The 57671-nt window shown below is 39.6% G+C and carries 49 protein-coding genes and 1 other annotated feature (2 of these 50 cut by a window edge); of the genes, 4 read left to right on the forward strand and 45 right to left on the reverse strand.

Translation table 11 applies throughout. The annotated features are described in order from the left end of the window. The 8 genes from spoIIIAB to PBAT_RS10305 form a co-directional block, all read right to left on the reverse strand. Positions 1–46 carry the beginning of a stage III sporulation protein SpoIIIAB gene (gene spoIIIAB / locus PBAT_RS10270; protein WP_068649612.1) on the reverse strand. 473 nt of this gene lie to the left of the window's left edge, so only the first 46 of its 519 coding nucleotides appear in the window; the start codon lies at positions 44–46; its stop codon lies beyond the left edge, outside the window. Then, positions 39–1037 (reverse strand): stage III sporulation protein AA, encoded by a 999-nt coding sequence (spoIIIAA, locus tag PBAT_RS10275; RefSeq protein ID WP_068649201.1) that lies wholly within the window; start codon positions 1035–1037, stop codon positions 39–41. The genes spoIIIAB and spoIIIAA overlap by 8 nt, the downstream gene beginning before the upstream one ends. A 247-nt stretch (positions 1038–1284) precedes the next feature. Beyond that, positions 1285–1551: a YqhV family protein gene (locus PBAT_RS10280; RefSeq protein ID WP_068649614.1), complete on the reverse strand. Its 267-nt coding sequence runs from the start codon at positions 1549–1551 to the stop codon at positions 1285–1287. 174 nt (positions 1552–1725) lie between these two features. Beyond that, positions 1726–2973, reverse strand: a complete 1248-nt coding sequence (locus PBAT_RS10285) for an aspartate kinase (RefSeq protein WP_068649203.1) — start codon at positions 2971–2973, stop codon at positions 1726–1728. A 174-nt stretch (positions 2974–3147) separates the two neighbouring features. Continuing rightward, entirely contained in the window at positions 3148–3705 is a 558-nt protein-coding gene (gene efp, locus PBAT_RS10290) for an elongation factor P (protein ID WP_068589803.1), read from the reverse strand. A 127-nt stretch (positions 3706–3832) separates the two neighbouring features. Further along, complete coding sequence (locus PBAT_RS10295; RefSeq protein ID WP_068649205.1) at positions 3833–4909, reverse strand: M24 family metallopeptidase; 1077 nt, start codon at positions 4907–4909, stop codon at positions 3833–3835. Between the two features lie 48 nt (positions 4910–4957). Further along, complete coding sequence (aroQ, locus tag PBAT_RS10300) at positions 4958–5404, reverse strand: type II 3-dehydroquinate dehydratase (RefSeq protein WP_068649207.1); 447 nt, start codon at positions 5402–5404, stop codon at positions 4958–4960. An 81-nt stretch (positions 5405–5485) separates the two neighbouring features. Further along, positions 5486–5980 (reverse strand): YqhR family membrane protein, encoded by a 495-nt coding sequence (locus PBAT_RS10305; protein WP_068649209.1) that lies wholly within the window; start codon positions 5978–5980, stop codon positions 5486–5488. A 215-nt stretch (positions 5981–6195) separates the two neighbouring features. Here PBAT_RS10305 and PBAT_RS10310 point away from each other — a divergent pair, with 215 nt between their 5' ends. After that, positions 6196–7188 (forward strand): DUF1385 domain-containing protein, encoded by a 993-nt coding sequence (locus PBAT_RS10310; protein ID WP_068649211.1) that lies wholly within the window; start codon positions 6196–6198, stop codon positions 7186–7188. Positions 7189–7195: 7 nt separating this feature from the next. After that, positions 7196–7525, forward strand: a complete 330-nt coding sequence (locus PBAT_RS10315) for a hypothetical protein (RefSeq protein WP_068649213.1) — start codon at positions 7196–7198, stop codon at positions 7523–7525. Between the two features lie 100 nt (positions 7526–7625). Here PBAT_RS10315 and PBAT_RS10320 read toward each other — a convergent pair whose 3' ends face one another. The 3 genes from PBAT_RS10320 to mntR form a co-directional block, all read right to left on the reverse strand. Next, positions 7626–8546 carry a patatin-like phospholipase family protein gene (locus PBAT_RS10320; RefSeq protein ID WP_068649215.1) on the reverse strand — a complete coding sequence of 307 codons (921 nt, stop codon included), beginning with the start codon at positions 8544–8546 and terminating at the stop codon, positions 7626–7628. Positions 8547–8616: 70 nt separating this feature from the next. Next, the gene (locus tag PBAT_RS10325) at positions 8617–10197 is read right to left on the reverse strand and encodes a family 10 glycosylhydrolase (protein ID WP_068649216.1); all 1581 of its coding nucleotides are present in this window, start codon (positions 10195–10197) and stop codon (positions 8617–8619) included. Positions 10198–10286: 89 nt separating this feature from the next. Further along, on the reverse strand, positions 10287–10712 hold the full coding sequence (gene mntR, locus PBAT_RS10330; protein ID WP_068649616.1) for a transcriptional regulator MntR: 426 nt from the start codon (positions 10710–10712) through the stop codon (positions 10287–10289). Positions 10713–10948: 236 nt separating this feature from the next. Here mntR and splB point away from each other — a divergent pair, with 236 nt between their 5' ends. Beyond that, the gene (gene splB / locus PBAT_RS10335) at positions 10949–12019 is read left to right on the forward strand and encodes a spore photoproduct lyase (protein WP_068649218.1); all 1071 of its coding nucleotides are present in this window, start codon (positions 10949–10951) and stop codon (positions 12017–12019) included. On the opposite strand, the gene PBAT_RS10340 is transcribed toward splB, so the two are convergent. From PBAT_RS10340 to adhE, 12 genes are all read right to left on the reverse strand, one after another. Then, positions 12016–12726, reverse strand: a complete 711-nt coding sequence (locus PBAT_RS10340) for a cytochrome c biogenesis CcdA family protein (protein WP_476739345.1) — start codon at positions 12724–12726, stop codon at positions 12016–12018. The genes splB and PBAT_RS10340 overlap by 4 nt on opposite strands. A gap of 11 nt (positions 12727–12737) precedes the next feature. Next, positions 12738–13547 carry a metal ABC transporter permease gene (locus PBAT_RS10345; protein ID WP_068649220.1) on the reverse strand — a complete coding sequence of 270 codons (810 nt, stop codon included), beginning with the start codon at positions 13545–13547 and terminating at the stop codon, positions 12738–12740. Between the two features lie 27 nt (positions 13548–13574). After that, entirely contained in the window at positions 13575–14333 is a 759-nt protein-coding gene (locus PBAT_RS10350) for a metal ABC transporter ATP-binding protein (protein WP_084402957.1), read from the reverse strand. 33 nt (positions 14334–14366) lie between these two features. Continuing rightward, positions 14367–15341, reverse strand: a complete 975-nt coding sequence (locus PBAT_RS10355) for a metal ABC transporter substrate-binding protein (RefSeq protein ID WP_420848753.1) — start codon at positions 15339–15341, stop codon at positions 14367–14369. A 152-nt stretch (positions 15342–15493) separates the two neighbouring features. Next, on the reverse strand, positions 15494–17464 hold the full coding sequence (gene metG, locus PBAT_RS10360; RefSeq protein WP_068649223.1) for a methionine--tRNA ligase: 1971 nt from the start codon (positions 17462–17464) through the stop codon (positions 15494–15496). A 77-nt stretch (positions 17465–17541) separates the two neighbouring features. Continuing rightward, positions 17542–17808: a binding site (T-box leader), on the reverse strand. A 79-nt stretch (positions 17809–17887) separates the two neighbouring features. Then, entirely contained in the window at positions 17888–18124 is a 237-nt protein-coding gene (yidD, locus tag PBAT_RS10365) for a membrane protein insertion efficiency factor YidD (RefSeq protein ID WP_068649225.1), read from the reverse strand. A 2-nt stretch (positions 18125–18126) separates the two neighbouring features. Next, positions 18127–18594 (reverse strand): Fur family transcriptional regulator, encoded by a 468-nt coding sequence (locus PBAT_RS10370; RefSeq protein WP_068649228.1) that lies wholly within the window; start codon positions 18592–18594, stop codon positions 18127–18129. A gap of 235 nt (positions 18595–18829) precedes the next feature. Then, positions 18830–20974 carry a copper amine oxidase N-terminal domain-containing protein gene (locus tag PBAT_RS10375; protein WP_068649230.1) on the reverse strand — a complete coding sequence of 715 codons (2145 nt, stop codon included), beginning with the start codon at positions 20972–20974 and terminating at the stop codon, positions 18830–18832. 145 nt (positions 20975–21119) lie between these two features. Continuing rightward, positions 21120–22721 carry a glycoside hydrolase family 3 protein gene (locus tag PBAT_RS10380; RefSeq protein ID WP_068649232.1) on the reverse strand — a complete coding sequence of 534 codons (1602 nt, stop codon included), beginning with the start codon at positions 22719–22721 and terminating at the stop codon, positions 21120–21122. 181 nt (positions 22722–22902) lie between these two features. Beyond that, entirely contained in the window at positions 22903–23640 is a 738-nt protein-coding gene (pflA, locus tag PBAT_RS10385) for a pyruvate formate-lyase-activating protein (RefSeq protein ID WP_068649234.1), read from the reverse strand. Between the two features lie 61 nt (positions 23641–23701). Continuing rightward, the gene (gene pflB, locus PBAT_RS10390) at positions 23702–25963 is read right to left on the reverse strand and encodes a formate C-acetyltransferase (RefSeq protein ID WP_068649236.1); all 2262 of its coding nucleotides are present in this window, start codon (positions 25961–25963) and stop codon (positions 23702–23704) included. A 264-nt stretch (positions 25964–26227) separates the two neighbouring features. Beyond that, positions 26228–28840, reverse strand: coding sequence for a bifunctional acetaldehyde-CoA/alcohol dehydrogenase (gene adhE, locus PBAT_RS10395; protein ID WP_068649238.1), 2613 nt, complete (start codon positions 28838–28840; stop codon positions 26228–26230). A gap of 339 nt (positions 28841–29179) precedes the next feature. Here adhE and PBAT_RS10400 point away from each other — a divergent pair, with 339 nt between their 5' ends. After that, the gene (locus PBAT_RS10400; protein WP_068649240.1) at positions 29180–29896 is read left to right on the forward strand and encodes a Crp/Fnr family transcriptional regulator; all 717 of its coding nucleotides are present in this window, start codon (positions 29180–29182) and stop codon (positions 29894–29896) included. A gap of 241 nt (positions 29897–30137) precedes the next feature. Here the strand turns inward: PBAT_RS10400 and PBAT_RS10405 are convergent, their stop codons facing one another. The 22 genes from PBAT_RS10405 to PBAT_RS10510 form a co-directional block, all read right to left on the reverse strand. Continuing rightward, on the reverse strand, positions 30138–32177 hold the full coding sequence (locus tag PBAT_RS10405) for a sialidase family protein (RefSeq protein WP_068649242.1): 2040 nt from the start codon (positions 32175–32177) through the stop codon (positions 30138–30140). A 294-nt stretch (positions 32178–32471) separates the two neighbouring features. Next, on the reverse strand, positions 32472–32921 hold the full coding sequence (locus tag PBAT_RS10410; protein WP_068649244.1) for a NanQ anomerase/TabA/YiaL family protein: 450 nt from the start codon (positions 32919–32921) through the stop codon (positions 32472–32474). After that, on the reverse strand, positions 32918–34042 hold the full coding sequence (locus tag PBAT_RS10415; RefSeq protein ID WP_068649246.1) for a Gfo/Idh/MocA family protein: 1125 nt from the start codon (positions 34040–34042) through the stop codon (positions 32918–32920). Before PBAT_RS10415 ends, PBAT_RS10410 begins: the two co-directional genes overlap by 4 nt. A 27-nt stretch (positions 34043–34069) precedes the next feature. Then, on the reverse strand, positions 34070–34906 hold the full coding sequence (locus PBAT_RS10420) for a carbohydrate ABC transporter permease (RefSeq protein ID WP_068649248.1): 837 nt from the start codon (positions 34904–34906) through the stop codon (positions 34070–34072). After that, positions 34906–35805, reverse strand: coding sequence for a carbohydrate ABC transporter permease (locus PBAT_RS10425; protein WP_068649250.1), 900 nt, complete (start codon positions 35803–35805; stop codon positions 34906–34908). The genes PBAT_RS10420 and PBAT_RS10425 overlap by 1 nt, the downstream gene beginning before the upstream one ends. 104 nt (positions 35806–35909) lie before the next feature. Further along, the gene (locus tag PBAT_RS10430) at positions 35910–37262 is read right to left on the reverse strand and encodes an ABC transporter substrate-binding protein (RefSeq protein ID WP_068649252.1); all 1353 of its coding nucleotides are present in this window, start codon (positions 37260–37262) and stop codon (positions 35910–35912) included. Between the two features lie 270 nt (positions 37263–37532). Further along, entirely contained in the window at positions 37533–38372 is an 840-nt protein-coding gene (locus PBAT_RS10435; protein WP_068649254.1) for an AraC family transcriptional regulator, read from the reverse strand. 174 nt (positions 38373–38546) lie between these two features. After that, complete coding sequence (locus tag PBAT_RS10440) at positions 38547–39341, reverse strand: response regulator transcription factor (protein ID WP_068649256.1); 795 nt, start codon at positions 39339–39341, stop codon at positions 38547–38549. After that, complete coding sequence (locus tag PBAT_RS10445; RefSeq protein WP_068649258.1) at positions 39316–41184, reverse strand: sensor histidine kinase; 1869 nt, start codon at positions 41182–41184, stop codon at positions 39316–39318. The genes PBAT_RS10440 and PBAT_RS10445 overlap by 26 nt, the downstream gene beginning before the upstream one ends. Positions 41185–41369: 185 nt before the next feature. Next, positions 41370–42206 (reverse strand): carbohydrate ABC transporter permease, encoded by an 837-nt coding sequence (locus PBAT_RS10450; RefSeq protein WP_068649260.1) that lies wholly within the window; start codon positions 42204–42206, stop codon positions 41370–41372. Between the two features lie 16 nt (positions 42207–42222). Then, entirely contained in the window at positions 42223–43107 is an 885-nt protein-coding gene (locus PBAT_RS10455; protein WP_068649263.1) for a carbohydrate ABC transporter permease, read from the reverse strand. A gap of 104 nt (positions 43108–43211) precedes the next feature. Continuing rightward, entirely contained in the window at positions 43212–44555 is a 1344-nt protein-coding gene (locus tag PBAT_RS10460) for an ABC transporter substrate-binding protein (protein WP_084402961.1), read from the reverse strand. A gap of 180 nt (positions 44556–44735) precedes the next feature. Continuing rightward, positions 44736–48092 carry a dockerin type I domain-containing protein gene (locus tag PBAT_RS10465; RefSeq protein ID WP_068649265.1) on the reverse strand — a complete coding sequence of 1119 codons (3357 nt, stop codon included), beginning with the start codon at positions 48090–48092 and terminating at the stop codon, positions 44736–44738. A 527-nt stretch (positions 48093–48619) separates the two neighbouring features. Beyond that, positions 48620–49405, reverse strand: coding sequence for a formate/nitrite transporter family protein (locus PBAT_RS10470; protein ID WP_068649267.1), 786 nt, complete (start codon positions 49403–49405; stop codon positions 48620–48622). Positions 49406–49463: 58 nt separating this feature from the next. Then, positions 49464–49790, reverse strand: coding sequence for a nitrite reductase (NAD(P)H) small subunit (locus PBAT_RS10475; protein WP_068649269.1), 327 nt, complete (start codon positions 49788–49790; stop codon positions 49464–49466). Positions 49791–49826: 36 nt separating this feature from the next. Beyond that, positions 49827–52268, reverse strand: a complete 2442-nt coding sequence (gene nirB, locus PBAT_RS10480) for a nitrite reductase large subunit NirB (RefSeq protein ID WP_068649271.1) — start codon at positions 52266–52268, stop codon at positions 49827–49829. Between the two features lie 444 nt (positions 52269–52712). Continuing rightward, on the reverse strand, positions 52713–53432 hold the full coding sequence (gene ric / locus PBAT_RS10485) for an iron-sulfur cluster repair di-iron protein (protein ID WP_068649278.1): 720 nt from the start codon (positions 53430–53432) through the stop codon (positions 52713–52715). A 99-nt stretch (positions 53433–53531) separates the two neighbouring features. After that, on the reverse strand, positions 53532–54239 hold the full coding sequence (locus tag PBAT_RS10490) for a hypothetical protein (protein ID WP_149466368.1): 708 nt from the start codon (positions 54237–54239) through the stop codon (positions 53532–53534). Positions 54240–54306: 67 nt separating this feature from the next. Beyond that, the gene (locus PBAT_RS10495) at positions 54307–54984 is read right to left on the reverse strand and encodes a hypothetical protein (RefSeq protein WP_068649282.1); all 678 of its coding nucleotides are present in this window, start codon (positions 54982–54984) and stop codon (positions 54307–54309) included. A 160-nt stretch (positions 54985–55144) separates the two neighbouring features. Next, positions 55145–55462 (reverse strand): winged helix-turn-helix transcriptional regulator, encoded by a 318-nt coding sequence (locus tag PBAT_RS10500; RefSeq protein ID WP_068649284.1) that lies wholly within the window; start codon positions 55460–55462, stop codon positions 55145–55147. A gap of 269 nt (positions 55463–55731) precedes the next feature. Continuing rightward, positions 55732–56700: a sugar phosphate isomerase/epimerase family protein gene (locus PBAT_RS10505; protein WP_068589749.1), complete on the reverse strand. Its 969-nt coding sequence runs from the start codon at positions 56698–56700 to the stop codon at positions 55732–55734. A 48-nt stretch (positions 56701–56748) separates the two neighbouring features. Further along, a protein-coding gene (locus PBAT_RS10510; RefSeq protein ID WP_068649286.1) for a Gfo/Idh/MocA family protein crosses the window boundary here: on the reverse strand, positions 56749–57671 show its 3' portion. Its footprint extends 160 nt past the window's final position; only the last 923 of its 1083 coding nucleotides appear in the window; the start codon falls outside the window, past its right edge — the gene reads right to left on this strand; it ends in the stop codon at positions 56749–56751.

Here is a 57671-nt window from a genome sequence, read left to right on the forward strand (position 1 = left end):
ACGTTCCCGCTAGAACGATAATCAACATCCCGAGAAGTTTAACCAAAGGCATCAACTCCCTTCTGAAGAGGCGAGGAAATCTGGATTGAACGTTGTTGTCGATCGAGTATACGATAGGTAGGCCTACCCGCTGACCGATTTAGAATGACATACCTCTCAAACCGCTGATTCGTCATAAGCCCAGCCATCGCAGGACGTTGTGAGAGTTCGTCCACAGATGAGCCATGAGCGGTAGCGATAACGGAGATACCTGCATGTAGCGCCTCTATGATGGCCTCCACATCCTCAGGACGACCTACTTCATCCACAATAACTACTTCAGGAGACATGGAGCGGATCATCATCATCATGCCTTCTGCTTTAGGACATCCATCCATGACATCGGTTCTTGGACCCACATCAAAGCTCGGTACGCCGCGCAAACTTCCTGCAATTTCAGATCTTTCATCAATGATTCCAACTTTCATACCGGACCCTTTCACCGTTGGATCACCATAACTGCCACTGCTTATTTGCCTGGCTATATCCCTAATCAATGTCGTTTTCCCGTGCTGAGGCGGAGAAAGAATGAGGGTATGCTTCATCCTCTTCTCTTTTTTATCTATCAAATGAGGCAGGATCGCATCAGCAGCTCCACAAATTTCACGCGCGATCCGAACATTAAACCCACTAATATCACGCAAATGTTCTACTTTCCCTCCGCTTAGAACTGTTCTTCCTGCTAATCCGATGCGGTGACCTCCTGGTATGGTAATAAATCCTTTGCGCAACTCTTCCTCCATGGTGTAGAGAGAGTGATTACTAATCCTGTCTAAGAGCCGGTGAGTCTCCACTCCGCTTGGCTTGTACGATTCCTCGACACGATACGTCAATTTACCGCCCAACGTAAGAAAGTGATGCTCACCCCCAGCATTGATCTCTAGTGGCCTTCCTTCGCGGATTCTGATTTCTTCCAACCGATCCAGTAAGGAGGAAGGTAGTTGTTCAAGGAGCGACCTGATCGGTTCAGGAAATAACTCCAACCAGTTCATTTTCATGAATGCTACCTCCTAAAATTTTTACGTAGTAAAAATTAACTTCGAAAGCATGAACTTAAATTTTTTCGAAGAAACAATCACTTCGTAAGCATGGACCTAAACTTTTTCCGAAGAAAATATCACTTCGTAAGCACTACATATTTTTGCAAAGCTTCTCACTTTGTGATAAGCACTCGCTAGAGTCTGCTCGTTAGTTTTCTTACCTCATATGTATGCCTGTACTCCATTTTTATGACCATAGAGTCTATCATTTTTTCAGAATACCTATTAAGAGAAATGATACTCCTAGCAAAATCCAAGCCATTTTTCCCCAAGATAACTTATCAGCCATTCCTAATAAACCAATAGACGTAGTGAGAATCAACACCGTAGGTCCCACAAAAGCTAAGGTCGTGTTAATCGTAAGTGCTTTATCTACCTGTCCAACTTTTAACATGAACAAAGCCGCAGTAATCTCAATACTTCCAGAAATGAGCCTCAGGGTAGCCATACTGACTACGAACTTATCCAAGATGATACCCTCCTTTATTTTCACTACTAACACTCATGATATGCGGGAATCTCTCTTTTTAGATGTGAATTTTGGAAGAATCATTTATTTATAGACAACGAAAAAAAAAGACCCGAAAATATTCGGGTCTTCATCTATTAATTGTATAACTATGCGAATGTATATATTATGTCATGATTAACGACGATCCTGAGGACCTCCAACAAATACTTGTTGCTCAGCATCCAAATTGTAAGCCGTATGCAACGCTTTAATTACCTCATCCAAGTTGTTTCCATCAATTACACAAGAGGTTTTAATTTCAGATGTACTTACCATCTTAATACTAACGCCTTGTTTAGATATAACATCGAACATTTGAGCAGCAACACCTGGATGGCTTATCATGCCGGCTCCAACAATAGACACCTTAACCAGATGATCTTCAGAAGTCACTTCCCGGTATGGAAGTTGGTCCTTGATACTCTCGATGACAGCTACCGCACGATCACACTCTGATACTGTAAATGAGAAGTCTGCTTCGCCATTCTTAACGCCACTCTGTACGATAATATCAACATTAATGCCTTCTTTCGCCAATGCACCAAATACTTGTGCAAGTACTCCTGGTGTATCGGATACACCTAGAATGCTGATACGCGCGACATTTTTATCAAAGGCGATCCCACTTACGACAACACCTTGTTCCATACTTGCTTCCTCCTTCACAACCGTGCCTTCATTATTATTAAAACTGGATCTTACAACTAGCCGGACGCTATTATGTTTCGCATACTCCACCGCGCGAGGATGAAGTACAGCTGCTCCAAGACTAGCAAGCTCCAGCATTTCATCATAAGATATTTCCTTAAGTTTTGTAGCGCACTTTACAACTCTAGGGTCTGTAGAATAAATACCATCTACATCGGTGTAAATTTCACATACATCTGCATTAATCGCTGCAGCCAATGCAACGGCAGTTGTATCAGAACCACCTCGACCGAATGTCGTAATTTCACCATCTGGTGTCATGCCTTGGAATCCCGCAACCACAATGATTTTCCCTTGATCTAGTGCGGCTTGAATACGATCTGGGATAATATCCATAATACGTGCTTTACCATGTACGGGCTCAGTGCGGAATCCTGCTTGCCATCCTGTAAAGGAAACGGCCTCCCGACCAAGTTGGTGAATAGCCATCGATAACAAAGCCATCGATATCTGCTCTCCCGTAGTCATTAACATATCCATTTCCCGAGCTGGTGGCTCTGGGTTCAAAAGCATAGCTTGATCAATTAACTCATCCGTCGTATCTCCCATTGCAGAGACTACAACGACACATTGATGACCTTCATCTTGTTTCTCAACGATCCGTCTTGCTACACGCTGCATTCGCTCCGTATTACCAACGGAACTGCCTCCGAATTTCATGACGTACAGTGACAACTTCGATTCACTCCCCACTCATTTTGAACATCTATCTTTCTGTCGTACTTTAAATCAGTATAATACGAAAGTAAGCAGTTTCGTCAATGTTTTTTAGATAATTTCAACAAAAATCCTCCCCGCTGCATGCGGTGGAGGATAATTTGGTATTAATTCATACACAAAGTTGGTTGATTAAGCGCGGGAAATGTATTTACCATCACGAGTATCAATCAACAATACATCTTCTTGGTTAATGAAAAGTGGAACCTGAACAATAAGACCTGTTTCTAGTGTAGCATTCTTAGTTGCACCTTGAGCTGTGTTTCCTTTAACGCCTGGCTCAGTTTCTGCCACTTTTAACTCAACACTGTGAGGTAAGTTAATACCTAGAATCTCACCTTTATAACTAATAATATTTACGTTCATATTTTCTCTGATGAAGTTCAATTCCCATTTAAGTTGATCACTAGTCAACGTAAATTGATCATAAGTTTCATTGTCCATGAAAGCATGCTCTTGTGCACTAGCATACAAATACTGTACCGGACGGTTCTCAATAATTGCTCGTCCAATCGTTTCACCTGCACGGAAAGTACGTTCAACTGTGTTACCGTTACGCAAGTTTTTTAATTTTGAACGTACAAATGCCGCACCCTTACCTGGTTTAACGTGTTGGAAATCAATAACCGTAAAAATATCACCCTCAACTTCAACTGTTAATCCTGTTTTAAAATCATTTACTGATATCATAATATAATTTCCTCCTAAAAGTTTTTTTATAGCGTTACTTCTTGAATATACTTCGATAAAAAAACTCACATCGGAAGCATAAGCTTAAGTTTTTTTATAGCGTTACATCTTGAAGATTTACGAATAGTTAGTTCAACACGGTGTAATCTTTACTACTCTTCGTCAAAATAACAATACCTGTCTCTGTGATCAGAATGTCGTCCTCGATACGAACGCCACCGATTCCCGGTAAATAAATACCTGGTTCTACGGTAACGACCATCCCTGGTTGCAAAATATCATCACTCAACTTAGATAAACGTGGAGATTCATGTACTTCCATACCCAATCCGTGCCCAGTACTATGACCGAATTGCTCTCCATATCCATATTTCGTAATAATATCACGTGCAAGGGCATCCGCTTCACGGCCCGTCATACCTGACTTAATATTCGCCAGTGTAAAGAGCTGTGCTTCCAGAACAATATCATAAATTTCTTTCAATACAGGTTGAGGATTTCCTAAAGCTATCGTCCGTGTCAAATCAGAACAATACCCATCGAGTAGTGCACCGAAATCGAAGGTAATAAATTCATTACCTTGAATTACACGTTCGCTCGCAACGCCATGAGGCATGGAAGAACGTTCTCCTGAAGCAACAATGGTATCAAATGAAGATGAGGTTGCTCCATGATTACGCATATAGAATTCCATCGCAAGATCAACTTCACGTTCCGTCATCCCAGGCTTCACAACATTCAGAATATAATTGAATGTTTCATCAGCAAGGTCAGCTGCACGTTGCATGACCTTAACTTCTTCCTCATCCTTAAATATCCGCAACTGCTCTACTAGCCCCTTAACAGGGATAAGTTCAATCTCAGGTTCCAACTGTTCCTTGTACGTAGTATATGCGCTATAAGATACATCATCCTGTTCGAAACCAAGCTGTGTAATCTTACTGCTGACAAGTAGCTCTTTCACATTATCCATCACTTTAGTACCATGTTCCACAACCGTAAAGCCCTTAGCTTGTTGCGGTGCTTGTGTCATGTAACGGAAATCTGTTAGTAAATATGCATTAGACATCGTCACTAGAACATATCCTGATGATCCAGTAAATCCTGTCAAATAACGACGATTAATTGGACTCGTGATAAATATAGCTTCCACATTCTTCTTTTGCATGCCTTCACGTAACTTAAGTACTCTTAAATTTTCCATTATGTGATCTCCCTCTCTAAAGACAGACTCAAGGAGAGCAATACATGCCTACTGTCCTTGATCTTCCAAATGACGTACCAGTGCAATTAGTCCAAGTTCATAACTTAATGCACCGAATCCAGCAATTTGCCCGAGCGCAACAGGAGCAATCACAGACGTGTGTCGAAAAGACTCCCTAGAGTGAATATTGGATAAATGTACCTCTACTGTCGGAATGCGTACAGAACTAATCGCATCACGTAACGCATAGCTGTAATGGGTTAACGCACCTGGATTAATAATAATCCCGTTTGCTTTCTCCATTGCTTCATGAATCCAATCGATCATAATGCCTTCATGATTCGATTGATAGAAGGAAATATCAACACCCAGATTAGTTGCTTGCTTCCGAATATTATCTTCAATAGATTGTAAGTTTTGTGACCCATAAATACCTGGTTCCCTTACACCCAAGAGATTAAGGTTCGGTCCGTTGATCACCCATATGGTATTCAAATTGATAATCCCACCCTTATAATCAAATAACCATCTGCTATTTTACCATAGGGAATGTATTCTTGAGAAGCTATTTCGAGCTCAGCCTTCTACTTTCTTAGGTTCTCTCATCCTTTCGTCTGTAAATTCCATCGCAATCGTGTAACCAATGAACAAACCCCATAATAGAAACAAACAGAATTCACTAATAATCGTTGTTGAGGATAGACCTGATAATGGCTTCACCATATCGAATAACGGGCCTACCACCACAAATATAATAGCCCACCAAATAATCCCATATATCATCCCGGGCCAAGGTCCCTTCAACTTTCGAAAAAGAGCGGCATAGATAAGTGCTACCACAATCGAAAATGCTATGAAAAATAATAATCCCACGAGCTGACCCGCTCCACTTTTTAAAAATTGATTCTTAAAAAAGGGTTCGGCTAAATACGCTGGAATCACATTCGTGAATTTAAAAATATAGAAAACCCAATGCATGGTTCCCCAAATGACGCCTGCAAAAAAACCAAGTTCTAAAGCAAATGTATACGCATTGGTATATGTATGAGTTGATTGTTGGTGTTGATTCATAATAATCCCCCTAGTATTGTGATCTTTTCTTTAAAATCTTCTATGCCTAGTATGTTCATTTCGTTCTTGAGTAAACCACAACGATGTAGCATCTATTCCAATGGAAACAAACCAAAATCTCCTTATATTTTAGTTAAGTAGATATTGAAGAGGAAATTCGATACAATAGTATTAAAGAATTCAAAAAAATAACCCATATAGGGAAGGTGAACTGGTTGCCTCAAGAGTCTAAGTCTATCAGCTATGGTGGCCAAGCCGTCATTGAAGGTGTAATGTTTGGCGGAAAGAATATCAACGTTACAGCTGTGAGACGTAAAAACAATGAAATCACATTTTTAGAAGTGCCCCGTGAAGATAAATCATGGATAAAGAAATTACGTAAGATTCCTCTCATTAGAGGTATTGTCAGCCTTATAGATTCCAGTGCGAAGGGATCAAAGCATTTGAATTACTCAGCGGATGCCTATGCGGATGATGAGACATCACCAGAAGAACGTGTCCAGCAGAAAACAAAAGAAAAATCCAGCATGAGCCTAACGATGATGATTGGTGTTGCAGCAGTGGGAGTACTTTCATTTATCGTGGGTAAGCTAATCTTCACGCTTCTACCTGTATTCCTTGAAGATTTCATATTTGGCGAGTTGTTTAATAATTACATTCTGCATAACTTAGTAGAAGGTGTAATCAAACTAGCACTACTCCTCGTATATCTTTGGGTCATTACATTAACCCCTGTTGTTAAGCGCTTATTTCAATATCATGGTGCGGAGCACAAAGTCATTACTACCTTCGAAGCTGGCGAAGAATTGACAGTAGCGAACGTACAGAAACATAGCCGTCTTCATTATCGTTGCGGTAGCAGTTTCATGATGCTTACCATTTTGTTAGGCGTTATCATTTATTCCGTCGTACCATGGGACAATATGGTGGATCGTGTTTTACAACGTCTTGTGTTATTACCAGTCGTTATGGCGGTTTCCTTTGAATTTCTGAAGTTCACGAATGCGATGAGAGATATACCAGTCTTACGATTCTTAGGTTATCCTGGCCTCTGGTTGCAGTTACTTACGACTAAAGAGCCTCTGGACGAACAAGTAGAAGTTTCGATCGCTTCCTTTAACCGAATGAGAGAATTAGACATTGAGATCGAGAACTCAAAGGTTAATTCAACACTCAGAAACGGAGTACTAGATGCTGTGAAAGGGTGAGGATACGATGAAGAGTAAATCTTTTGTCACATGGGCAGTAATCATATTAGCAGCATTAGGTTTACTGAACGATGTCGTATACGGAAATTTCCAGTTACTCAAAAATCTTCTTCTCCCAGTCCTTGTGTTTGTAGTGATATTTCTATTATTCAAATACTATCAGCCTAGACGATTCAAGCAACCCAAGGTGAATCCATCGCGTAAGACCATGGATAAAGTTACTGGCATCAGAAAGAGCTCCTCAAACACAGCTTCTACGAAGAAAAAAAATTATCCATTTCAAGTTATTGATGGTAAAAAGGGTAAAAATGATGATCAAATGCCTAAATATCATTAGAACCGAATTTGCTTTTACGGCATTGAAAAAAAGAAGGTACTCGTTAAATCCTTAGGGATAATAACGAGTACCTTCTTTTCTTTTTATTCATTCAACAATCTCAACCTTCCCACGTACCAAAGAACTTGTTTCCTGCGTCAAATCCAGACTGGAACAACGCCATACTTTCTGCCCTCGTAATATGAAAATTTGTGGTGCTCACACCCAACGTAGGAATTTTGATCGTACGAAAACTCCTATCTCGCTCGATATACCTTTCATCATGTGCTGACAACATTGTCTCAAACAACGCCTGTAGCATCGTAAATGGTCCTCGAATAGTGTGTGGCAGTCCTTCTTTCTTACCAACCATCTGAAAGCCAATCGTAGGAATAGGTAAGCCCGTCGCTCTCGATATTACATCATCAAATAACCATAATGGGAAATTACTTAATAGCGCACCATCTACAATATAAACAAACTGGTCTACAAACGACTTGTCTTTAGCTGCAATCCCGATCTGTCTGAGTCTAACTGGATCGAAGAAATAAGGAATACTTGTGCTCATCCTGACTGCTTTTGCTATTTCAAACTTGTCAGGATTGAAACCGAATTTCCTTAGTCCATCAGGAAGAATTAATATTGTCCCATTACTAATATCAGAAGCCACGATCTGTAATTTCCCCTGGGGAAGATCTGAGAAGGTGGATATTTGCTTCTCTAATAACACATTTCGTATCCATTGCTCAAGTGCCTCTCCTGAATATAATCCCTTCTTTAACAATACTCGGAGTGGTGGACCAATGAATTTGGTATTAAATATGACTGATCTCTTTAGAAAGGATGTGAAAGGCGTCTGGTTAATGATCTCGTTCATTTCATCTGCAGTAAACCCAGCAGCCAATAATGAGGCTACGATGGCACCTGAAGACGTCCCAGCAAGCTTATGAAAGACTATATTAGCCTGCTCCGCGGATTTAACAGCACCGACAAGAGAAACCCCTTTCACACCGCCTCCTTCAAAAACGGCATTAATTAGCATATAACAAATCCCCCGTTTACTCATAATAATGTTATCTATGAGAACGGGGGACTTTTCATGACTAATTATGTTAATTTCTGCTGTAATATGAAGTCAGTTCGGGAATTAATCCAAGTGGATTCTTCAGTAAATCTTTTGCACTAAAAAATACACTTCCACCCACATCAGGCTTACTTGCATTGAATTTCAGTTGGTTAATAATCTCTTGTGCACTCTGCCAACCAATTTCGGTAGTACCAAGTTTATACGGGGCCTGACCGATATAAAGATTTACATCTGTCCCCTTCACTTCATTTGCCCACCAATTCACCAACGTATCATATTTCACTTCGGGTCTAGACAAGCTCCAATATATTTGTGGAGCGACATAGTCAACCCAACCATTCTTAATCCATGTTCGAATATCTGCATAATAATTGTCGTAGGCTGTGATGCTTGCTTTGGTATCCGAACCAGTAATATCTACATTCTTGTTACGCCATACCCCAAATGGACTTACTCCAAAAGAAATTTGTGGTTTAACCGCATGAATGGATTGATCTAATTGTGCAATGAACTGATTTAAATTGTCACGACGCCAGTTATCTTTGGACGCTATTTGAGTTGGATTATATGTTCTAAAGGTGCTGTCATCATTAAATGTAACGCCTGTTGGATAGAAATAATCATCGAGGTGAACACCATCAATATTATAATTCGAAACAACTTCCATAATGACATCGATCACATGTGCACGCGCTTCCGGAATACCAGGGTTAATAATTAGCTGGCCTTTGGCATTCACAATCCATTCCGGATGTTCTATCGCAACATGATTACTCGCCAGTTTGGATGTAACTGCGTCTGTATTCGCACGGAATGGATTAAACCACGCATGAAATTCCATGCCTCTCGCATGTGTCTCATCGATCATATATTGGAGTGGATCATACCCAGGATTTACTCCTTGCGTCCCTGTTAACACCTTAGACCATGGAACCAATGTCGAAGGATATAATGCATCTCCTACTGGACGAACTTGAACAAATACCGTGTTCAAGCCAATGGCCTGTAAACGGTCAAGCATAGTAACATACTCTTCTTTCTGCTTTTCCACTTTTCCATAGGAAGCAGCTGAGGGCCAATCCAAATTATACACACTAGATACCCAAGCCCCTCGAAGTGAAGAGAGATCTGTTTCGTTATTACCACCGTTATCAGGCAATGTTGCACTACTTATTAATGTTACACTCTGTTCTAACTGATTCCAATTCACCTGTAATCCAAGTGACTCTCCTACGAACCGCAAAGGTACCATTGTACGATTATTTCTGGACTGTACAGACGCATCTAACGTTACTACAGAACCATTTACCTCTGCTGTCTTCTTCCCATTAACAAGTTTAATATAAGCTGTATCACTCTCTATAGTGACCGTCTTCGTACTTTGAGACCAAGCTACTGAAGCTCCTAACCCTTCACTAATCACGCGTAAAGGAACTAATGTTACATTTAATTTGGGCAATACATAGGGTGGTGTATCACTTGTAAGTTCAACCCCATCTAGTAGAATCTTTATACTTTTACTAGAGTGTGCCTGAGCTGAAAAACTTGTTAAAGGTAGCATGATGATTACAATAAGAGCCATGATGATCCATCTATTAAACTTCATAATTATACCTTCCTTTCGATTCATAGATTCATATGAAATAAACAATATAAAAAAAGCATCTGTCTCTGATGGGGGGACAGATGCTATGCTTACGAATCACTGACTAATTCCTTATGAACATCACGTAATTCTTGGATACGTGTTTGGTCCCGACGAAAATATTCTACAAGTATCTCAATCTGAGTAATTGAGTCCCAACTTAAATGGTGTTCAATTCCTTCAACATCATTATATATATTTTCATGTTGAACGCCGATTAACGTTAAGAATTGCTCTAACAATTGATGGCGATCTACTAGGCGCTTACCAATTTTCTTCCCTTTTGTCGTTAAAATAAGACCGCGATATTTCTCATAAATGAGATATTCATCTTTGTCTAATTTTTGAATCATCTTGGTAACGGATGAAGGATGCACCTCTAATCCTTCGGCTATATCCGAGACACGCGCATAACCTTTTTCATCGATTAGCTTATAGATGCGCTCTAAGTAATCCTCCATACTTGGCGTTGGCATCTTCTTCCCTCTTTTCTCTTGACGAAGATTATTAAGATACAATCCTACGTAACTCGATAATCCATCTCTAATAAACATAATTCTAATTCCGAATACCTGCTTATGTAATGATACATGTTTCACGAGACACTTTGCAAGTCCCGTCGTTGGTGGATAACTCTGAAGTCAAATATTTACTCGGCTATATCCAGTACCAATGACATAGACTAACCTCTAATAAAAAAGGGGGATTACACATGGTAAATGGATTAAAAGAACAACCTGTAAAAACAATAAAGCCAACAAAGCCATTTATTCCTGACCTTGTTTACTTCGAACCAGATTCGCTGAATTATCCTAAAGGTGCTGCGATCATGCAATGGGTAAGAGATCAAGACATCCCTTATCGAATGACAACCTCACATAATCGAATTACTAACTTACCCGGAGACACTGACGCTCAAAAATATAAAAATGCGAAACGAACACTTGTCGTTGGAGTCCGTAAAACACTTAAATTTGATCAATCCAAACCCTCAGCTGAGTATGCTATCCCCATATCAACAGGATGCATGGCTCATTGCCATTATTGTTATCTTCAAACAACGCTCGGTGCCAAACCGTATATCCGTGTTTACGTGAATACCGATGATGTCATTTCCGCAGCGAAACAGTATATTGACGAACGAGCGCCTGAAATCACCCGGTTTGAGGCAGCATGTACATCTGACCCCGTTGGACTAGAGCATATCACGGGTTCTCTTGCCGAATTGATTACATTTATGGCTAGCGAAGAATTAGGCCGACTACGTTTTGTAACCAAGTTCCATCATGTTGATTCCTTACTCCCATTACAACATAACGGACATACACGCATACGATTCAGTATCAATGCTGATTATGTCATTCGCCAGTTCGAGCCCGCCACTTCCAACTTCAGTGAACGCATTGAAGCTGCTGGAAAAATAGCACACGCAGGGTATCCACTTGGATTCATCATCGCACCTATCATTTGGTATGACGGATGGCAGGATGGTTATGCTGATTTACTCAAGCGACTTGGAGAAACGCTTCCCAAAGATGCCACAGAAGATCTTACCTTCGAATTAATTCAGCATAGATTCACTAAGACTGCGAAGACTCTGATTGAACAACGTTATCCCAAATCCAAACTTGAAATGGATATCGCCAAGCGCAAATCAAAATGGGGACGATGGGGACAATATAAATATGTCTACCCTGATGAACAACAACATGCCCTGAGAGAATTTATCACAGAGCATATTTTCAAAAACTTCCCCAAGGCAACCATCGATTATTTCACTTAAAATTTCAGCCAGTCGGGTGTTATTTGTTGAAGCCAAATTGTAATTTTAAACATTTGATCTGTAAATAGCAATATCCCCATTAATAACATCAATGCTCCACCGATCTTCATCATCAAGTTAGAATATTTCAGAATCCATTTCGTTGATCCAATAAAAAAAGCAAGGATGAAGAATGGAATCGCAAATCCAACCGTATATGCTGTAATTAGCGCTAACCACGTTCCAGGCTCACTTACTGCCATGGCAATGATAGCGGCAAGTATCGGCCCGATACACGGAGACCAACCCGCTGAGAATCCAATTCCAAATATAAAAGAACCTATGTATCCTGCTGGCTTAAATTTCAAATCCATCTTACGTTCTCTCATAAGAAATTTCGGTTGAAAAATACCCAATAAGAAAAGGCCCATCAACATGATCAAAATCGCTGATAACTGTCTAATTAATCCCCTATTATCAGAGAAGAAATGACCAAAGAATCCAGCACCCAAGCCAAGAGAATAGAACACTACAGAGAAGCCAAGAATAAAAGCTAAGGTATGAGTTAGGGTCCGAAATCGGACTTCTTTTTTATTCTGCTCCGTCTTAATCTGTTGGACTGACATCCCTGTAATATAAGAGAGATACGAAGGATAGAGAGGCAAACAGCATGGTGAAATAAATGAAGCGAAACCTGCCATAAATGCAAGAGTTATATTAATTTCCACGCTTTTACCTCCTAATTAGGTAGACCTTTTTTCCCAATCATCGTTATCACAAGCATCGCTATCAATAATAGCACGATCGTTGCACCCGGAGCTAAATTCCATATACCAGCTACCATCAAGCCGATCACGACCGCTGTTTCCGCAAACACGACAGATAATATGACCGAAGTTTTGAAACTACGTGCAATCAGTAAACTAATCGCTACAGGAATCGTTAATAGAGCCGATACTAATAAAGCCCCTACGATTTTAATTGCTGTACTGACTACGAGAGCTGTAAGAATCGTAATTAACATATTGAGCAACTTCACGGGTAATCCACTTACACTAGCAGCATCTTCTTCGAAACTTAGTACAAAGAACTCTTTAAAGAAAAGAGAGATCACAAGCACTACAATAACTGTAACGCCTCCAACCACATACAAATCCGTCGTATCTAACGTATAAATACTTCCAAATAGATAGCTCATGACGTCCGTATTATAACCCATTCCTAATGTGAAAAAGAGAGAAGCTAACGCAACGCCACCCGACATAATAATCGCGATGGATAACTCCGCATAACTTTTATAAGCTTTTCGCAATTTCTCAATGGCGAAGGATGCAAGTACAGCAAATACCAAACCTGCACCAAGAGGATACACTTCAATTAGAAATCCTAGCGCAACACCAGCGATGGTCACGTGAGCAATGGTATCTCCAATCATGGACAGCCTCCGAAGCACTAGGAAGATACCAATGAGTGGAGCTGTTAAACCAATAAGTATTCCACCGACAAGAGCTCGTTGAAAAAAATCACTAAACAATATTTCAAGTGGCAATAATAACGTCTCCTTATTCTGTTTCCATTAACTATAAGATAATGAATGTTCTAAATTACGCTCATCGCAATTCTGTAGATCATGAGAATGTCTAACAAAAAATTGAATATTGCCATTCTTTTGTTTCGGTGTTGTTCCTAAATAGCCTTCAATCATATCCAGATCATGAGACACCATTAGGAAGGTCATATGATGATGTGCATGCATATGCGTTATAAGTTCAAAAAAACTTGCCTGTGTCTGCGCATCGATACCCACAGTAGGCTCATCCAACACAAGTAGATCCGGATGGTTAATGAGAGCTCGTGCTAGGAACGCACGTTGTTGTTGCCCCCCAGAGAGCTCCCCAATCCGTTTATTCGCTATATCCTGTATACGCATGACTTCTAATGCATCATCGCATTGTTGTTGCATGGCACGACTAACACGTCGGAAGAGCGACTTATTATTGTACATTCCTGAGAGTACTACTTCACGAACAGTTGCTGGGAATAACGGATTGAAATTGTTTTTTTGCGGGACATAGCCAATTCTCTCCCAGTCTTTAAACTTTCCAATGGGTTGACCGAATAAGTTAATGTTCCCTTTTTCCGTAGGTAGTAGCCCTACGATCATTTTCATCAAAGTAGACTTCCCTGCCCCATTTGAACCAATGATACCCACAAAGTCGCGCTCTTTCACAGCAAAATTCACATCTGACAATACCTTCTGATTTCTATATGAGAAAGATACGTTATCTATTTCAATGATGTTCTGATGACAATCTTGGGCCGTCAGTGACTTCACAAGTACTCCGCCCTTCTAATTAAATTCTATCCTTTATTTTAAGGCTATAATTAAATTTTGCAAATTTCTATTCATTAATGTAAAGTAATCGTCTTTATTCTTTTCCTGTTCTTTCGTCAATCCTTCTAGAGGATTGAGCACCATGGTCTCTACATCAGCTTCACCAGCTAGCGTCTTCGCTAATCGATCTGACACCAATTCTTCAAAAAAGATATATTGAATCTTCTCTTCCTTCACGATTTTGGCTAAATTGATCAAATCCTGTGCACGAGGTTCTGCATCGGGAGATAAGCCCATTATCGAGTGCTGAGTAAGACCATAATCACGTGTCAAATACCCGAAAGCTTGATGAGAGACTACAATTTTCTTATTTGGCACTTTGGCAAGCTCAGATTCAAACTTAGTATCTAACGCTAACAATTTATCATTCAATACTTGGTACCTTTGTTCGTATTCACTTTGATGACTTGGATCAACTTCTATGAAACTATTCTTAATGTTCTCAGCCATCACAAGCGCTGATTTGGGACTCACCCAAGTGTGTGGATCCACATGATGCTGATCAGAATCTGTACTCTCAGTACTAGTCTCTTCACCGTGGTCATGTCCATCATGACCTTCAGATTCAATCAGTTTCACACCTTTACTGACTTCCACAGCCTGAACTTTACTATCTTTATCAAGTGCTTTTAGAAAACCAGGAACCCATCCTTCAAGACCCGCTCCATTATACATAAATAACTGAGCTTTCGATGTATTGACAATTTCTTGGCTTCTTGGGGTCCAATCATGAGGCTCTACACCCACTGGAAGCAGATTAATGACATGCGCGTTCTCTCCACCGATAAGTTGAGCAAATTCATAGATTGGATAAAATGTCGTCACTACATTCACTTTACCTTCTTCCATACCCCCGTTTGAGGTGTTCCCACATCCGGTTATCATCATTATAAAGATTAATACTACAATGAAGGGCGTAATCCCATAGTTACTTTTTTTCAACTTCAAATTCAACTCCTATTTTTTAATCGTAATCATTACCGTTAACCAATTATAGAATAGGCTAGATTCAATTGTCAACAGGAATTCCCAAGAAGAAACGGTATCCTCAGATGAGGATACCGTTCTCTATTTACACTATTCTTATCCATTTAACCGTATTACTTTACAATAGCCCCGTTAGGCATATTATCCGGAACAGTCGCCAATGTTAATTGATCACCATGCGAAGCAGCTAGGATCATACCTTGTGACAATTCTCCACGCAACTTAACGGGTTTCAAATTAATCACACAAATCACTTTACGACCTACTAATTCCTCAGGCGTATAAAATTTAGCAATTCCAGATACAACCTGACGTTGCTCAAATCCTAGATCTAATTGTAGCTTCAGCAATTTATCAGCCTTTTTCACTGGTTCAGCCGCAATGACTTGAGCGATACGAAGTTCTACTTTAGCGAAATCCTCTATCCCAATTTCTTCATTATGCTCGACAGGCTCTTGATCCTTAGCTTGTTCTAGCACTGCCGCTTCTGCCACCTTTACTCCACCAGACATAGCCTCTGCAATATAAGCAACTTCTTGCTCTACATCAAGACGAGGGAATATAGGATCACCCTTAACTAGCTTAGTACCCGCTGGGAATAACCCAAACACTTTACCACTATCCCATGATGTTAGTTCGCCTTGCTCTAATCCAAGTTGTGCCCAAATCTTAAGAGGAGCCTGGGTTAGAAAAGGCTGTAGTAGAATCGATGCAATCCGTAGGCTTTCGACAAGATGTGTCATGACTGAAGCAAGTTCATTCACTTTCGATTCATCTTTAGCTAGCACCCAAGGTTGAGTCTCATCAATATATTTGTTACTACGACTTACAAATTGTCCAATCACAGTTAATGCAACAGAGAACTCCATATTCTCCATGGATTCTTCCACTTTGTCATAGGTCGCTTTTGCTAATTCTTCAACCGCTTGATCGAATGGTGTTACACCCGCTTGATAGGCTGGTACAATTCCGTCTAAATATTTATCTACCATAGCTACTGTACGATTCAACAGATTCCCCAGATCATTTGCCAGATCTGAATTCACTCGTTCTACAAAGCTCTCAGGTGTAAATGTTCCATCAGAACCGAATGGTACTTCACGAAGTAGATAATAACGTAGGGAATCTAAACCATAGCGACTAATCAACGTGACTGGATCTACGACGTTTCCTTTTGATTTAGACATTTTACCGTCTTTCATGAGTAGCCATCCATGAGCGAACACTTTCTTCGGTAACGGGATATCTAAAGCCATTAGAATAATCGGCCAATAAATCGTATGGAAGCGTACAATTTCTTTACTCATCAAGTGGACATCTGCTGGCCAATACTTATCAAATAACTCCGTATTATCCGACCCATATCCCAAAGCCGTAATATAGTTAAGCAAAGCATCAATCCATACATAGATGACATGTTTAGGATCACTTTTAACTTTGATACCCCAGTCATAAGTCGTACGTGATACTGCTAAATCTTCAAGCCCAGGCTTAATAAAGTTGTTAATCATTTCATTCTTACGAGACACCGGTTGAATGAAATCTGGATTATCCTCGTAATGTTTCAATAGACGATCGACATACTTGCTCATCTTGAAGAAATAACTTTCTTCCTTCACACGTTCTACAGGTCTACCGCAGTCAGGACAGTTCCCATTTACAAGTTGACGTTCAAGGAAAAAGGATTCATCAGGCGTACAATACCAACCTTCGTATTCTCCTTTATAGATATCGCCTTGTTGTAACAAACGTTCAAATACATCTTGAACAACCTTCTTATGGCGCTCTTCTGTGGTACGAATAAAATCATCATTAGAGATATCTAACGTTCCCCATAGTTCCTTAATTCCAGCTACAATATCATCTACAAATTGTTGAGGTGTTTTGCCTGCTTCAGCCGCTTTGCGTTCAATCTTCTGCCCATGCTCATCTGTCCCAGTCAAATAACGAACATCATACCCACGCAGTTTCTTATAACGAACCAATGCGTCCCCCGCTACCGTTGTATAGGCATGCCCAATATGTAGCTTGTCACTTGGATAATAAATCGGTGTTGTTAAATAAAATGTTTTCTTCTCAGTCATTTGTCATCATTCCTTTCAAAATATAGTGCGTTTGTCTGATTGGCAAACCTTAAAAACACAAAAAACTCCCATCCCCTATATGGGACGAGAGTTATCTCACGTGTTACCACCCAAATTCCCTACACCTTTGCAGGTGGCAGGCTCCATCAGTCCCGATATGACTCGAAACTGTCCATTAACGCTGGCACACGTTGTCCCCTCACGAAGTAACCCATAGGGATTCTTCAAGCTCGAAAACAATTCCTCCCGGACCATATTCTGAGAATCCACTTAGACCGGTTTACAGCTACCCCGGCTCTCTGTACTAAACGGTATTCTCATACTCATCCGTTCCTCGGAAATCAACATATATCATTCAATATACTTAAGATTGTTGTTACTTGTCAAGTCACACGCAAGGTTACTCTAACATAGGCTTACGCATCATCTCAGCTCTTTGCGTGAAGGTACCAGATCAACGCCTCCAGGGTGGAAAGGATGACACTTAGCTATTCTTCTCACTGCAAGCCAAGTACCCCTAGCTGCGCCATGGACCTCTATGGCTTCAAGTGCATATGCAGAACAGGTTGGATAGAACCTACAAGTCGGTGGTTTTAAGGGTGAAATGAATTTACGGTAAATAACAATCGGTCCCTTTATTACTTTACGAGATATAGTCATCTTTAACGCTCTCCATTCGCACCCACGAAACCAACCTTACCCTCCTCTTTCATCAGGGGCTGGCAGTCTTTACAATATCCAAATACTTCGAATTTATGTTTAACCACTTGAAAATGTTCTGGAATATCCGTTAAATTCATTGGACAAAATTCAATGGGGTGCGTCTTCTGGCACTGCAAGCAAATCATATGGTGATGATGTTGTTGGACTTCGCTGCAATGTACTTTAAATTTGGCACCATCTTCAAAAATAATCTGCTCCAATACACCCAGTTCCTCCATAACACGCAGGTTACGATATACTGTATCAAAACTAAGACCACTATATTTTTTACCCATATAATCATATACTTCTTTTGCCGATAAAAAATCTGATTGTTCACCAAATAACTTGGCAAGCGTCTTACGTTGGTCCGTTATACGAAGTCCTTGAGCCGACATCACTTCAATAATATGTTCTGTGGACAACACTACGCTCACCCTCCTAAAGGTTTGTAAATATACCTCTTACGTAATCATTACTACTATTAATAATAATGCAACAAAACGACACTATCGTCAATTATACACTCAATAATCACGATCCAAGAATGTCGTTTTTTATCGCTATTGACATGAAGTTTATAACTCCACTTCCATTTCATTAACCAAATAAAAGAGGACCTCACAGTTAGTGAGATCCTCTATTTAATAATATATGAGTGCTTTACTTATGTTCTGGTAAGGGTGAGAAAATGAAATTCACTGGTAAATTACTGCCTGGTGCTGCTGTGAACCAAATCTCAACTTTTTGTTCAAAACTACCTGTGCGATAGAGTACACTTGTATCATCTGGAGAAGCGAGCGAGCCAGCAGCCCCATTCCCTTCAGGTACAGATACAATTTCTCCATTAATGAGGACCATACCTGAATATTCTCCACCACGTGGATTAAACGTAATCAGTGTATTCGCCGCAACTCGATTCATACTAATCTTATACATAACCCCAAAGTTACCAAGATTAGATTCTGTCAAACCTGTCATACCATCTAAACCAACAAGATTTGGATCTCCCTTGTTATCACCTAAAGAGATACGTTGAGACGTTGTACCAATCAGCTCATTATATTCAATAAGACGTGTAGCTTCTGGATAGGTTCCACGATTGTGTACGCCATCTCTTGCGAGTTCTTGTAAGTACGGCAGACTTGTAAGAACATCTTTGTTAGCATCAATCATGATGACCTTATATTCAACAGGAGATTCACTGTACGTATCAGCTAATAATGAAATAACTTGCATAGGTCTCATCTTCAGTTCATTTAGTTCGTTAAATATAATCTTACTTTCACCAGGAGCAAGTGCTATATCCTGTTTTGCAGAACTATTTTGCATGGATTGGAAATAACGCTGTGCAGACAACTTACCTACTAATGTTGCATACATATTAGGACCGGCGAATCCAGAATCCTGAATCTTTATAGTTGTTGGTTCTAGATTTTTATTTGTAGCTATTACATACATCTTCACATCTTTACCCACTGCATTTACATGATGAATCATAAACCGTGAAGCACCTGATGTCGTCTCACGATACACCACACCTTCGGAGTAGACTGTTTCAGGGCTATTACTACGTATTAGTGTTACCGGCTCTGAAGTCGCAGTGTACGGCACTTGAGGCATCGTAGGTACGACAGATCCATCAAATTTGTATTGACTCCCAATAGGTGTGAATAACTTATTGAAATCCGTCTCATTGTACAACAATTCATCCGTAATATTAATTGTTTTCTCAACAACGCCTACTGCACCATGTCCATCCGTCACTTTAAGTTGAATCGTCACTGGACCTGGTTTGAAGAACGCAAACTTCTTATTAACCCATTCACGTCTTACAATATCATTCTCATCATCGGTACTTTGTTCTGTTATGGTAACTAATTCACCCATCTTATATTCTGTTTTATCTGTCGTAAATATAGCTACAGGCGGTAAATTAGGTGCCTTTACTTGAATCGTTATTGAATAGGGATCGCTCCAGTCTCCATTACTATCAAGTACGGAGTAGGTTACCGTGTGAGGTCCAACCTCCTGAAAGATTTCTTGATTCCCTTCCCAGCGCTCTTCAACAATAGGTAGTCCTTTAGGGGAGTATGCTTTTGATTGATAAGTGACTGTTGTCTCTCCTGCAACGACTTCTTTCTGCTGGATAGTAAACAAGGCAACGGGTTTAGTAGACAGACTCAGAATAACTCTTTTCTGTACTGCATCTACGGTATACGAAATATTAAGTGCTTGCGTAATAGAAGTCAGCGGAACCATGAATATATTCTTCTGTTGGTATGCTGCTCCTTTCATTTCTTTTGCTACACCATTAACCGTATAGATCTTACTATTGAGCTTAAACCGCAATTCATTACTGCCGCTTATAATAATCGTCTCTTTCGTCTTACCGTCATATGTAAGCTTAAGTCCAACACGATCTACCATGGAACGAACAGCCACATACGAAACGCCTTGTTTCACCATCATCGGTTGACTTGATGTATATAATTTACCATTCTGATACATTTTATCGCTGTTCATCATAAGAATTAGGTCACTTGGATTAGCAGAAGTCGTTTCTACACCATTTATATCGAGTGGGGAAGTTATATCCGTTCCACTTTCTCCACCACCATATACGTCTTCCGTTACTACAGTGTTTTGTTCTACTACTTCGTTTTGTTCTACTACAACGTTTTGCTCAACTACTGTGGTTTGTTCAACTTCTACGGAATTATCCGCGCTTGCAGTATTGAGAAGTGCCGTCTGAGACAACGAAAACACTGCCAATATTGCCAATATAGTAATTTTCTTGAAATTCATTTTTTTGCTCCTCTATCCCATTATTTCTATATAAATATCTTATCACAATCTAATAGACGCATAAAAACACAAAAAGTTGCTACACAGCAGAAAATAGGAAGGCGCCCCAACATAGGTTAGCCTTCCTATAATTGCATTATTCGAGTTATTCTTTTTTCCATCCCACGCGATATAAGTCATTTATTGTCACGGGTAAGGAACCTTCTGCCTTTTGTAAGCCCATCAGAACGGAAGCCAATGACTCTATCATTATTGATGTATTATCATAACAACATAGATATGCAGGCACGTTCTCAATCTCATTAATATCATATGGATTACGTGTTGCCGTTACGATGAAACGAGTATGTTCCTGCTCTAATAAGCGATTTACGATATCGCTTTGTCCAATTGGGAGCACGCCTCCAGCGGTATACGTTGCCATAACGATCTGAGAGTATCCCTTCGCTGTATTCACAACAGTTTCGATCTCATCTTCGGATGGTTCAGAACAAATCCTTAACTCCTTCAGTTCAGCAACATGACCTTGAAGTGCCATCCCTAATGTAAGTAAACGGTTCCAACGTTCATCCATTTGATTCTCTAATGATACCTCAGGCCAAATCACAAGCAGTGATTCGTCAGACTTCAATGGCAATTGACCTTCATCTTTAACAAGTGTAATACTACTACAAGCAATTTCAGTCAATAAGCTCTTCGTTTGTTCATCTTCGCTACTGATTACACCTAATTGTTGCGCACGTCTGTGTTTCACTTCCAATATTCTTCTTACTGAATCATCTATGATACTTTCCGAAATTCTACCGTTCGCTACTGCTTCCTTTACAGCCTCTATTGCTTCGATCTGGCAACTCAAGCGATGTGAGACCAAAATACAATCAGCACCCGCAAGTACAGCTTGCACGGATCCTTCAGCTATTCCAATATTTTTTGAAATGGCATGCATTTCCATACAATCTGTCATAATAATACCTTCGAATCCCATTTCTACACGAAGTAAATCAGTAAGAACTGCAGAAGATAATGTCGCAGGAATATCATTAGGTTCTATTGCTGAGAAAATAACATGTGCAGTCATAATACCATCAATACCTGAATCTATCGCTTTTACGAAAGGTTGTAACTCTACCGCTTTAAGTCTAGCAATATCATGTGCTACAACGGCAAGTCCGTGATGTGAATCGACATCTGTATCTCCATGCCCTGGAAAGTGTTTACCAACTGCAGAGAGCCCCAGGTCCTGATAAGCATTTACTACAGCTACACCATGTTCACTTACTTTTTCTGCAATTTCACCAAAAGAACGTACGCCAATAATCGGGTTTTTTGCATTATTGTTCACATCTAGACTAGGCGCTAAGTTCATGTTTATTCCTAAAGATAATAATTGCGAAGCATTCAATTGTGCAGATTTATAAGTGAATTCAGTATTATCCGCAGCTCCTAAAGCCATATTCCCTGGAATTAGATCCATACCATCCACATCAATACGAGCTACCATGCCTCCTTCTTGATCCGTAGAAATCCATAATGGAGGAAGGCCTTCATTAGCAGCAAGTTCTTGAAGAGCGATAGACAAGTCAGCTACTTGCTTGACATCATTAATATTTCTACGGAAGTAAATAATACCGCCAACATGATAGTCTGTAATTAGAGTCTTCGCATGATCATTAAGCTCCTTCGTTGCAAAGCCACACATAAACATTTGACCGATTTTTTGTTCTAGTGACATCTTGAGAATACTCATCGTTTATCCAATCCTTTCATAAATGACGCATCGTTGTAAAAAGGGGTTTTACTTTAGATATGTAGTGCATATATGTAGGTCTAGTTGAACAAATCTAATTATGTACGTAACAGGTAAGTTTTTCAATTAATAATTTAAAAAGAAGGCACGATTTCAAAGGAAAAAGTGCCTTCTTTTTAATTTACTGTAAATGCTGGTTATTACGGCCTTTTTCAATAAGCTGATAGGCGCGTTGTACTTCCTCATCAGAAGGAGATGGAACACCTTCAAGCGGATAATCTATTCCTAATGACTTCCATTTATATATTCCCATCTGATGATAAGGTAAGATTTCGAACTTCTCTACACCATTTAATGTACCAATAAACTCACCTAAATGGACAAGGTCTTCTTCAAGATCATGAATGCCTGGTACATATACATGCCGAATCCACATCTTATGACCATGTTCTGATAACCATTCCGCTGTTTTGAGCGTTCGCTCATTACTTTTTGCGGTTAATTTGATATGCTTCTCGTCATCAATATGCTTGATATCTAACAGCACCAAATCCGTAACATCCAATAATTCTTTAATTTTATCAGCATCATTGAAGCCGTTACTATCTAAAGTCGTATGAAGATTCCAACGACGTTTGACTTCTCTAAATAATTCGGCAACAAATTTAGCTTGTAGACTAGGCTCTCCTCCTGAAACCGTAAGGCCGCCTCCAGAGGAGCGATAATAATTAATATATGGCTCAATCTCTGACAGCACATCTTCAACTGTCATTTCTTTGCCCTCATTCAGCTCCCATGTATCGGGATTGTGACAGTATTGACACCGCATCAGGCAACCCTGCATGAATAGGACAAAGCGGATTCCTGGACCATCAACCGTTCCAAAGGTCTCCAAAGAATGAACATGTCCTTTGATCATATGAAGTCACCCTTTCTGTATCCGCTGACTTAAAAGTATAGTTAAAATTACCCATTAACTCTTACATCGAACCGTGGAATGTACGATTGATAACATCCAATTGTTGTTCACGAGACAACTTAATGAAGTTGACCGCATATCCCGAGACACGAATAGTTAACTGCGGATATTCTTCAGGGTGATCCATTGCATCAATTAATTGTTCACGATTGAATACATTGACGTTCAGATGGTGAGCACCACTACCAAAGTAGCCATCCATCATTGATACGAGATTAGATTTACGCGTTTCTTCCTCTTTACCCAATGCTTTAGGAACAATTGAGAATGTATTAGAAATACCATCTAAGCTGTCTTCGTATGGGAGTTTGGCAACAGAGCTTAGTGAAGCTAGCGCTCCTTTCTTATCACGTCCATGCATAGGGTTAGCACCTGGTGCAAACGGTTCGCCTGCTTTACGTCCATCTGGCGTAGTACCTGTTTTTTTACCATATACAACGTTAGAAGTAATCGTCAAGATGGATTGTGTAGGTAAAGCATTACGATAAGTTTTGTTCTTACGAAGCATACCCATGAACGTTTCGACAAGTTCTATGGCAATACTATCAACGCGATCATCATTGTTTCCGTAGCAAGGATATTCCCCTTCAATAATGAAATCAATTGCGATTCCCTTCTCGTTACGGACCGGTCTAACAGTACCATATTTGATAGCACTAAGTGAGTCAGCTGCTACAGACAATCCAGCAATTCCACAAGCCATCGTGCGCAGAATATCACGGTCATGTAGCGCCATTTCAATTCTTTCGTACGCATATTTATCATGCATATAATGAATGACGTTTAGAGAATTCATATATAGCTTAGACAACCATTGCATCATAGGTTTGAAACGTTTCATCACTTCGTCGTAGTCCAGAACGTCTGCAGTAATAGCTGGATATTCAGGTCCTACTTGCGCTCCTGATTTCTCATCAATACCACCATTGATTGCGTACAACATACATTTGGCAAGGTTAGCACGAGCACCAAAGAACTGCATTTGTTTACCAATACGCATAGCTGATACACAACAAGCAATACCATAGTCATCGCCGTAAATTGGACGCATAAGATCATCATTCTCATATTGAATCGCACTTGTTTCAATAGATACTTTAGAACAATATTTCTTAAAAGCCTCTGGAAGTTGTTCAGACCACAATACTGTCAAGTTAGGTTCAGGAGCTGCACCTAAGTTATATAACGTATGAAGGAAACGGAAACTACTCTTCGTTACACGCGTCTGCCCATTAACGGACATTCCTCCGATGGATTCTGTAACCCAAGTAGGGTCTCCACTGAACAATTCATTATAATCTGGTGTACGAAGGAATTTAACCATACGTAATTTCATAACGAAATGATCAACCATTTCTTGTGCTTGTTCTTCTGTCAAAGTACCTTCAGCTACATCACGTTGTACATAGATATCAAGGAATGAAGAGACACGTCCGAGTGACATAGCCGCACCATTTTGTTCTTTAATTGCAGCCAAGTATCCGAAATACAGCCATTGAAATGCTTCTTTAGCCGTTTTAGCCGGTTCCGAAATATCGAAGCCATGCATTTCAGCCATTTTCTTCAATTCAGCAAGGGCACGAATTTGTTCCGACAGTTCTTCACGTAATCGAATAACATCTTCGTCAATAACGTCAACTTCCAAGTCATTCAATTCATTCTTCTTATCCTTAACCAAGAAATTAATACCATAAAGTGCAACACGTCGATAATCACCAATGATCCGACCACGGCCATATGCATCAGGAAGCCCTGTAATGATACCCGCTTTACGAGCTGCTCTCATATCTGATGTATATGCATCAAATACACCTTGGTTATGGGTTTTACGGATATTACTATATATTTCAATGACTTCTTCATTTAGTTTGAAACCATATTCTTCACAAGCATCGATTACCATACGAATGCCGCCCAATGGTTGAATGGAACGTTTAAATGGTGCATCTGTCTGTACGCCAACGATTTGTTCTTTATCTTTATCTAGATATCCTGGATTATGGGAGACAATCGTAGCTGGTGTATTAACATCAACATCTAACACCCCGCCGTTTTCTCTCTCTTGTTTCGTTAAATCCGATACAATTTTCCACAAGTCAGTTGTATTCTGTGTTGGACCCACTAAGAAAGCTTCATCGCCTATATAAGGAGTAATGTTCTTGATAATAAAATCATTTACATTAACCTTTCTAGCCCACTTACCTTTTTGGAACCCTCTCCAACCTGACTGTACATCTTTCAATTCTTTTTCTGTAACCGACATATTAATCCCTCCATCTATATATTTATATTGGTATTAGAGATCATGAGTTTGAAGGTATCTCAGGTCTCTTTGGATCATAGAACGGATAGAACATTGTAACTTTTTTCACATCTGATTCTGCGGTATCGTCACGATAGAAGTCAGTACCCTCGGGCCTCTATCTACAATCAATCTTACGTTGAATCCTGTAAAATAACTGTGACAAATATCACTTTCAAGGTGATATTTGTCACTCCGTTCTCAATTAAATTGAATCATTAAACTTTATTCAAATCTGCCGTAGAACGCATCTCTATATACATCTGCTAGTTCTGTGACTAAAGGAAGTTTAGGATTCGCTGTTGTACATTGATCTTCAAACGCACGATCTGCCAAGTAATCAACGCCTGATTCGAATTCCTTAGGATCAAAGCCAAGTTGTTGGAATGTTTCTTCGATACCTAACGTTTTGTTCATCTTACGGATGGCATTAATCAAGCTGGTTACACCTTCTTCAGTCGTACGTGCAGGCAATCCTAGGATGCGAGCAATTTCAGCATAACGTTCATCAGCTACAAAGTGCGAATATTTAGGGAAAGAAGCAAATTTCGTTGGTTTCTTCGCATTGTAACGAATAACGTGAGGCAATAGAATCGCATTCGTACGACCATGAGCTGTGTGGTATTTACCGCCCCATTTGTGAGCTAAGCTGTGGTTAATACCCAAGAATGCGTTAGCAAATGCCATACCTGCAATGGTTGATGCATTATGCATTTTCTCACGAGCTAATTTATCGCCTTCCAATGCCGACTTCTCAAGATATTCGAACACCAGTTGGATCGCTTTAATCGCAAGACCGTCTGTGAAATCATTTGCCATAACAGATACATACGCTTCGATTGCATGTGTCAGTACGTCCATACCTGTATCAGCTACAGCTACGCGTGGTAGAGAGTACACGAACTCAGGGTCAACAATAGCTACATCTGGCGTTAATTCATAATCTGCTAGTGGATATTTGGTATTTCCTTGATTCTTATCCGTAATGACTGCAAAAGAAGTCACTTCCGAACCCGTACCTGATGTTGTAGGGATAGCTACAAATTTAGATTTTTGACCTAGACGTGGATATTTGTAAATCCGTTTACGGATATCCATGAATTTTTGTTTCAATCCGTTGAAATCTGTATCCGGATACTCATAGAACAACCACATGGCTTTGGCAGCATCCATTGGTGATCCACCACCAAGTGCGATAATACAGTCAGGTTTGAATCTATTCATCATGGCTGTACCACGATCTACTGTATCCGTTGATGGATCAGGCTCTACTTCCGAGAATACTTCAATGGCCACAGGGGTCTGACGTTGACGAAGGTAATGCTCTACTTTATCAACGTAGCCTAATTTCACCATCATAGGGTCAGTAATAATAGCTACACGAGTGATGTCAGGCATTTTAGCGAGATATTGAGTTGCGCCTTTTTCAAAATAAATTTTGTTTGGAATTTTGAACCATTGCATATTCACGGTACGACGTGCCACCCTTTTCACATTGACCAAGTTGACAGCGCCCACGTTCGTAGATACTGAGTTACGACCATAAGATCCACAACCAAGTGTCAATGATGGTAAATTTGTATTATAGATATCCCCAATAGCTCCGTGTGTCGAAGGAGAATTGACAATGATTCGTCCTGTTTGCAGGCGTTCAGAGAACTTCATGATGACTTCTTCATTATTCGAGTGAATAACCGATGAGTGACCCATACCACCAAATTCAACAATTTCAGCTGCACGAGCGATGCCTTGTTCAGCGTTCTTCACTTTATAACATGCTAGAACAGGGCTCAATTTCTCAGCAGATAACGGATATTTCGGACCTACACCTTCAATTTCAGCGACTAGAATCTTCGTTCCCGCTGGAACTGTTATTCCTGACATTTCAGCAATCTTCACTGCGGACTGACCCACAATGACGGGATTCACTGCACATTTCTCAACGTTCATAGCGCCTGCTGTCAATTTAGCTGCTTCTTCTTTGTTTACAAAGTAACAACCATTCGCGATCATTTTCTTCTTCACTTGATCAAAAATAGGTTCTTCAATAATAACCGCTTGTTCAGAAGCACAAATCATACCATTATCAAATGATTTAGAAAGAATAAGATCGGTTACCGCTTGATCAATATCAGCACTTTTTTCAATAAAACAAGGAACGTTACCAGGTCCTACACCAAGTGCTGGCTTACCACAGCTATATGCTGCTTTAACCATTGCCGATCCACCTGTTGCTAAGATAAGTGCGATACCAGGATGATTCATCAGGACGTTTGTTTTGTCCATTGTAGGTTCTTCGATCCATTGAATACAGTTAGCTGGTGCACCAGCCTTCACAGCAGCTTCTACAAGAATTCTCGCCGCTTCGCTACTACACTTTTGTGCGGATGGATGGAAACCAAATATGATTGGGTTACGCGTCTTAATTGAGATGAGTGCTTTAAACATCGTAGTAGAAGTAGGGTTAGTTACCGGTGTGATCCCCATAATCGTACCGACTGGTTCAGCGATTTTTTGGAAGTTTTCATATTCATTATCTTCAATCACACCCACTGTTTTATCATACTTGATGCTGTGGTAAATGTACTCCGTTGAGAACATATTCTTCGTGATCTTATCTTCATAAACGCCTCTGCCTGTCTCCTCAACTGCTAACTTTGCTAGGTACATATGTTGATCTAAACCCGCGAGTGCCATAGCTTGAACAATATTGTCAATTTGTTCTTGATTCATTTCCATGAATGCTGCTTGAGCTATATTTGCTTTGTCAATCAAGGACTGAATGTATTCCTCTGCTCCTTGTTTCTTCTCCTGGACGACTTCGTTTTTAACTGCCATTTCTCTCAGCTCCCCTGTAAATATTTGTTTGTTTACTTCTTGGATTAATCATAACACATTCATCTAATGATTAATAGTGAAAACTTTCACAATCTTTATATTTTTTTTGTTTTATTTACAAAAGCGCTTTCATTTGTATTGAATGTTTAAAGATATAAATTATAAATAAGATCTCCCCTATTCTTCGTATTATCATAAAATCAACCTCAAAAAGTGAAATTTATCACAATGTTTTTAAATTTGCCACTTATAAACGCAATTAACCTCACACAAATGTGATTTTTAAAGGTATAATTAGTTTAAAATTTACCGAAAATTAAAGATAAGGGGATAACGATCATGAGTGAAAATCTAAATGTTATCGAGGCCCGTGGAAATACAAGTTGTTTCTCTGAATCAAACTTCAACCGACTACTAGTAAGTATGAAGGACCGTATTGTTCCTGAAGGATCGCACCTTTTTTGGGAAGGCGATTTATCTGATAAGTTATTCTATATTAAACGCGGACGCATAAAACTAACCAAATCTACAGATGAAGGTAAGGAACTCATCCTATATATGTATCAAGCAGGCGATATGGTAGGGCAGGCAGATCCTTTCTTTAGCGCGAAACATAGCTTTAATGCTGAAGTTCTAGAAGAAAGCGAAATTGGTGTCATAGAACATAAAGATTTAGAAACATTGATCTGTCAGCATTGTGAATTTGCGATTGATTTCATGAAGTGGATGGGTATTCACCATCGTCTAACACAAACTAAATTCCGTGATTTGATGTTGTATGGTAAACCCGGTGCTCTTTGCTCCACGTTAATCCGACTAGGTAATACTTATGGTGAACCACAAGGTGACAACATCCTTATAAACAAAAAGATTACCCATACCGATTTATCCAACATGATTGGTGCTACTCGTGAAAGTGTCAATCGCATGCTTAGTGATCTTCGGAAAAAGGACGCTGTTGAATATGATAGCGGAATGATCGTAATCAAAAATATCTCTATGCTTCAAGAAATTTGTCACTGTGAGTTTTGCCCAAGTGAAATTTGCCGAGTCTAGTCTATTTCATACTGAACGAATATAAAGAGCCGTATCGGATAATCGATACGGCTCTTTATTCAATATAATACGCTTACTTTTTCACTCGTCGCATGTATCATTGGAACGTAGAAGAACACTCACTTTAACTTTAGAAATTCGCAGGGATACTATGCTGCTAACATCATATTTAGCAACCAGTTCATTATGTTTGATACCTCTTCATGCCTCATTTTCTTATGACCTTCAAGTCACTAGAAGATTATTTAAGCAGTGTTTCTAGTGTGTATTCCTCATAAACTAAGTGATCTAATGTGAATTTAGTATTATTCTCTTCGAACAATATCCCAATATTTCCATTCGGCAATTCTGTTAGGCTGGAATACGCGAATTCACCTGTACGTATCACCTTTTTAGAAATCCAGTTGAAGTTATAAATCGTCCTATTATTTTTATTTGGATCATTGCTGGTATACGTTCCACCCTCCTCAATAAGCCCTACGCGAATAGCACCATTTGCTCTGGTCGTAGCTGCAGGATTAGCAAATATAACAGCCGGCTTCCCTTGAATCAACTGACTATAGTTAATAATAGATAATTGACAACCCGATGAACTACTCATCACCAATTCAGCAGATAGATCTACTTGGTCATCCCATGTCAGTCCACCGTCAAAGCTGGTTGCAATCGCCGTTTTACCAATGGTTCGGGCAAACATTTTCACTTGTCCGTCAGGCATCTCGACAAGTTGTGACTCATGTAGCTTTTGTGCTCCGCCGATTCTTCCTACATTGGGAGACTCGCCTAATGTCCATGTTAATCCATTATCATCGCTATACATAACAGCACTATATTCCGTACTATATAAGTTTGAGGTGTAATACATTGGAACAATCAATCGCCCAGCGTAAACACCTTTTTTCAGCTGAATACCTACGCCCGGTGCTGTCCCCAAAAACTTCATGTCATTTGTTTTGATTTGATCATTAATGATTGTAGGCTGTGACCAGCTTACTCCCTCATCATCGGAATAGGACATCATGACAAAGGCAGTTGCCTCAACGGTTAATGGCGAAGTCTTGTAAAATATATTTCCTATTAAACTTCCATTATTGAGTAGTCCAAAATCATCATTTATCGTATATGTTGTCGCCGTATCTGTTGTTGGATCAATGACCCTATTGTTGGCCCCAACATAATATTTCTTGCCGATTGAATTGACTAGGGTTAAATACTTCACTCCTTGAATGTCGGTGTAGCCGCTAGAGTTAATGGAATTAGCTTGACCTACACCTCCTTTGAAAGCATCTACGAAGTGGAAAATCCGATGATTATTCCCTTCGACAACAACACTATCAATATAGGACGCACTATTTGTTAACTGACTCGTTGAAACATTTGGGTAGTCCGCGAAATTAAGCATTAACGCAGGATTCGTCCAGGTTGATCCTCCATCGACACTGCGTCTTATACCAATATCGATATTGTTGGGAGAGTCATTACTATCTCCATAGCGGATATCAGCAATGGCCAGAATCGCGTTTTTTTGGGTTGTAAGCAATGAGGGGATTCGAAATGCAGGTGCATTCCAATCTCCTTTATCGAACAACAAATTAGACTTCACTGGATTATCAAGCGATGGTTTAGTAAAAAGAATGGCGGCCTCACTTGAGATCTCATCTTTATACAATAGGAAACTCTTTACACTCCCCGTAAATCTGTATTGGTTAGCACTAGAACCGTTCCGATCGGTTAACCCTATTTTGGCAGAATTAGCGAACGGAATAACATTGAATAATCCATATCCTCGAGTCGTGGTAAATTCCTGCAGGCCATCTACGAGAGCCAATTGACCATCCAAATAGATTTTATAGCCGCTAGCCGGATCAGCTGTGAGTACAAGTGCATGCTCACGATTACTGATCAGTGGAACTCTTATCGTTCTTTTTTCATAATCTCCGCCACTCTGATTTCTAATTTCAAATCCCACCATATTGGACTTCACATAGATATGAAAATGAGAATTCGGAGTTGTCGTACTGTTATTACTTACACTAAATAATGATTGTATACTAGACAAATTCGAAGAAGTGAAACGTATGGCAATTGATCCTTTATCTGAGTTCCAAAGATTATTCTCTGTAAAGGAAGATGATAAATCGTAACCCGTATGATTGGTAGGAAAAGTGAGATTATTTATACTTATTGCTGGATTGTTTGTTTCAGCTTTCACGTTAGGCACTGTCAAAAAAACTGAAAGCAGTAGAATCACAACAAACAAATTCACACTTAATTTTTTCATATTATTCCTCCTAAAATTTTTTCACAATATAGCTTCCTTGAATCCCATCGTAAGGTTTTAATATTATAAAATTCATTTTACAGGGGAATTCTAGGATCTCTAAACTAAAACCAGTGCTCGAACATTTACTAAAGGTTGAAAATGAAAAATCTGCGTCATCCTGTAGTGTTGTAAGTCAGACGAAGAAACACACAAAGGATGACGCAGATACAGATGAAGTTCATATGCAATTTCTATGGAAAGTGACTATCTTTTCAAATACGCATTGCAACGAACGAATACAATACTCTCGTCTTATTCAAGATTGATCCCAATCTTATAAACGACTTTCTTCACAACTTGTTCATTCTTCTCATGTGCACCAACTAAATGTGTATCTTCTGGAAAACAGATTAGAAAGTAACCAGGTTCTAAATAACCTTTAAACTTGATATCCGATGTCACATCGCCAAAGTAAATATCACTTTCTGGATTATATTCTGTCAGATTAGATAGACACTCAACATTACTCACTTCTACGTATTCCCGTCCATCTGTGACGATATGAATATCAATGAACTTTCTATGAGCTTCGTAACGATTTTCTTCTTTGGGCTTCGTTGTAAAAGAGATTATGTTTTTTTTAAAGTCTTTCGATTCAATAGCTTCTACATACAGCCCCATCCTCATATCTTCAACAGCGCTCTGCAACCTAGGATTCTCAAAGGTATACAGTCCTGCATTCGAAATCTTATCATAGATCATTTCATCACTACTTCCTTATCAGTAATTTCTCTTACGCTGACTTTTCTATCTTCTTCTTTAGATAACGTAAGTGCATCTGCAGTTGCAATTGCAGCTCTAGCGGCAGTTCCATCAAGTAATGGCTTGAACTCCTCTTCCACTTCCGCGCCTTGCATTATGTCATGGAAATAAATCATTTCTTGATTCATAATTCCATGTAACCATAACGGTGGTGCATGATTTGGTTTTCCATACATGATCGCCCCATCCATTTCTAACCCTTTGTAGATACGGGTACGATCATCATCGACTTCTTTGCTCTCATGGAGTAGAAATTGCTCTTCTCCTTCAGGCATTTTCAGTACTACTTTAACATCTTGTAAATCTATAAGAATCGCTCCTTTGGTTCCCTGAATCTTCACGTAATGCTCGCCCCATCTAAAGGCCGATCCATATTGTAGGGTAGCAAAGCGGTTATTTGAAAATTCGAGTGAAATAAAAAGCATATCGTCCTCATTACCAAACTTTTCACCGTGGTGAGCCACATTACCGCCCATCATGGTTACACGCTCAGCTGGTCCCATTAGAAACTGAATAAAATCAAGTTCGTGAATATGATGGTATAGATGACCTCCGGATATTTCCCTTTTCTTCTTCCAGCTTATCTCGGTCTGCGCTTCTTCCCATCCATTACGTTCCGCATGGCAGAATAGAATCTCACCTATTCTTCCCTCGTTAATCAGCTTTTTAGCGGTCCGAACGCCGTTCATGAAATTCATCACATGCCCAGCCATGAAGATAACGCCATTTTCTTTTGTCTTTTCGATCATTTCATTACAGTCTTGATACGATAAGGCAATTGGCTTTTCACAAAACACATGTTTCTTATTCTCAGCTGCACATTGCACAGGATGCTTATGAAATCCATTTGGAGAAGCCACAATGACAGCATCCACATCGGTTCTACTACACAATGCCTCAATACTATCTTCCACATCGCATTTTAATTCTGTTGCAACTTTTTCTGCATTTTCAGGATCATATACAGCGACTACCTTGGCTCCTTCCAAAGCATCAATCAATCTCCCTAGACCTGCTCCAAAATAACCGGTACCTATAATCCCATAATTAACTGTTTTCACAAGTAAATCTCCTTCCAGATTCTTAAGTTATTTAACTGATCCATCGGCCAACCCACCAGCAATTTTCTTTTGGATAAGCATGAAGAACACAATTGATGGTAAAATAACGATGACAGACGCCGCCATCATTTCTCCCCAATCGAGTATCTCAGATCCATTTAATGAATATAATGCTACGGAAATCGGCATTTTTGCCGATGAATTTATCAATAGCAATGCGAATAAGAATTCATTCCACGAATTGATAAATGTATATATCGCTGTTGCTACAATGCCTGGCGAGACAATAGGCAAGACCACTTGAATAAATACTCTCATTTTCCCTGCACCATCTACTCTGGCTGCTTCCTCAATTTCTAGTGGTACCGTTTGAAAGAAGCCTGTCAGCATCCAAATGGCATAAGGAATGGAGAAGGACAAATAGGTGATAATTAATCCTGTCCATGTATTTACCAGACCCATTTTAACGATGATGATGGAGTATGGAACAGCAAGTAGTATAGGCGGAAACATATACGTCGTAATAAGAAGCTTCGTCATCTTTTTCCCTGCATTTGGGAAGAATCGTACAATACCATACGCTGCTAAAGCTGATATGACAATCGAGATCAAAGTCGTCGCTAAAGATACAAGCAAGCTGTTTTTAATGTTTTTAAAGAAATGCAAATTATTTAAAACCCTGTCGTAATATACCCACGTAAAATTCTTCGGGAAAAATGCTAATGGGTGACTGGACATCTCACCGGGTGACTTAAACGATGATAAAATAATCCAAATCAGAGGAAAGACAGCAACAAGAGCAGCTATAGAAAGAAATATATACAAGATAGCAATACCCATTCGATTTCTACCTACAGTTTTCATTAGCGATCATCCCTCTCCCATTTAGTTAATAGCTTGAAGAATAATAAACATATTCCTAGTAAGAACAGTAACAAAATAACGGTTATCGCTGAAGCGACGCCTAGTTGTTTCATACCCCATCCGACTTTGAAAGCAAAAATAGGTAGTGTCATTGTTAAGTTCGATGGTCCTCCACCTGTTATTAAATAGAGAAGATCAAAGTTGTTAAATATCCAAATGGTTCTAAGTACGAGCAATAACCCAATAACGCCGCGGATATGACGAATGGTAATCGACCAAAATGATTGCCAAGCGGATGCACCATCCATGAATGCTGCTTCATATTGTTCTGAAGGTATTGTTTTGAGTGCTGACAAAATATTCACCATGAACAATGGAGAACCAAACCAAATATTAATGAAAACAACTGTCCCGAAGACAAAATTAGGGTCAGCAAAGAAATTGATGTTCTGGTTAGTCATTCCGATCGCGGTTAATAAATTAGGCATGAATCCATACACATCGTTAAATATCCATTTCCATGTAAATGCAATAACAATTGCTGGAAATGCCCAAGGGATTATAAGTAATATTCGAAAGAAACCTGAATACTTCGGTATTTTATTCAGCGCGAGCGCTGTGGCGAACCCTATTAATAACTGCCCTACAATGGAGAGTCCTGTCCATTTGATAGAGTTATAAAATGCGACGTAAAAGTCAGGATTAGTTAAGACGAACTTAAAATTATCTAACCAAACCCAATCTATACGTGTTTTGATCAAGTGCTTTGAAGTAAAACTGAAATAAATACTAGAAAAGATAGGATATATCAATAAAAGGACTACAATCAATACTGCTGGTAAAATAAATAACAAGCCTGTTTTATTGATTTTCTTGTACTTCTCACTGATGGTCCTCATCGGATTAACCCCACTTCTGAAAATGATTTTATGAACTACTCTCCTTCCTCTTTTTCTAATTATCCCTAAAACAAGCTAAGGGAGGGTAGACCTCCCTTATTTAGTTATTGTGCTAATTTAAATAAATCATCTAGTTTTTTCTCTGCTACCTTGGCAGCAGATTCGACGGATTCATTTTTCAAAACAATGTTTTGGAACATTTCTTCAATTACACTTTGGCTTGTAATGATACCCGCTTCAATGGATGGTTTATATTCCATACCGATTGCAGTTCCCTTATCCACCGCTTCACTAATAACTTTTACCGCTGCACTAAATTTCTGAATAGTAGGATTATTTAAGAATTCCGGATCTTCGGCAATATCCTTCATTGCAGGTAGCATGCCTGCAGGTACGGAGTGTAAAAATTTGATGTATTTTTCTTTTTCATACAAGCTTTCTACAAAGGCTTTAGCAATTTCAGGATGCTTACTTTGTTTCCACACAACCATCGGAATGTTTGATGTCTCTATCCCCTGTGTTTCATCTCCTGCATTGATTTTAGGAATTGGAGCTGCATCGATCTGATCTAATAGAGCAGGAGAGTTCGTTTCAACTCCACCGATATGGAATCCACTATTAAAGTCAAATGCCGTTTTGCCTTGATAAAATAGCGTCGATTGATCTAATGTTTTAAAGTTCAACGAGCCTTTAGGCGACACTTCTTTATACATCTTCACCCAATAGTTAATTCCGTCAATAGCAGCCTTACTTGTGAGATTTGCCTTTCCATCTTCTGTTATCAGCGTCTCTCCTGCTGAACGAACATAGAAATTCAAGAAGCGAGTAGCTAGCAAATCACCAAGTCCCATCGGAACCGATAGACCATATACATCCTCTGGATTGTTAATTTTTTTGGATGCTTCAAACAGCTCGTCCCACGTTTTGGGAACTTCTAACCCCGCTTTCGCTAGTAAATCTTTCCGATACCACATCACTTGAGCATGGGAATATAATGGAATGGAATAGTTATTGTCATCTACAGTTCCTTCTTTCAAAGGAGCTTCATAGAAGCGATCTCTACCAATATTGTCAATAACATCATTAATTGGAATAATCGCATCAGCATCTAGCATTTCAACTACATGATTCGGTAAAGCTGTACTTACATCAGGTACTTGGCCTGATTGTAGACCCGTTGTCCATTTCGTATAAAATTCAGACCAAGCAAATGTTTCGATTGTAACTTTCACATTTGGATGCGCTTTCATAAATGAATCAGCTGCTTCTTTCATGAATTCATTTCTTGGTCCCTGTGTGAAGGAGTGCCATAATACGATCTCCCCGTTTAACTCTTTATCTTTACTAGGGACTTCAGTTGCTGTGCCGCTGTCGGACTTCGTTTCTGTACCTGTACTACAAGCAGTTACGGAAAACATCATACAAGCAATTAGAATTAACGCTAACTTTCTTTTCATATCATGACCTCTCCCTTGGCTTTAATAGTACAAATCAAACATACACAATCAAATAGTGCTACCCCTTAAATCATAGTCTTTTAGAAACAAGAATCCCAAGAATAATCTAGCTAAGCATCTCCTCTCTTATTAAAACATGAAAAAACCATCGTTTTTACAGTGGGTAATTTTCCCTTTGTTCTATACTCATTAACTTTAACTAAATTAATAAAACTTTTAAATATAGCAAACCAATTATTAATAGCACAAATCGAACATTATGAATGTCTCTTAGAAAGCCCTTACACGCTGTCGGTAGGTATAAGGTGTAACCCCAAAATGTTTCTTGAAGGTTCTCGAGAAATAGTTGGGATCTTCGATCCCTACCATATAGGCAATATCCGAGATTCTTTCATCTGTCTCTAATATTTTTTTAGCAGCCTCTGTCATTTTCAATTGTATTAAGAAGTCACTTGGTGATTTACCCGTATCCTGTTTAAATAATCTGCGAAGTGTTGTTGAGCTGATATTGACCATTTTACTTAAGTCTTCAATACTAATATTAGTTTTAAAGTTATTTATCATATAATCTAGAACAAGTTGAACTCTGTTATCATTTTTGTTATCCACTTTAATGGTTTTTAGTTTATTTACTCGATTGAATTTCGTCTCTGAGGAATTGATTAAATACCCTACAATTAATTCCAAGTAGCCTCTTAGCATGAAATATCTCCCCCGACTAGACGAGTCCTTTTCCCTGATAATACAAGTAAAGAAATTTTTAATCTGAACGTCATTACACTTAACCTTTGTATCAAATCCCATAATTTCAGACCATACCTCATGATCCCCCAATGCAATAGCCGCTGTAAACCGAATACTTATAAAGGTGAAATCATCCGAAAATGCCTCGCAATGAAGCATGCTTCCTTGCGGAATATAAATAATGTCGTTTTCTTCTAATTGATAAGTAGTATCATCAATAATAAATACTGCTCTCCCTTTTTGAATAAATCGAATCATAGAATAAGGAATGACAGACTCATAATAAGTCCATTTGTTTGGAAACGAATATTTCTCTGCATAGAGGAAATTCAATCTAAAAGCCTGTAATAAGTTATTAACTTCCACCTTGATCTCTCCTTAGTTTACTTTCTGTCACCTAATCTATTAAAATCATATTAATATTTGTGGAGTGTAACACCTTACTTGTAGTTCCGCAAAGAATATTTTGTAATCTGTAGTCTACATCAATATTCTGTCTTCCATTAGTCCCTATCTTTATACAACAAAAAAAGGGGATCATTAAATCCCCTCTACGATAGAATTGATCGGCCCCCTCTTGCTCGACCTATACTCTGATGGAGTTAAACTAGTCGCCTTTTTAAATATTTTTATGAAATGTTTATCATCCCAGTAGCCAACATGATGACCTATTTTTGCGATGCTCATCATCGTAGTCGTTAGTAGTTGCTTAGCCTTTTCTATTCGTATATTTTGCAAGTAGCCTATGAATCCAATACCCGTCTCCGCCCGAAACAATCTTCCAAGATACGCAGGATTCAAATCGAATTGCCGACCCATTTCTGCCAAATAATGATCTTCATAATAAGTTTTACGAATCAACTCTTCTATTTGCTTAATAATAACGGGACCTGGTAAATTTTGTAGTGGTTTTGTAATTGCGATGACATTGAGCTGCTTCTTTCTCTCTTCTAGCGTGTTATTTGGCTGCATCCTCCGCAACCTTTCGAGCACAACTGACAATTCCGATCTGTTAATGGGCTTTAATAAATATTCGAACACACCGTAACGGATAGCCGTTCGTGCATATTCGAAATCATTATATCCCGAAAGTATGATAACAGGGACGGTTATTCCCGCCTCTGCCATATCTCGAATCAATCCCAAGCCATCTTTATTCGGCATCCTAATATCGGTAATAATTAAGTCGAATTCTTCTTCCTCCAGCTTATGAAGCGCTTCTAATCCATCATGAACTACACATTCAACACGGAAGTCAGGTGCTGTTTCACGAATGATTTTGATTAGTGCTTCACAGCCCCATTGCTCATCATCTGCGATCAGAACTCGGTACAAGATCTCCCCCCCCATCATGAGAAACATTCGGATCATATGGGATATGAATATTGACTGCTGTTCCACCATCATACTCACTGGAAATATGAAGATAGGCTCCGCCATCGTAATGTAATTGTAACCGTTTCTGAACATTGATTAATCCAATATGTTCATTCAACATAGGCTCAGATAATTGACCATGTCGAAGCGCTGAATTTAGCTCTGCTAGCCTATTCTCACTAATACCTTCTCCATCATCTAAGACGGTGATAACTATTTCCTTGTCACCATGAGCTCCGATTATATCAATACGACCTTTGGACCTTTTTTCCAATCCATGTTGGAATGCATTTTCTACAATAGGCTGCAGCATCATCTTGATCACTCTAACATTCATCATATAATCGTGTATTTCTATATGAACCTCATAACGGTTACCGTACCGTATCTGCATGATCGTCAAGTAGGCATTTACATGATGAATCTCTTCGGAGAGCGTAGAAAAATGCCCCCCCGTGCTACTGTAACGAAACATTTCTGCCAATGCGCTACTGAGCAAACTCACCTCACGAACATTATAAACCTCACCGATACTCGACATCGTGTTCAAGGTGTTATATAAGAAATGCGGATTAATTTGTGCACGAAGAGCAATGAGCTCTGATTCTTTACTATAGAGCTGGAGTTCGAACTCACGCATGCGAGTTTGAATAATTTCCTGTTGAAGCCGCTTGAGCTCATGCAACATCTTATTGAAATTATCACTCAGCAATCCAAATTCATCATTACGGTGATGATGAATTCTTGCAGAGAAGTTTCCTGACTCCGCTAATTTCATTGCTTGTTTAAGCTTAATCATTGGCTGTGTTAATCTACTGCTGATTAGTCCGGAGACGATTATCATGACCGTTGTAGCGATAATCAATAAAATAATGAAATTTAATCGAACTGTTCGCTCGAGTTCCTGTCCGATTTCCGACCACGGAACCGCCGCAACCACTGTCCATCCCGTTTTTTCAGATGAAGAATAACTAATTAATGTCTTTTCACCTTCATATTGCTGAGTAAATGAGCCATAAGGGTTTTCTCCAATTTTCGAAGCAATCGTACTTTCTATAAGCATCGACTGAACCGGAAAGCGCTCACTGTCATACACGGGTTTACCGATACTGTCCATAAGGAACACAAATCCGGTGCTTCCGATTTGAATATCAGAAAGGAACTCCTCGAAGGTATGCGGTGAAATATCGATAAACAGCGTGCCTTTATCCGTAAAATCCTTCGAACTCTGAAGACGTCTGGCAAAAGTAACAACCGATTGATTCGAGGCATAATCTTGTGAATGCTCCGAAATCAATATCGGTGTATTGGATTCACGAACTTGCTGAAACCAATTCTGGTGCTTGAATTGGTCATTAACCGACAATCTTGTCTCTAGGACATTGTGCAAAAGAACACCTTGATCTGTATACAAAAATATACCCTTCAGATCATTGCTCGAATTCTTATTCGCTGAAAATAGCTGACGATACTGATCGATTGCTATCATCTGAACCTCTACATCATTCATAGCAGCCAATGTTTTAGCATCCATTTTATCGTCTTGCCGCGTAAGCAAGTATTGCACATTCGGATTATAGCTAAGCATATTGCTTAAGCTGTACAACTGTTTATAGAATGCATCTACTTTACCCTGAACTTGCTTCGTAATTTGTACACTGCTTGCGCCGAGCTCTATTGCCATCGCCGAGACTACATATGTATAGTAAAGATAAGCGCTCACACACATGGGTACCAGACTAACCATTAGCAACACAACCAACAGCTTGGTACGTAGGGTTAGAAATCTAAGGTTAGACATTTGTATATATCGTATAGAAATCCCCCCTGTTGTGTCGCCTAATAGTCACTTACTTAAGGCAGTGGTTCCACCGTTTGTTCATTGTAATCTGAGTCGAGGTGAACACGGTTATTGTATCATCTTCTTGTCTGTTTTTCTTCATATTTTCGGATGTGATGAGTACTATATTAGATCTTCCCATCATTCTATCCCTTCACCCCACCTGCAGTTAAACCTGCAACCATATACTTTTGAAAAAACATAAATACTAGCACAAGCGGCAGAGTTGCGACAACAGCCGCCGCACTAGCACCAGACCAGTTATACGAAAACTCTCCAAAGTATTTCATCGATAGTCCAGAACTCAATGTTCTCATTCCTAGATCACTAGTTAATGTCAGCCCAAATATGAAGTCATCCCATGATACTAGAAACGCATAGATCGAAATGGCCAGAATACCTGGCTTAGTCAGAGGTATAATGATTTTAAATAAAATTTTCCATCTGGAAGCACCGTCAATCTCAGCCGCTTCCTCTAATTCCTTAGAGATACCATCAAAGAACAATTTCATTAGCATTATGGAAAATGGAAGGGCAGTCGTCGTATTGGCCAAAATCAGTGCCAGATAGGTGTTAAGCAAACCGAATGAACTATAGATCGAATACAACCCTATTAACAATGTAATAACTGGGAACATCTGGGTAGATAAAAAAGACGTCAACAGTAAGTTACTCCCTTTAAATTTAAATCGTGAGAAGGCATAACCTGCGAAGATCGAAACAAATAGGCTTAGTGCCGTCGCACCTGCAGCAACTACTACCGTGTTACGATAAAATCGCAAGAAATCTATATCCTTGAAAACTGCCATATAGCTGTCGAGTGTAATGTTTAAATCAAAAAATTTTGGAGGAAATTGAAATAAGTCATTATTAGATTGCAACGATGTAACAATTATCCAATAAATTGGGAATAAAAAACATACCATCGTAATTGCAAGTAATATATAATTGCTAGTTGATTTCAATATAGCGTTTTTTCCCATTCTACAATCCTCCTATTCATTCTCCATCTGTTCTCGAGAGACGGTTGAAAAACAATGAAATACCAACCAAAATGATCATCCACATTACACCGATTGCTGCTCCTCGTCCCATATCGAATTTTTCAAACGCATTCGAGTAGGCTAGCACAGCAAGTGTTTCTGTTGTATCGACTGGACCACCATTAGTCAATGTAAAGAAAAGTGTTAACATTTGAAAGTTATTAACTATTGTAATTAAGGCGACATTGAGTAGTATCGGTTTCAATTGCGGAATTGTAATGTGTATAAGTGATTGAATGCGTCCAGCACCATCTATGTTAGCAGCTTCGTATAACGAACTCGGTATACCTTGCATACCTGCAAGAAGCATCGTAACAACAAGCGGGGTTTGTCGCCAAATGGCTACTACCATGACCGCGTATAACGCTAAATCCATATGATTAAGCCAATTCACCTTGTCTGAAATAGAACCTGTTTTCATTAGAAGGTAGTTCACTACGCCAAAATCATTTTGGAACATCCACATGAATACAAGTGCCGCCACAATGGTTGGTACGGCCCACGAAATCATAATTATACTTCGGAAGAACGGACGGAATATGATCGATTGATTCAAAAGTAATGCAATTCCAAAACCAACTAATATTTCTACAATCAAAACTACACCCACATAGTTTAACGTAACTCCTAGGGAATGCATGAACTCACCCGAGCCAAGTACTGCCTTATAATTGGCGAAATTATTCCAAGCGTGGTTCGTGGAGAGCAGAGAGTCCTCTCTAAAACTCGAAATAATAGCCTTTGCCAAAGGAGCAACAATGGTCAAACATAATAATAGCAGGGCTGGAAGAAGCAATAAAATAGCAAATAGTAAATTGCGTTTCGAACGGTTAAGAGCCATTGGGCACCACCTTAATTAGAAGTAAACTACATGATGTCGCATAAATATAAAATCGGGGATTATAGACTGAAACCTTAATCCCCTCGTAGAATCGTGGTTTCCGTTTATTCGTATAATTCCTTTATTTTAGGCATAACATATTTAATTGCGTTGGCAGGAGTTTCATTCCCCACCGTTACGAGTTGCAACATTGAAGCTACATTTTTCATTGCTTCGTCAAACTTTGGATTGCTGTTAGGGAATGCTGTAGCGGTAGACATTTGTTTGTTGAATACTTTTGCATAGTCATCCTCATTCATCTCTGGAAGCTGCGCAAGAGATTTCCGCGCTGACATTACACCGTTAGATTTATGGTACATAATCATCGCTTCCTTAGAGACTAAGAATTTAACGAATGCAGCTGCTGCTTCTGGGTTTTTCGTTTGTTCTGAAATTAATAATTGATGCTCCGTAAATACTGTTTCTGAACTACCCGTTTTGTTTACAGGTACTGTTGTAACACCCCACTCTTTGTCGAACGCTTCTCCTTTACCACTGGATGTCCGGAACACGTTACGTCCGAAATCACCATCAATAAACATGCCAAGCGATCCAGTTGAGAACAAGCCGCGTAGAATTTTGGTATCTGCACCTACAGGTGATATTTTTCCTGCCGCCATTCTTTGCACAAATCCTAAACTTTCTTCTAAGGCTGTCCCTTGATCAAACGTCAACTTCCCGTCTGTCAAATAATTGCCTCCGTAAGAGAGATATGGAATCCAAAACTTACTTCCTGAGTTGGAATCCGAACCATTATCAATACCGATGCCATAGACTGGTTTTCCGTCTTCAGTGTTGCCAAGAGCTGCAATTTTTGTAGCTATTTCTTCCACTTCCGCCCATGTCGTCGGTGATTTCTCAGGATCAAGGCCAGCCTTCGCGAACAGTGTTTTATTCCAGAACAATGCATTTGGATGCGGTGCCCACGGCATTGACATGACTTTTCCGTTATACGTTGCGCCCGTTCTGCTAGCTTCTACAATGTCATCTATGATTTCATTGCCTAGCAATTCGTCAAGTGGTTGAACAATGCCAGCGCCAACGAAAGCGGGTGCAAATGCTTGGTTAGACATCATAATGTCAGGAGCGCTACCTCCCGCCGAGTTGACGAGTACTTGATCTTTAAATTGAGCGAATGGAATGCCAATCGATTTAACTTTGATATTCGGATTAGCAGCTTCGAATGTTGCCACAAGGTCTTCAAATACAGTCTTAGTAGCATCCTCAACTGCTATCCAGTTTGCAAAGGTGATTTCAACCTGTTTACTATCATCTTTGTTTTCGGTTGACGAAGTGCCTGCATTCTTATCAACTGTGTTGCCATTACCAGAGCCACAGGCCGAGATCACAACAAGTAGCAAGAATAGGCATACTGCCACTACAGTTTTGCTTATAATATACTTTTTCAATGTTCATTCCCCTTTTATATTGTTTTTTTAATACAACCAAATTGTAACCGCTATCATATTTATGTTATAGAGTTAGTCTTATAGATTGAAGTGTGTTTTTTATACATAGTAAATTTTTAAATAATACAAAAAGCCCTTTCTGAAAAGGGCTTAACGTCAAATATTAACACAATATTTGGATTATTCCAGCAACTGCTGTGCCAATGTCGCCAAGTCTTCCAGACCAATCACACCGTCACGATTCAGGTCGGCTACTCTGATCAATTGCCAATCTGAACTGCTACTTGTTTTACCATAATGGAATGCTATAATTGCCAAGTCGCCGATACTGATCTTACCGTCACCGTTCAAGTCACCTAATGTACCTGCTGTTTCTAAGTTGATTACATGCGTAGCCGCCTGAGCAGTATATTCGTTACCTTCAGCGTCTCCAAAGACCGCACCCGTCACTTCTATTGTAGTCGATTCATCCCCTGCTACTTCCTTTGCTAGTAACTGCAACTCAAGCAGTTCAGTCTGATCGCCACTAACCGCATTCTCGGAACCTTTACTCACAACAATCAGTCTTAGGATACCTAGTGTATCCGACTTCGTATCCACTATACTCAATCCTGCTGCTAACACCTTCACATCGACATACTGAAGTAAATTAGAATCATAGCGAATGATGATATCCTGTGCAGTTAATGGTGTAGCTGCCTTTTTCACACCAAAGCGTATATTGATATACTCCCCTAATTTGATAACAGATGGACCGCTAAAAATGGTTTGAAGTCCTTCTTCATTCTTGGAGGACACGACTACACTTGCTTCAGTGGTAATACCCTGATAAACAACTCTTATCGTTGCAACACCTTCCTGAATCCCCTGTAGCAAGCCCGCTTCAGTGACAGAAGCAATATCGTTGCCGATTAATTCAAAATGTGATAGCGAGGTTACATCGGTCTCCGTTCCATTATTCATCTCAGTAAGTACAAGTTGATGTCTATCCCCAACTTCTAAATTGTAACTTGATTGATCTAATGCAAGAGTAATTACAGGAACCACAACATTTGGCTCTGAAATACTCACTTGATCTACAAGAAAACTACCGGTTGCACTACCACTTGGAACCTGCAGACGTAACTTACTAATAGCATTGGTACTCGATCCGAGTGTACCTTTTCCCACCCTGACACCATCAAGGAGGACAATGTAGGTTGAAGTGTCCCGATCGACAACTGCTTCAAGAGTCTGCCACTCGTTAATTTTATAGGCTGTGGTGGTATCTATAAAGGCACCTGCGTTTGTATAGCTTACTTTCCCTGAAAGGTTTAAACTTAATTTAAGAATTTCTCCGTCTTGTGCATCCAGATAATGCAATCCAAGTGGCATATTGGACTGCCCTGCCTTCACCCGGGTGACCAGCTTTACAGTTCCCGCTTTGCCTGGGAATGACCACACACTTTTATTTATGGTACTGGACTGCATCAGCTTCAATGCTTGGATATCTCCTTCACTAGTAATGACAGGCTGGCTATTGCCGCTTGTTACCCATCCGTTTGGAGATTGACCTATTGTCATATTTTCAAAATCCTCATGATCTACTGATGTCCAGGAAGATGAAATGACTTCCAAATTGACCAGAGAGTTGACGAGTTTATCACCCTGCTTATTGGAGACGTAAACATCAATAGGATAATTGTCAACTGGTTTGTTCAAAGCATTGTGTACTACTATTTCAGTAGAAACCGTTTCGCTCGGAGCTATTGTACTGATCAATTTCGTCGCAGGAGAAATCTTAACTCCGGCAGGTCCAACAGCGGATAAAGTAAGATCTTTGTAATTACTAATACATGGATTGCTAACATTAGCCATAATACGTGCGATACCATTCGCGGTGTTATTAGCAATGGTTAGCGATGGTAAGCATCCTTCTTCAGGAGTAGCAAGCACACCGTTTCCTTCATAAGCACCGATATTCGGCACTTTCGTGGATGACACAAGATTACCGAAATAATCTTTACCACCATTAGAATTGATGAGTACACCCGCTCCAATAGCCTTAGATCCTTCCTGCAAACGGTATCCGCGCGGATCGTTATTGTTAGGATACACGAGTAACGGATCCGCCTCTGTAATCGTATCGGTAGCCCAATTTGGAATAGATGTAAGACCATAAAACACGTTATTATCCAGTTTGAAATCAGTATCTGTTAATTCCCAGCCGACTGTACCTGTACCGGTCTTGTATACAATATTATTGAAAAACTCTACATTCCTGATAGGTGAACCATTTTGCGCATATACCGTTGGCGACAGTCCATTGCCAATGTACATCGTATTGTTATATATTTTCCCATTTGAGATTTCGCCGCCGCAGCCTTGCAGAAACAACTGCGCACGATCGTTGATAGAAATATTATAACGAATGATAAAGTCTTTCGTGTTCGATCCATCAGGACAAAACAAGAAAAAGCCACCTTCATTATTATAAGAAAGATTGTATTGAAAGATAATATGATTTGTAGCATGGTCGATATCATAGGCCATTCCATCGAGTGTACTAATTCCACCGGATGTCCGGTTATATTGAAATGTAATATTATCTGAGTTGGCCGTCCACATGCCGGCGTTATAGGATCTTGAACGTACATTAAAGCCTTCCAAGTTGTTGTTTTCAACGAGACCTCCATCTGTCATCTTAGGGACAATCCCATCTCCACCGATATCAGATAACTGATTACCGCGAATGATTGTATTTGTATGAGGATACCAATTTGCTGTGCAATCGGTTTGCCAACGAGACAAGTCAGGGCGTTTACACCAATTGGACCAGAAGTATATACCTTGCCGGTCAACAGAATAGATCCTGTTATCCAATATTTGCATGTCATGGAAAGCTGTCGGAGTCGTTGTTCCCTGCGCTTCAACAACAATCCCCCCCGAAGCGTTTTTGAATTTCCCTGTGCTGGAGTTAGATCCTCCACCGGTTGTTGACGGCATATAGCCTCGAACATCATGAATTGTCAGGTTTTTGAGCACAACACCATACATATCACCGGAATCCTCAGCGAACACGTACACACCACGTCGTGCAGTCGTATTATTGCCTGGTGCTACAAGTTCTAGGTTACTCAATTCGACGTATTGCATATTTTTCAATAACACCGCATTGGTTTGCCCATTTGCATTAATGATTGGACTTCCAATTCCACTTCCATATGCGCTGATGATGATTGGGGAAGTTTTTGTTCCGGAGCCGGAAGGTGCGAACTGCCCTAAACAGATTGATCCTCTTTTAAAAAATATAGAATCTCCTTGCTCAAGAACAACAGAGTTCACAGCACTCAGGCTATTGTAAGGGCTTACAATAGTTCCCGTACCTGAGTTAGTACTAGTGCAATCCACATAATACGTGTTACCCGATGCTATAAAAGTAGTCCTATCTGAATCTAGAGCCAGCGCTGCTGTCGGAGCAAAAGTCATACTGCTTAGAGTGATTAGCAAGCCAATCAGCATAAGTGATATTTTTCGTAAAATTGAATAAACAACCATTGTAATTGTTCCCTCCTCAATAAATTAAAGTAGGTACATAATGCAATTTAATCAAATCATGTACCTATCCTGACAAACTTCATGACATGGCGAACTTTATTTACTCAACAATTTTTTTAGCCCCGACGACAAGGTCTTCCAGACCAATAGCGCCATCTTTATTTAACATCTAGTAAGGAAAGGCATACTGCCACTACAATATACTTTTTCAATGTTCATTCCCCTTTTATTTCGTTTTTTAATACAACCAAATTGTAACCGCTATCATAATTATGTTATAGAGTTAGTCTTATAGATTGAAGTGTGTTTTTTATACATAGTAAAAATTTTAAATATTAAAGCAGGGACCGCGTATCTTCTTGGATGATCTTCGACTTTTTTCTTGAATACCTTCTGGCTTATCTAGTCTATTTCATACTGAACGAATATAAAGAGCCGTATCGGATAATCGATACGCCTCCTTTTCACCTTAATAAATTAAATTACTTGTTCACAATCGGATATAAGTATATTGCAATGATTATGTTTTATTTCTTATTTTTTCGAACCGGAGAAATAACCCAGTATGCCATACCTACGAACAGACCTCCGCCAACAATGTTACCTAAAGTAACCGGGATCATATTATGAAACCATCCAACCACAGATATGGTTTCTGGGTGATTCGGTAATAAGGTAGCGATACTTAATAACGTCATGTTAGCCACACTATGCTCATAACCACTCGCTATAAATGCAAATAGACACCACCAGATAAGGATTAATTTAGCGACTTCCTCCTTGGCCCGCATGGACATCCATATAGCTAGACATACCAACCAGTTACAAAGAATACCTCGAAAAAACAGTTCCATTACGGGTAGGCTCATCTTTTTAGCTGCTGCCGCAAAGAGAAGATGTTCAGCAGGTATCCCTTTAAACAGTCCCGCACCTAGAATTAATAGGCTAAGTACAATAGCACCAAGTACGTTTCCTATAAAAACAATACTCCAGTTCTTGAGTGTATCCTTTACCGTTGTTCTCCCTGCTAATGTACTCATCGTAAAAAACATATTATTACCCGTAAATAGCTCTGAACCTGCAAATATAACTAAGGTGAGTGCGATTCCGAATGATCCACCCATAATGAGTGATTGAAATGGAGACTTTATCGCGGCTAATGGGGCACCTAATGAGAAAATTAGGATAATCCCAATTCCCACATAGGCACCCGCTAAGGCAGCTGCTATTGTATAACGAAGTAGACTCTCATTCATCTTTTCTTTTTTCTTAACCGCCGACTCCACTATGGTCTCTACACTTTGTGTATACAAGCAGACCGCCTCCTGAAATGATCTGATTCGTTATTTCTTGTTATCATGCGCTAGAATGTTATGCACACACACAAATTTGAATTTCTTCATTCTTAACAATAACAGGGTATGTTGCGACTTGCCCTATATCCGGTGCTTGCACGGTTCCACTCGTTAGGTCAATCTTCCAGTCATATAAGGGATCATAGATATAATGACCAGATACGATCGCTTCAGCCAATGGGCCCCCCTTAGGGTGTGGCGATTTATTCGCCACGGCGTAAACATTCCCATCCGAAGTACGGAAGATAGCAATCTCCTGACCTTCAATGATAACTACCCGACCCACTTGTACTAAGCACTCATCAATCGAACCAATAGAGTAATAACTTGTTGTCATTTCCATTTCAACGCTCCCCTTTCCATTCAATGTACTAATCGGTTATTTTACTGGAATTGCAGATTTATGATCTTCATACAGAGCTGTACGTGTTTTCTCATCAAGAAGCATTTTTTTCCAAGGATCTTCCACCTGCTGAAGAGCAATTTCAATTCGATTAACAAGCTCTTTACGGTTATCTAGATTATCCAATATCGCAGATTGAATCTGCTCAAGGCCTATTCGTTCTACCCACTCCGAAGTTCTCTCCAAATATTTGCCGGTTTCACGATAATACTGCATAATTGCTCCACAAATCTCTATCAACTCTTCATCCGTTTTAACTTTACAGAAGCTATCAGCAATACGAGGCTTAATCCCTCCATTACCACCGATAAAGATCTCCCATCCTCCATCATTTCCGACAATACCAATATCCTTTGTACATGCTTCCGCACAGTTCCGCGGACATCCATTCACAGCATATTTAAATTTGGCAGGTAAATCGAGACGCTCGAATTTACGTTCTAAGAGTTCTCCCATTGCCATAGAATCTTGTGTACCAAATCGACAGAATTGAGAACCCACGCATGTTTTGACTGTGCGTAACGATTTTGCATATGCATAACCTGAAGGCATATCAAGTTCTTCCCATACTTTAGGTAAGTCTTCCTTCTTGACTCCGATCAGATCCAACCTTTGCCCACCTGTTACTTTGATGACTTTAACATCATATTTTAAGGAAACATCTGCAATTGTCTTGAGATCTTCTGGTGTCGTAACGCCACCATACATCCGTGGAACAACCGTGTACGTCCCGTCTTTTTGAATATTTGCGTTCATTCGTTCGTTAACAAACCGTGATTCTTTCTCGTCTTCATAACTCTCTGGATAAATCATACCCAAGTAGTAGTTGATGGCTGGACGACATTTCGAGCAGCCTTCGGCGTTACTCCACCCAAGTACATTCATCACTTCACGTGTCGTAGTTAACCCTTTTGTCTTAATCTCAGCTACTACTTCATCCCGGTCGAGCGAAGTGCAGCCACAAATCCCTTGCTTGGAAGCGACCTTGAAGCCATCCCCAAGGACGTACTGCAGTATTTGCTCAACAACTGGTTTACATCCTCCACATGACCGGGTTGCACCAGTACATGCTTTAATCTCATCTACCGTCGTTAACCCTTGATCTGTAATGACATCGACAATTGTTTTCTTAGTTATCCCATTACATCCACACACGATCTCATCATCAGACATCGTTTCTACAGAGGATTGTTTCTTAGTCCCATCACCACAGCATCCTGTTCCCATGACTGAATTATAAATATCATCCGTCATTTCGGATTGTTGCTTAATCAACTTCTGCAGATTGGAAGACTCTGTTACATCTCCGAATAATACAGCTCCTACAATAACATTGTCACGAAGAAGCACTTTCTTATAGGTTCTTTTCCATTCATCTCTAGCTGCAATTATGGTATGTTCCGGTCTTTCGACAAACTCACCTGCTGAGAATACATCAACTCCAGAAATTTTGAGCTTGGTTGCCACAATAGAACCTTCATACGGTAATGTGTCTACTCCACACATATGTTTAGCCAACACATGTCCTTGTTCAAATAACGGAGCTACGAGTCCATAACACACTCCCCGATGTTGAGTACACTCACCGACAGAATATACATCTTCAAATGAAGTACGCATATAATCATCTACAACAATACCTCTTTCTACTTCCATACCGCTATCTTTCGCAAGCCCTATGTTTGGTTTAATACCAACAGCCATTACAACAAGCTCTGCATCTAATATGCTGCCGTCACTAAACCTTAGTCCACTTACTCTGTTTCTTCCAATAAGTTCAGAGGTTTGTTTGCCCATTGCGAATTTAATGCCTTGGCGTTCCAATTCCACTTGTAACATTGACGAAGCGCTTTGATCAAGTTGACGTTCCATAATGTCATCCATCAAATGGACAACCGTTACATCCATGCCCAAATTCACGAGTCCTTTAGCAGCTTCTAATCCTAATAATCCGCCACCGATGACCGCGGCTTTATTATATTTCTGAGATGCTTCTAACATTTGGTTACAGTCGCTAATATCTCTAAAACCCACTACGCCTTCCTTATCGCTACCAGGAATCGGTAGAATAAATGGATTAGATCCTGTAGCAATAATGATCTTATCATAGCCTTCCGTCATACCATTATCCGTAGTGACTTGCTTGTTTACCGCATCAATATATGTCACCGTTGTTGTCGTATGTAACGTAATTCGATTGTCTTTATACCAGTTCCAATCGTTTAAGACAATGTCATCAACCGTCTTGCTACCTTCCAGAACATAGGAGAGCATAATACGGTTGTAGTTAGGATGTGGTTCACTACCAAATACCGTAATATCAAATGAATCACTGAGTTTTAGAATTTGCTCAACGGTACTTATTCCAGCCATACCATTCCCAATAACTACAAGCTTTTCTCTTGTTGGTGTTTGCATTCTAGAAAACCTCCCTCTGTGCCTTGCTTTATAAAATCAGTATAACACCCTCACATATCTACAATGTGATTTCATTCACATTATATGTGAATAAAATCACAAATAAGTTCACAAGTTTATAAAAAAGGTGAACTTTCCATTTGAATTATGTTGGGAGCAGTACGTGTAGCCATAGTCAATTTTCACGAAAAAAACCTAATAAATTCCAGTTGTTCAGTGAAACTACTGGGAGAACAGTGGACAAAAGCGCTTATATCCCATCCAATCCGACGCATAATGGATACTCATTGCACTACTTCATCCATTCAGGAAAGTATTAGAGAGGACACAATACATCGTGTCCTCTCTTAGGTCTGTTTACAGTTATTATTGATGTCCACGATATCATGAATCAAGCACATTTCAAGAGTCCTTCAATGGACTCTATTCTTTGTCATTTCAGAATCAGAATTGATAACGTGGGAACAAAATATTGTTCTCCAAATGGACATGCTCAAATGTCATCCGTTCAAGCTCAGCAAGTCTTTCATACGTTATACGATACGTAGTACAAGCATGTGCAGGCGGCGTGAAATCATTCGTGATCTCCCTGATTTCTTTTAGAATGTTACCCGCTTTGTCATGCTCGTCCTCTAATCCCACAATCAAATCGTAAAGACCTTGTTGAGCAGATTGTTCAAATGCTTGATCTTGGTCAACCATCCGCGGGAAAATTTGCTCTTCTTCGTTCGTGGTATGCTCAAGTAACTCATCCTTCAGCTTTGTATACAGAACATACAATTGAGCCAAATGAGGATCATGATCACCATGAACTTGGTTAACCCTCGCAACATTCTTATAAACTTCAGGAAGTTCCTCACGTAAGTAATCGTGGTGTTTACTCACAATATATTGAATCAAAGATGGAGAGTCCATTTCTACAAAATGGTTTATTCCGTCAATATCATCACTCAGACCTGAATGGTTAACAGCTAGATAATGTAACTCCTCTAGTACTTGATCAATGTCCAGACCTCTCTCTTGAACAGCTTCCACGAGTGGACGCTTACCGCCGCAACAGAAATCAATCTTATGATCTCGGAAATAGTCGCTAGCCTTTGGAAACTTTATAACAATATCACTTACGATATGATTAGCACTAAAAACAAGGGGCTCAATTGACATTCTAAATTCCTCCTAGGTATCTTTTCTTAATCTACCTATTCAGGCTACACCTAGGAGAAAGGACGGATTGTGATTGTAATCACAAATTGTATATTTAATCTATGAATTATTCAACTCAATGGTGACTTCATCCTGCGGCTTAAGTTTCATATCCATTCCATTTGCATTTAGCAGCTTATTATTAACTTTAAGTATCCACTTCTCATTCATTTTGGGACTATATTCTTGTACCTTTTTGATCGTTTTACTATTATCACTTAATACGACAATTCCACTTTGTTTCAACAGATCTCTAATGACCACTTCATGTGTATATGGACTTACATACGAATGCGTAAGTTCCGGTTGTAACCTACCTCCATTCACGCTCACAATGACGATTTCTACATCCTTTGCATGGTCTGAAGATAGGATATATATCGAAATAACATCATTATTGTTCACTTTGGCGTCCCAGTCCTCACTGTCTATACGATCTCCATTGATACTAATCGCCCAGTGTAGGTTGGAGTCCAATGTAACCCCCTGAATAGAGTGAATATTCGTTCCTTGTTGTGTAAGTTCTATTAGTCCACTATTAACTAACGATTCCCTAATAGACAAGTTAGGAAGGATGCTACTTTCTAATCTTTGAACTTCACTCTTTGACAACAAATTACCCATTACTACTATTGAGATACCTGTCGAATCATTTGTAGATTTAACATCCGAATTAAGCTCTGATGGCATCTTATTGGAACCACAACCAGCAATTAGAATCGCCATGAATATAAACAGTATTCCTACGCATGATTTTGTTATTCTCATCTGTTCACCTTCCACAATAGATCTCTATATCTATTATACCTTGGAAAGCAGATGAGTGAAAACGCAATCAATTTATCAATGCTTCCATGAATGTTCTGTACCCATTACTATTTTTGATATACGGACCAATTCTCTGGAAATTTGCTTGCTTAACATATACACCCGTCATCCATGTACCTTTCAACGGAATTCCTTCAGATTGGATCATTAAAGAGGGTGCTGGAATGAATTCTTGATAGATCGGAAGCGTCGTTTTGTGTTTTTTATAGGGTTTACCGAGTTCGATAAGAGGAGTAACGCTAGTATAAGTAGGTACGAAGTACGAAGAGATTGTCTCTAATTCTTCTTTATTATAAAAGGCTTCTTGCCCCAAAAAGGGGTGAAGTAGAATAATCTTTTCAAATTGAGACCATATCATGATTTGTAGAATCATGCTTTGTAACTGGGAATCTGGTAGATATACTTGTTCAACATTATGCTCTACGTCTGTTTGGTATTCATAACCGATACACTTCCAGCCTTTTGGGCCTTGAATCCATTTTTGAAAAACACCTTGATCCGTTATCATTTGAGAACGAGTAGAATTGTGCGAATCTGGATCATTACATACCAACTGAGGTAAATAACGACGGAGCATAGCTAACGCTTTATCATAGACATATTGAACTTTAATCGAAGCATTCTCAAGTTCAGCAATATCTTCTTTACCATATACAACTTCATTGGCGGGCACTAGTTCTCGCAATTCATTCCCTCCTTCACAACGATTAAATCATTTTTTTCCAATTATACTACAACTTCCCCAATATAGTGCATGGCCTTAGACATATAACAATAAAAACCCCTCATTTCAATAATGAAAAGGGGGTTAGCAACGGAGTAGACTGCCATAATCTATCTTAAGTTTAGTCTACCCACTTCTCGGCCCAGAATTGTATCTGTTCCATGACGGAGCGCAGTCCTTTGCCTTTTTCAGTTAATTCATACTCAATTCGTACTGGAGTCTCGGGATAAACATGGCGAACAACAATTCCTTCTAATTCTAGATCCTTCATCCGTTCTGACAACATTTTATCGCTCATGGAAGGGATTAGACTAGAGATATCTTTAAATCGCTTCGGGCCACTCATCAAGGTCTGAATAATTAACCCATTCCAACGTTTACCCAAAAAAGAAAAAGCTGATTCAAATCGTGGACACAAATTCATTTCATCAATTCCCATGAAACAATCACCTCTTTATTGAAAAACCTACTGACTTCAAGTCAAATGAATTACACTATGGAAAAGCTTTCGATTAGTTAGTATATTTCATTTTACCACATTTCTCACTACTTTAAAACATTCAACAAAAAAACTATAGCACAACTGACCACATTTAAATTTAACTTTTATCACACCCAACAGTAACTATATAACCTCATTTCACAAAAATAGACAGTTACCTATTCGGCAACTGTCATCCTTCTTTACTCTTAGCTTAAACGATCCTTCTAAACCCACCACATATCGCCAAGTGGCTCTTCAATAAGAACTTGTTGAAGGTTCTGAACAGCCTTAGAGAAGCCTTCTTCAACAGACATCAAGCCATCTTCGTGTTCAATACTTACAACATAATCATAGCCTACTAAACGAAGTGCACTCATAATATCCGCCCATGTCTTGATGTCATGTCCATAACCTACACTACGGAACTGCCATGCACGGTCCAACATTTTCTCATAGGATTGCATATCGGTAAGACCATGTTTATTTACATTAATTGGATCAATCACGGTATCCTTAGCATGGAAATGATGGATCGCTCCTTCACGCCCTAGAATGTGTATAGCCTGCACAGGATCAATGCCCTGCCACCACATATGACTTGGATCTAGGTTAGCACCAATCGTCTCACCCGCTGCTTCACGTAGACGAAGTAATGTAGCTGGTGTATGGACAGAGAAACCTCCATGAAGTTCAAGGCCGATCTTGATGTGATGATCTTTCGCAAACTTCGCTTGTTCGGTCCAGTAAGGAATAACCTTGTTCTCCCATTGCCATTTCAATATTTCTTGGAAATCATTCGGCCAAGGAGCAACGGGCCAGTTCGGATATTTAGCGTCTTCATGGTCACCGGGACATCCAGAGAATGTATTTACTACCGGTACCTCAAGCTTCTCAGCAAGTAGAACTGAATTCACGAAATCATCATGATCCGCTTTAGCCAAATGCTTCTGTGGATGAAGTGGGTTACCATGACAGCTAAGTGCACTGATTGTAAGTCCACGTGATTCTACTGCTTTTTTGAAATTCTTAAGTTCTTTCTCATTGTTCAGAAGATCCGTTGGTGTACAGTGTGCTTTACCTGGATTTCCTCCACTTCCGATCTCAACAGCCTTCAGACCTTTAGAAGCTACATAATCTAACGCATCCTCAAGCTTACGACCGCCAAATAACACCATAAATACGCCTAATTTCATCGTTACTCCTCCTTATTTTCACATACAAATTATTCAAACATCATTCGTTTATTCGAAATAAACCGCTTTACCTGTCTTAGCAGATTCATAGATAGCTTCTAGAATTTGAGTTACTACCAATGCTTGTTCTGGTTTAACGACAGGTTCTGTATCTTCAATCACAGCTTGCAACCACAATCTTGCTTCACGATCTGAATCAGATTCCGTTTCTCCAGAGTAGAATGCAACGCCCCCTGCACCCAAGTCAACTTTAGTCTCATACAATCGACTCATCTTCTCACCATTAATGCGCAGACCATCTTTCATATCTGCTCCGGCTTCAGTTCCTGCAAGTATGGTCTGTGCTTCGTTGAAATCAAGTACATTCAGAGCCCAGCTAGCTTCAAGAATAATGGTAGCTCCGTTCTCCATCGTAATGAAACCAAAAGCAGAATCTTCTACTTTGAATTCTTCTGGATTCCAAGGACCGAATGCGTTCGCTGCATTCTCACGATGTCCAAGCTTATGGAACGTTGAACCCATAACACTCTTCGGTTTGTAATTATCCATCAGCCATAATGTTAAATCAAGTGCATGGGTACCGATATCAATAAGAGGTCCTCCGCCTTGCTTCTCTTCATCTAAGAATACGCCCCAAGTTGGAACAGCACGACGACGAGTTGCCAAGGCTTTACCATAATAAACATCACCTAGGTCACCATTCTCGCACATTTCTTTTAAGTATTGACTGTCGTCACGGAATCTATTTTGATATCCGATCGTCAGCTTTTTACCTGTACGTTTCGCAGCTTCAAGCATTTCTCTTGCTTCCGCCGTTGTTTTAGCCATTGGTTTCTCACACATTACGTGTTTGCCTGCTTCAAGTGAAGCAACAGTGATCACAGAGTGCGAATCATTAGGAGTACATACGTGAATAACATCGATCGTTCCATCTTTAAGCAATTCACGGAAATCAGTATATACTTTGGCTC

Source organism: Paenibacillus antarcticus, assembly GCF_001637225.1.
GTDB lineage: Bacteria > Bacillota > Bacilli > Paenibacillales > Paenibacillaceae > Paenibacillus_AQ > Paenibacillus_AQ antarcticus.

Bases quoted from the DNA above. Each gene is read 5' to 3' on its own strand.
- spoIIIAA (WP_068649201.1), bottom strand. From the start codon at position 1,037: ATGAAAATGAACTGGTTGGAGTTATTTCCTGAACCGATCAGGTCGCTC.
- efp (WP_068589803.1), bottom strand. From the start codon at position 3,705: ATGATATCAGTAAATGATTTTAAAACAGGATTAACAGTTGAAGTTGAG.
- PBAT_RS10295 (WP_068649205.1), bottom strand. From the start codon at position 4,909: ATGGAAAATTTAAGAGTACTTAAGTTACGTGAAGGCATGCAAAAGAAG.
- PBAT_RS10305 (WP_068649209.1), bottom strand. From the start codon at position 5,980: ATGAATCAACACCAACAATCAACTCATACATATACCAATGCGTATACA.
- PBAT_RS10315 (WP_068649213.1), top strand. From the start codon at position 7,196: ATGAAGAGTAAATCTTTTGTCACATGGGCAGTAATCATATTAGCAGCA.
- PBAT_RS10320 (WP_068649215.1), bottom strand. From the start codon at position 8,546: ATGCTAATTAATGCCGTTTTTGAAGGAGGCGGTGTGAAAGGGGTTTCT.
- PBAT_RS10325 (WP_068649216.1), bottom strand. From the start codon at position 10,197: ATGAAGTTTAATAGATGGATCATCATGGCTCTTATTGTAATCATCATG.
- mntR (WP_068649616.1), bottom strand. From the start codon at position 10,712: ATGCCAACGCCAAGTATGGAGGATTACTTAGAGCGCATCTATAAGCTA.
- splB (WP_068649218.1), top strand. From the start codon at position 10,949: ATGGTAAATGGATTAAAAGAACAACCTGTAAAAACAATAAAGCCAACA.
- metG (WP_068649223.1), bottom strand. From the start codon at position 17,464: ATGACTGAGAAGAAAACATTTTATTTAACAACACCGATTTATTATCCA.
- yidD (WP_068649225.1), bottom strand. From the start codon at position 18,124: ATGACTATATCTCGTAAAGTAATAAAGGGACCGATTGTTATTTACCGT.
- PBAT_RS10375 (WP_068649230.1), bottom strand. From the start codon at position 20,974: ATGAATTTCAAGAAAATTACTATATTGGCAATATTGGCAGTGTTTTCG.
- PBAT_RS10380 (WP_068649232.1), bottom strand. From the start codon at position 22,721: ATGAGTATTCTCAAGATGTCACTAGAACAAAAAATCGGTCAAATGTTT.
- pflA (WP_068649234.1), bottom strand. From the start codon at position 23,640: ATGATCAAAGGACATGTTCATTCTTTGGAGACCTTTGGAACGGTTGAT.
- pflB (WP_068649236.1), bottom strand. From the start codon at position 25,963: ATGTCGGTTACAGAAAAAGAATTGAAAGATGTACAGTCAGGTTGGAGA.
- adhE (WP_068649238.1), bottom strand. From the start codon at position 28,840: ATGGCAGTTAAAAACGAAGTCGTCCAGGAGAAGAAACAAGGAGCAGAG.
- PBAT_RS10400 (WP_068649240.1), top strand. From the start codon at position 29,180: ATGAGTGAAAATCTAAATGTTATCGAGGCCCGTGGAAATACAAGTTGT.
- PBAT_RS10405 (WP_068649242.1), bottom strand. From the start codon at position 32,177: ATGAAAAAATTAAGTGTGAATTTGTTTGTTGTGATTCTACTGCTTTCA.
- PBAT_RS10410 (WP_068649244.1), bottom strand. From the start codon at position 32,921: ATGATCTATGATAAGATTTCGAATGCAGGACTGTATACCTTTGAGAAT.
- PBAT_RS10420 (WP_068649248.1), bottom strand. From the start codon at position 34,906: ATGAAAACTGTAGGTAGAAATCGAATGGGTATTGCTATCTTGTATATA.
- PBAT_RS10425 (WP_068649250.1), bottom strand. From the start codon at position 35,805: ATGAGGACCATCAGTGAGAAGTACAAGAAAATCAATAAAACAGGCTTG.
- PBAT_RS10430 (WP_068649252.1), bottom strand. From the start codon at position 37,262: ATGAAAAGAAAGTTAGCGTTAATTCTAATTGCTTGTATGATGTTTTCC.
- PBAT_RS10445 (WP_068649258.1), bottom strand. From the start codon at position 41,184: ATGTCTAACCTTAGATTTCTAACCCTACGTACCAAGCTGTTGGTTGTG.
- PBAT_RS10450 (WP_068649260.1), bottom strand. From the start codon at position 42,206: ATGGGAAAAAACGCTATATTGAAATCAACTAGCAATTATATATTACTT.
- PBAT_RS10455 (WP_068649263.1), bottom strand. From the start codon at position 43,107: ATGGCTCTTAACCGTTCGAAACGCAATTTACTATTTGCTATTTTATTG.
- PBAT_RS10465 (WP_068649265.1), bottom strand. From the start codon at position 48,092: ATGGTTGTTTATTCAATTTTACGAAAAATATCACTTATGCTGATTGGC.
- PBAT_RS10475 (WP_068649269.1), bottom strand. From the start codon at position 49,790: ATGGAAATGACAACAAGTTATTACTCTATTGGTTCGATTGATGAGTGC.
- nirB (WP_068649271.1), bottom strand. From the start codon at position 52,268: ATGCAAACACCAACAAGAGAAAAGCTTGTAGTTATTGGGAATGGTATG.
- ric (WP_068649278.1), bottom strand. From the start codon at position 53,432: ATGTCAATTGAGCCCCTTGTTTTTAGTGCTAATCATATCGTAAGTGAT.
- PBAT_RS10490 (WP_149466368.1), bottom strand. From the start codon at position 54,239: ATGAGAATAACAAAATCATGCGTAGGAATACTGTTTATATTCATGGCG.
- PBAT_RS10500 (WP_068649284.1), bottom strand. From the start codon at position 55,462: ATGGGAATTGATGAAATGAATTTGTGTCCACGATTTGAATCAGCTTTT.
- PBAT_RS10505 (WP_068589749.1), bottom strand. From the start codon at position 56,700: ATGAAATTAGGCGTATTTATGGTGTTATTTGGCGGTCGTAAGCTTGAG.